Origin of the sequence: Actinomadura fibrosa (assembly GCF_900659615.1) — a bacterium.
Lineage (GTDB): Bacteria > Actinomycetota > Actinomycetes > Streptosporangiales > Streptosporangiaceae > Spirillospora > Spirillospora fibrosa.
Map to the genome: position 1 here is coordinate 1 of NZ_CAACUY010000018.1, position 55,509 is coordinate 55,509.

A 55,509-nucleotide genomic window follows, 5' to 3' on the forward strand; every position below is an offset into this window, starting at 1 on the left:
TCAGGGACACAGCCAGCGGGGTGCCGTGGCCGTCGGTCAGCACGTGGTGCTCAGAGCCCGGCCGGCCACGGTCGACCGGACTCGGCCCGGTTTTGGGCCGCCCTTGAGCGCTCGGACGTGGAAGCTGTCGATCACCGCCCTGGACCAGTCCAGCCGTCCAGCGGCGTGCAGCTCCTCCAGCAGCAGCCGGTGCAGCCGCTCCCACACCCCAGCCTGTGCCACTCGGCCAGCCTGCGCCAGCACGTCATCCCTGACCCGAATCCCAGCTCCTGGGCAGGTACTCCCACCGGATCCCGGTGTGCAGCACGAACAAGATCCCGCACAGCACCTTGCGATCGTCCAGCCGCTTGCGGCCGGGATGATGCTTGCGGCGCTCCACCCTCGGCAGCAGCGGCTCAACCCGTTCCCACAGGCTGTCGGGCACGATCCACGGGGGTTGCTCGCCCTTGCGCATGCCCTCACCGAACACCGCGAACTACCACACGTCCCGCCGTATAAGCATTCTGTTATGACCTCTAAGGCGTCAACGACCGACCGACGTCGTCTCCGTTGCGGCCCTCCCGTGATCAGCAGCGCGGCGCCCTAGCACGCGGGTGTCAACGACCGGCCGACGGTCCTCTCCGTTGGGGCTGCCAATACGCAGGTCACAGATGACGCACTCAACCCGGGTGTCAACGACCGACCACCGGTCGTCTCCGTTGCGGCCTGTGGCATCCTACGGCGCTAGCAATGGCGACCAAAGTGTCAACGACCGTCCGACGGTCGTCTCCGTTGCGGCTTCGTACGTAGCCGCCGGGTTGCCGCCTCACCGGGTGTCAACGACCGTCCGGCGGTCGTCTCTGTTACGGCATCGATTACCCGCCGGTCAACGGGCCGACCGGCTACCCGCGTTTCAACGACCGACCGTCAATCGTCTCCGTTGCGGCGCCATGATCGCCCGCGAGCTCATAATCCGGGCCCTGGCGTGCCAACGACCGGCCGGCGGTCGTCTCCGTTGCGGCCTGTGGTCCCGAAAGAAGTCGCGCAGATCTTTGATCACGTGTCAACGACCAGTCGACGGTCGTCTGGTCGTCTCTATTGGGGCCTCGGATCGCGGGCGCCAGTAGGAACGAGCGAGTCGTAGGGTTAACGACTGGCCGGCGGTCGTCTCCATTGCGGCTGCCCGTAGTCCACGATGCACAGCCCGGCTGGCCGGAGGTTAACGACCGGCCGACGGTCGTCTCCGTTGCGGCCCGACCGCGACCAGCGACGGCGCACACCGCCGGATGGTGTCAACGACCGGCCGACAGTCGTCACCGTTGAGGCCCTTGCGCCGGGGTGGCGATCATTTCGAGTCCGCCGGGCGGCAACGAGCGGCCGACGGTCGTCTCCATTGCGGCGGGATCGGCAAGGAGACCACGCCCGGCACCGCCGTGAGTGTCAACGACCCGTCGACGGTCGTTCCCGTTGCAGCCCGAGGCCGCGCCCGGCGGCACTCGGCACGATGGGCAGGAACCAACGACCGCCGACGGTTGTCTCCGTTGCAGCGACTTCGAGATAACCGTCACCGGGCAGTCAACCAACGTGCCAACGGCCGACCGTCGGTCGTCTCCGTTGTGGCGCATACTCGGCGGAGTTAACGTCTCGGGTCGCCGGTGTTAACGGCCGGTCGACGGTCGTCTCCATTGCGGCTTCTCCGGCGCGTCCATGATCGGACGGCCGCACCGTGTCAACGGCTGGCCGACGGCCGTCTCCGTTGCGGCAGAAAGTGATGCGGCTAAAAGAGCGGCCATAGCTGCCAGGTGGACCGTTCCGGGTTGGTTGGAGGCCCTTGTCAGTCACCTGGAGGGGTGACGGGCTATGGCGCCTCAGAAAGAGTATTCTGCCGAACTGCGTGAACGCGCGGTGCATCGTGAGGCGTTGCGGACCTGGATCCGGCTGGCTGAGGTCGATGGCGAGAAGCGTCAGGGCACCACGGTCAGAGACGCGCAGCGCATCGCCGAACTGGAGCGCGAGAATCGTGAGTCGCGGCCCCCGGTCGCACATGGATAGATCCGACCGGTGCCATGTCGGCTCGTTGTCGGCTCGGTGGTTTTGGAACGGACTGGCACGGAGCGGGATGTGGCGGCATGGGGATGGTGCTGGATGCGGACAGAGCGGTACAGTCTGGTAGTGAGAGCACTGTTCTGATACGAGAGCAGCCGACTTTTAATCCGTAGGTTGTGGGTTCGAGTCCCACGCGACCCACCACCCCTGACCTGCAAAAACGCGAAAACGCCCGGCTTGTCCGCCGTCACGTTTGCCCTACTTCGTTCCCATGTCGGCTCGAGGGCGGCTCGTGGGCACGCACCGGGACACACGGCCACATCGGAAACCCCCTTGATCGGGCGGCTTTCAACGCGCCCGTCAACCGGCGGTTCGGTCCGCACCCCATTCCGGCTCCACCTTCAGAGGCGTTGGAGATCGGAAGGTTGGCTCAGCTGGCCCTACCCGCAGTGGCCTTGATTGCGGTGTGGCGGCGCGGTGGTGTGGCTACGGTCGCTGGGGTGACGGTTGATGACGTGCTCTACTTCTGGCACGAGGCGGCGGTGCCCGCCGACGTGGAGATCACGCAGGTGTACGGGCACCTGCTGTGTCCGCAGACGGCGCGGGTGCTGGTGCAAGAGGACGAGGGATGGTTCAACCTGCCGGGCGGGACTCCCGAGCGGTGGGACGACGACATCGTGGCGACGCTGGTCCGTGAGGCGTTCGAGGAGAACCAGGTGCGGGTCACCGACGCGGTTTACCTCGGCTATCAGGAGGTGCACCGGCCCGGGATGGTCCCGTACGCGCAGGTGCGGATGGCGGGGCTGATCGGCGCGTTCGAACCGCGACGGCCCGATCCCGACGGCGGCCGGGTGTATCGCCGGTTGATGACCTCGCTGTCTGAGGCCCCGCAGGTGCTGGGGTGGGGCGAACCAGCGGTGGCCCAGGCCAAAGCGGCGGCCCGGGTCGCCGAGGAACTCTGGAAGCTGTCGGTCACTTCGCCCGCGCCGGCCGGTTACGTCGACTGAGCGAATCGCGGCCGATCGGGCGCTGGTCCGGTCGGCTCGTCAGCTCGATCCTGCCCTTCCCGGAGAGCATTGGTCCCGAGCGTCAGCCGACCAGGTGGTTTCGGTGCCGGGCTGATCGTCCAAGGCGCTCTACGGTGAAGGAACTCCCGGACGGTCTGTTCGTAGTTGTAGCGGGCGGCGACCCGGCGGCCTGTCGCCCGGAGCCGGACCCGGTCGGCGGTGGTGATGGTGAGGGCGTGCTGCAGGGCGGCTGCGAGCGCCCGGGGGTCGGCGGCCGGGACGGTGAATCCGGCGCCGGTGGTGACCAGATCGGCCAGCCCACCGGCGGTGGTGGCGATGACGGGGGCGGCGCCGGCGACGAACGCCTCCAAGGGGATCCTTCCGAACGGCTCGGCGCGGGAGGGCACCACGACGGCGGCGAGCGCGGGGTGGACGAGCAGGCTGCGCAGACCGGGATCGAAGCGGGGCAGCAGTGTCACATTCAGGTTCTGCTCGGCGATGCGTTGGGCGAGATGCTGCTGGTAGTCAGTGAGATCGCGGGTGTCGGTGACGGCCGCGAGCAGCGTGTGAGGCACGGCGACGTCGCGGCTCTTCAAGATGGCCATGGCGTCCAGGAGGTCGTCGAAGCCTTTGTAGGGGACGGCGCGGCCCATCGCCAGGACGAATCCGGTGCGGGCCTTCGGTGGAAGTAGCCGGGTGTCGGGCGGCGCGATGCGGCGCCAGTCGTCGCCGGTGAGGCCGTTGGGCAGGTCCAGCAGTCCGGTATCGGGCAGGTGGTAGGCGTCGGCGAGGTGGGCTCGCATGTACGCGGAGATCGCCGCGACCCGGCCTCCGGCGGCGATGGTTCGCTGGAGCCCAGTGCGCTCCCACGCCACCCTCTGAGTGTCGTCGGGGCTGTACAAGGCCGCCGTGGCGCGGGCGACGATCACCAGCTCGGGGCACAGCCGCGGGTGCAGGTGGGGAGCCAGTTCCGCAGCCGGGTGCTGGGCGTGTCGGAGTCGAGGTTCCACATGTGGCGCAAGCGCCCGCCGTCACCGCGGGCGATCCGGCACGCCTGGCTCACCGAGCAGATCCGCCGCGTGCACGCCGACTTCCGCGGCACCTACGGCGGCAAGCGCGTGCACGCCGAGCTCACCCTCGGCCTGGGCATCGCCGTCGGGCACGGAGCAGTGGAGATACTGATGCGCCGCGCCGGCCTGCGTGGTCTTCCCGGCAGCCGGCGGCGGCGCCTGATCCACCAGACGCCGACCGCAGCCGACCTGGTGGACCGCCAGTTCGCCCGCAGCGAGCCGGATGAGCTGTGGGTTACCGATATCACCGAGCATCCCACCCGGGAGGGCAGGGTGTACTGCTGCGTGGTGCTGGACGCCTTCTCCCGCAAGGTGGTCGGCTGGTCGATCGACTCCGCGCAGACCGCGACGTGTCGCCGTCCTGCGGCTTGGGCAGTTCCTCCCACGCCGGGTGCTGCGCGCCGCCCTTGCCTGCCTCCTTCTCGGTCACCGTCGTCGTGGCAGCTGCCTCCAGCGCATCGAGCTGCACGGCGGCCGGCGGCGTCACTCCGACACCCATGGCTGGGAGGCGTCGCCCCGAATGCCGATCATGGCATGGCCTTTCGCGCTGCTGTACCCGAGGCTTGAGCAGCGACGACTTGGCCGGTCGTGGGGGCAAGTCGACACGGGCGGTGGCGTAGGTGCCCCAAGAGGCCGGGCGAGTAGGCAAGAGCCGTCGGGATGCATGGAAGTCGCAGGCTGGACGACGTAGAGAAATGATGAGGTTCGGGTGCCGGGGCCGGGTCGGGTGAGCGGCAGCCCGGTTCTTCGCAATACCCAGTCTTGGTGATACCGCGCGCATCTGCGCTCCCTGAGCCTGAAGGGGTCAGCACGGGCACCGAAGGAGAGCACCCATGCAGCGCACCGTGATCAAGGCAAAAGACCGGTGGATGTCACGTCTCATACGCCCTGTGAGGCGATTCAGCGAGTCAAGGAGAGCCCCAGGAAAAAGCACGGCACGGTTCCTCGCAATGCCGGCGGTCATCGGACTGGCACTCGCCGGTCTGTCCGCCACAGCGGCACACGCGTCCGTCTCACTCTCCGACGGCTTCGAGGGCAACCCCTGGAGCCGCTGGGAGGCGCTGGTGAGCGGGGACGGCAGGGCCGACGTGGACATCGACCAGGGCTTTGCCCGGACCGGCACCAACAACGGCTGGCTGTACACCGGCCAGGGGTGGGCGGCCGAACGCATCGCAGTACCGGTCGGTTCCTGGTCGGACCGGTCGAACTGCAGCGCGGAGATCTACGCGCAGCCGGTGGGCGGAGGCGCCCAGGTCGGCCTCGAAATCTGGGACCCCAACGGCTGGCGCAAGCTGACCGCCACGGCGCCCTGGCTCACCGGCCCCGGCTACCAGCCCATCAGGACCAGGCCGGTCGACCTGCGTGGGATCGACAAGGTCTATGTCCAGGCCATCTTCGGCAAGGACAACGGGGTCAAGCAGTTCGTCCGGCTGGACGACATGACCTTGCGGTGCGGCTCCTGACCCTGACGCGCGCGAGGCACTGACGCCCGCCGCCCGCCGACGCGGCGGGCGGCGGGCGGCGGGCCGAGCCCGGTTACACGAGTCGGCTGGACGTCATGCGGTAATGGCCGCTATCAGGTCATGCCGTCCGCAGGCGCCGGTCTTGCGGTAGATCGCCTTGAGGTGTTCGTTGACGGTGTTCACCGACAGATCGAGCCGGCGGGCGATCTGCTTGGCCGCGGAGCCGTCCTGCAAGGAGTGCATGATCTGCTGTTCACGGGTGGTGATCTGGTACCAGTCGCAGAACGTCGGGAGCAGCAGGGCGCCGGTCGCACACTGGATCAAGATCGCGACATCCCCGTCATCGCCGAGCGGCTGCGCCTCCACCGCGATCCATCCGCCGTTTCCGACTGACGGAACGCACACCCGCGGGTAGCGCGCCCGGGGGTCGCGGGCGTGCTCGCGAGCCTCGAACGCCAGTGTGGCGGCGCAGGCTTCAAAGAGCCAATCCGGAATCGCCTGCCGCTCGACCATTGGGTCCAGCCACCGCCGGGCCTGCGGTGTCCATGACTTGACCTTGCCGTCGGGGCCTACGACGAGCAGGCCCGCCGGCGGCCGCTGTGCCGGGGGCACGAGGGGCCCCGCGATCACGTAACTGCGCACGGCGGCGATCAGCGACGATCCGGCCGCGGCGATCCGATGACGGTCACCCGCGTCGAACGGCCGGGCGCCGGCCGCCCTGGCCAGGCCGAGCACTCCCCACACGCCACGCAGGTCGCGCAGCACAAAGCTCAGTTCCTCACCCACTCCGCACTCGGCGAACAGCCAGTCAGGCGCATCCACGCGGCGCACCCGGTCCGCCACGCCCACCGGCACCGGCTGCCGCGCCAGGGCGGTCAGGCTGCCGGGCCGGTCCCCGGCCATGCTGCCGACGCTCACCACCTCGCGACCGAGATCGGGCCCATACTCGTGCCAGAACCCCAGCCCGGACACGCCCATGCCCAAAGACGGGCTCATCACGCAACACCGCAACGCGTCATGCGCGACCAGCCGAGCGATCACCCCCGACAGCGCCGCCCCCGTCTCTTCAAGCCCGGCACCTGGCACCAGTGCCGCACACAGGTCCCGGAACAACCGGTCCTCGGCAACCCTCATGCGCCCAAGTGTGGACCCAAGATGCCGTTACACTCGGCAAGTATCCAGTAGCAGAGCGGGGCCTGTTCCGGACCTCTGAGCATCGCCGATCACAATGCGTTCCACGGTCGGCGGCCGGTGAGGACGACCCGGGGGCCACCTTGGCGCGAACGCGCCGCCAGAGCCCGCCAGAACGGCGCCCGCACTAGCTACCCCGCCCGTCTCATCGAGGGCCAGAGAACCTACGGGTGGGCCGAAGCCCTCAACGAACTCGCCGCCGCGTATCCGGGCCACATATACCGTGCGCAGGAAGGGCCGCCGATGAGCGGGCCACAAGATCGCCAACCGTCCATGTCGGCTCGTTGTCGGCTCAGCGGTTCCGAACCAGATCGGCACGCGGTGGCAGCGGACGCTCTCGATCACGCGGCACGCGCTGCGGCGGACCGGCCACCGGCACGCGCGGCGGCGGACCGCCTGAGCACCGCGCGTCGTCGGCGCCGTCTGGTGCCGGGCACCCGCCACCCGGCCCGCAGCACATGCGTGGTGGTCTGCTCGGCGGCGGTGTGCGCGACCTTGGGCGGCACGCCGGTGTAGGTGTCGGCGGTCAACACGATGCTGGAATGCCCGAGCACGTCGCCGGGTCGCCAGAAGCACCGCGAGCACGCGGCGGTCCACGTCGTACAGCGCATCGTCGCTCCGGTTGACGAACGCCTGCCCGTCACCGGCCACCTTCACCAGCGCCCCCAGCGACAGCAGCGACTGCGCCACCATGACAAGATCGCCCCGCTTGTCGCGATCCTCCATCGCGAACGTGATCCCGGCACGGACGATCTCCTCGTCCGCCGCGAACGCGACCACCCGGTCCACCAACCAGCCCAGCGGTGTAGTTGCCGAATAGCACGTCCGCGCAGGTCAAGCGACGTGTTCGTACTCGTTGGGGATTCCGTCCAGGCGTGGTCTTCTTCGGAGGTTCAGGTGGGCGATCTCGTCGGATTCGGTGATCGGTGGAGGCAGCGGCTTCAAGGGCGGGCGTTGGCGATGCCCTGATGAGCCCGATGCTCGTTGTAGAAGGTCTCGAACTCACAGAGCGCGTGAAGCAGGTGCCGGTGGTTCCAGATCAACATGCGGTCCAGGAGCTCGCGGCGGCAGGTCTGCACCCACCGCTCCATGACCGCGTTCATCCTGGGCATTCGCACCCCGGTGAGCACCACCCGAATACCAGCATCGGCCAGGACGGCGACGAACACCTCGGGGAACTTGCCATCGCGGTCGCGGATTACGAATCGCGCCCGGCAGCCGGCTTCGATGGAACCGGGCCGCTCGGCCGCCCCTTTGGAGCATCATCTCGCCTGGCGTCGCTTCTTCCATTCGGCGACGACGGCCTCGACCTGTTTGCGGATGTCGTCACTGCGGTTCGCGCTGCCGTTGATGTCACGACACGCTTGGTGGTACTCGGCCCACAGGGCATCATCGGCGAGTCGGAACCTTCGTTGCGGGCTGCCGGGCGTAGGCATGTCAGCCGCTCAGCTTCGCGATCAGCGAGCGCAGGTGAGGCGCTGCGGCGTTCTCCTGGCCGCGCTTCACCCACGCTGCGATGTGGTCGCTGACCAGTTCGGCGAGGCTCGCCCGCTCGTCGTCGCTGAGGTCGACCGTGGTCGTGGTGTCGGTCCGGCGGTCGTACGCGGTGAAGAGGATGTCTCCGACCGCCTGTTCGGCCGCGGAAGGCCTGCGGTTGCGCTGGGCATGCCAAGCGGCGCTGTTGTTGACGACGCCCCAGCCGTGCAGGGCCTCGTAGTTGGTGAGTTCGAGCCTCATGAGGCCGGTACCTCTCGCCACAAGAAGGTGTGGCCACACCCTACGCGCCGCACGCAACCTACGCAGGTGTGATCGCACCGGCCAGCGGATGGCACGTCCGTTACCGACCGCGCACAGCCATCGGCGGCCCTGCGGAACCAGGCCCGGTGAACGCGCCGCCAGAGCCCCGTTCACCGGGGCTCGCCAAGCTCCCTTCCGCGTTCGCGCCCGACTGGCCCGCGGGGAGGATCGGAACGGCCAGTAGCGACAACGGCTGGATCTTCGCTTCGGTTGATCACTTGGCCCGTTTGGCCTGGTTACGGCTCCTACGTTGCCGGGTATGCCAGTGGATTTCTTGTCTGATGAGCAAGTGGCCAGGTACGGACGGTTCCGGTGGAGCCGTCGCCGGGTGAGCTGGGAATGTTCTTCCGGCTGGATGAGCGCGCGTTGACGCACGCCCGGTCGAAGCGGGCGGCGGCGAATCGGCTGGGGTTGACGGTGCAGTGGGGCGCGGTACGGATGCTGGGCGCGTTCGTGACCGAGGACCTGGCGGGGGTGCCGGAGGCGGTGGTGCGGTTCGCTGCGGACCAGGTACGCCGATCCGGCGGAGTTCGGGGCGTATGCGGAGCGGCGGCAGAGCCGGTATGAGCATGCGTGGGACATCCGGGACGCCTAGGGCTACACCGAGTTCGTCGGTGGAGGAGCAGGTGCGGGCGTTCGTGGGCGCGCGGGTGTGGCGTCGCAGGAGGGACCGCGTGCGCTGTTCGACCGGGCGGTGGTGTGGTTGGTGGAGCTTCGGGTTCTGCTGCCAGGGATCACGACGCTGACGCGTCTGGTGGCCGAGGTTCGCCGGGCGGAGAACGCCCGGCTGTACGGGCTGTTGGCCGAGCGGACTCCGGCCGAGACCGCGGTGGCGTTGCGGCGCCTGCTGCGGGTACCCGAGGACCGGCGGATGTCGGAGTTGGAGCGGCTGCGGACCTCGCCGGTGAAGGCGTCAGGCCGGGTGCTGGTACGGGAGCTGAGCCGGGTCGCCGAGATCGCCGGGTTGGACGCCGGGCGGGTGTCGACCGAGCCGGTGCCGGCGGTGAAGCTGGCGTCGCTGGCCCGGTGCGGGATGGCGTCCAAGGCTCCGACACTGCGGGATCTGAAGGAGCGGCGGCAGACCGCGACGCTGCTGGCCACGGTGCGGCACCTGGAGACCGCGTCGATCGATGACACGCTGGACGTGCTGGACCTGCTGATCACCTCGAACCTGTTGGCGCGGGCCGAGCGGGCGGGCAAGGCCGAGCAGCTGCGGACGCTGCCGAAGCTGCGCCTCGCGGCGCGACACGTCGCCTCGGCGATGGAGATCTTGATGGGTGCCCCGCAGGCGATCGAGGACCGCCTGGTGTCGCTGGCGGAGGTGTGGAACGAGATCGAGCGGGTGGTTCCGCGGGAGAAGCTGTCGGCGGCAGTCGAGGTGGTCGCGGCGTTCGTGCCCGAGACCGACGACGACGCGGCGGCCGCGTGGCGGGCCGAGCTGGTGAAACGGGACCGGACGGTGCAGCAGTTCATCGAGCTGCTGCTGGAGACGATCGAGTTCCGTGCGGCGGAGGCCGGGCGGGGCGTGCTGGCGATGGTGGCCGCGGCCGCCGCGAGGGCCAAGGCCCGCCGCCGCTACGACCGCGCCGACGTCGCCGCGCACGAGGACCTGGTGGTCGGGTCGTGGCGGCCGCTGGTGTTCGCCAACCCCGACCTGCCCGCTGGGCAGGTCGACAAGGCCGCGTTCACGCTGTGCGCGCTGATGCACCTGCACGCCGCGTTGCGCAGCCGGGACGTGTTCGCCGCGGGCGCCGATCGATGGAGCGATCCGCGGGCCCGCCTGCTGGATGGTGAGGGTGGGTTGCGGCGCGGCCGCGGGTGCTGGCGGCGCTGGAGCTGGAGGAGGAGCCGGCCGGGCATCTGGCCGAGCTCGCGAGCTCCTCGCGGGCCAGTCCCCCGCCAGGTCTTCTCGGGCATCCCGCCCAGGGATCGGGCTTCTTCATCGCAGGGCCGCATGGGACGGGTCGAGCGCACCGCACCGCCGCCAGCTGGGTGCCGAGGCCCCGCCTTCCGTCTCAGAGGTGGTCGCGGCCGGACTGTTGTGCGGTCCGGTCCTGCTCCTGCGCCGAGGTTAGGGGGTTGAGGGCGGCGTTGAACACGGCGGCCACACCCGGTCCCAGCAGAACCGATGGTTCGACGCCGGTCTGGGTCAGGGCCATGAGCATAGACAGCGTCAGCGTGACCAGACCGTGCGCCATCTGATCAGGGTCGATGTCGGGACGGACCGTGCCTTCCTCCTGCTGGCCACGCAACCGCGCAGCCGACTCCTCGCGGAGCCGTTCCAGGGCAGGGATGCTCAGCAACCGAACGGTGAACTCCGGCTCCAGTCCCTTGAGGATCCGGTGGGCCAGCGGATGATGGGCCAGCGCCTGCAGCAGCGTGGACATCATCGTGTCGCGCCAGTGCTCCTGCGATGAGAACTCGGCCAGGCAAGCCAGGCCCTCCTCGATGACGGCGGTCGCGTCCGCATCGACGGCCGCGACGAACAGGGCCTCCTTGTTGGGGAAATAGACGTAGGCCGCGGTGCCGCTGAGCTTGGCATCGCGGGTGATCTCGGCGATCGAGGTGCCGCGGTAGCCGTCTTTGCTGAAACGGGCGATGGCAGCCTCGAGCAGCCGCTGCCGGGTACGGGCGGCCTTGGTGGTGGCGGGCACCTCGCCACGATACCGTGTTATAAAAATGAGTGATTGCCTAAACTCCTCATTTTTCGTAGGTTGAGGTCGAGACACCCACGACCACGGTGATGAGGCGAGGGCCAGATGAACCAGTCGGACTCGATGAAGGTCCGCCGTATCCACTTCCCCCACGGCGAAGGCTCCCTACGCCGCCACTTCGTCGACGGCGACCTGGTGATGAGCCATCTCGTCGCGGTCCTGTCGGCAACGTTCCCGCCCGGTGAGGACTTCTTCATCCGCTCGGTCCGTCACTACCACGGCCAGATCACCGACCCAGAGCTGAAAGCACAGGTCAAGACCTTCATTGGCCAGGAGGTCGTGCACGGCCGCGAACACGACTCCCTCAACCAGACACTGCGCCGGCTGGGCTACCCCACCCACCGCGTCCACCGCTCCGTCGAACGCGGGCTGCGGTTCAACACCCGCTTCTTGCCCGCCCGCGCCAACCTGGCGGCCACCGCCGCGCTCGAGCACTACACCGCCACCCTCGCCGAGAACCTGCTCACCGACGAGCGCTCACGCGTCCTGCTAGGCGACTCGACCGTCCGGGACATCCTGCTCTGGCACGCCCTGGAGGAATCTGAGCACAAAGCGGTCGCGTTCGACGTCTTCCGTTCCATCGGCGGCACCGACCGCATGCGCATCCGCGCCATGCGCAGGGTCACCGTCTTGTTCCTCCTGCACGTCAGCCTCTGGACCCTGCTGTCCCTGCTGACCGACCGCGCCGCCTACAACCCCCGCCGCCTGATACGCAGTCTCGCCGCCCTGCGCCACGCCCCCTTCCTCGACCGCGACGTCATCAGCCAGATCCGCGCCTACAACAAACCCGGCTTCCACCCCAGCGACATCGACTCCACCGCCACCCTCACCCACTGGCGCAACGAACTGTTCGGCCCGCACGGGACCCTGACCCCGCACCTCAGGTGACCACATAACCCCAACCTGCCCTCGGCCCGACCAGAACCGCCTCACGAGCACGGTCTGGAAGGGGTGCGCCGCGGAGCCAGGCGGCGCTCCACCACCCCCGAGGAGTCGATGCCGCGGCCACCGGATCTGGTCAACCGGCGCTTCACCGCCGACCGGCCGGACCGGTTATGGCTGGGCAATATCACCTCATGGGTGAGCCACAGGGTTGATCGAGCCGCGTGATCGCGGTGCTGGCAGGGTGTCGGTCGAGCCGTCGGCGGGTGACCACTGAGACATCACCGACCGCGAGGTCTGAAGTTGGACGGTGGCCCCGTCGGCTGCTGGGCTTGCAGCCGGCTGGCGAGGTGTTGCGCCACGAGCGCTTCCATGAGGGTGCGGCGCAGGCTCTCGGCTCGAACCTCGGTGACCTTCAGGGAGGGCTTGTTGCGTATCACGTGCGGATCGATTGGTCGGAGCGGCATCACGACGTCGCGCTGATGGACGAGGCGGGGTCAGGTCGTTGAACGCGCCCGCATCGGTGACGACCTGACCGGGTTCACCCAGCTGACAGAACTGCTGGCCGAGCAGGCCGAGAACGCGGGACCGACCGGGATCGACATCGCGATCGAGACCGACAAAGGACTGCTGGTCACCTCGCTGGTCGCGGCGGGCTTCACAGTGTTCGCAATCAACCCGCGGGCGGTGGCCCGTTACCGGGAGCGGCACGCACAGGCAGGCGGCAAGTCCGACCCCGGGGACGCCGCCGTCCTGGCCGACATTCTGCACATCGACCGACACCGGCACCGGCAACTTCCAGCCGACACGGCGCTGGCTCGTGGAATCAAGGCGGCCGCCAGGCAGCACAAGGAAGCGATCTGGGCCCGGCAGCAGACCGTCAGCCGGCTGCGCTCTTTGCTGCGCGACTACTATCCGGCGGCGCTGCTGACCTTCCCGAAACTGACCCACGCCGCCGCACTCACCGTGCTCAGGGCCGCACCGACCCCAAAGGCCGCAGCCCGTCTCAGCCCTGCACGGGTGACCACGCTGCTGCACCAAGCCGGCCGGCGCAACGACCCGGGCCTTGCCGAACGGGTCTCAGCTCAGCTGCGTCAGGACACCATGCGCCAACCTGCCGAGGTCGAGCAGGCTCTGGGCGTCGCGGCCGCCGGACTCCTGGACATCATCGCCGCGATGAGCGGTGCGATCAAAGCCCTGCAGGACCAACTCAACGTCTTGTTCGCCTGCCACAGGTAGGCCGCGATCATCACCAGCGTCCCCGGCATCGGCACGGTCCTGGGTGCCCGCCTCCTGGGCGAACTCGGCGACGACCCCGCCCGCTTCAGCGACATCGCGGGCCTGCGCGGATTCGCCGGGACCGCGCCGATCACCCGCGCCTCCGGCAAGTCCAGGATCGTCTCAGCGCGCCACATCCGCAACGACCGCCTCGCCGACGCCTGCCATTGGCGGGCCTTCGCCGCCATCACCTAGTCCCCCGGCGCCCGCGCCCACTACGACCGACGCCGAGCCGCAGGCGACACCCACAACGCAGCCCTCCGCAACCTGGCCAACAAACTGATCGCCAAGCTCTCGCACTGCCTGCACCACCACGTCCCCTACGACGAGACGACCGCCTGGCCCACCCGCCCAGCACACGCCCCGCCCCGCCCCGCCCCGCCCCAGGCAGCTTGACAACTCACCCACGTGAGGTGTCGACGTGCGCACCTGGGAAGGATGGGTGTACGTCGCGTTCGTGCTGGACGCCTTCTCCCGCCGGATCGTCGGCTGGCAACTGGCCGACCACCTGCGCACCGACCTGACGCACTGGAGATGGCACTGTGGCAACGCGGCCGCGAACGGCCAGTGCAGCCGGGCACCCTGATCCATCACTCCGACCGGGGCTGCCAATACGTCAGCTTCCGCTACACCACCCGGCTGACCGACCTGGGCGTGACCGCCTCGGTCGGCTCGGTCGGCGATTCCTATGACCACGCGATGGCCGAATCGCTCAACGCCACTTTCAAGACCGAGCTGATCCACCGCCGCACCTGGCGCACCCGCGACCAGATCGAGTACGCCATCGTCGATTGGGTCGGCTGGTACCACCACCGCCGGCTACACACCACCATCGGCGACGTCCCGCCCATCGAGTACGAGACTGCCCACTACCGTTCCATCAACGCACCAGCGTCAACCGGCGCCAGGTAAACCGGACTTCATCGAACCCGGTGGGCTTCAACGCGTTCGCGGTACTGCATCTGCTTTCGACGACGTTCCCGCCGCAACGGAGCTGCCCAAACGTACTTTTCGGCGAGCACACCGATCGTGCTGATCTAGAATAATCTCGGGGCCCATCGCGTGCGGATGTCCGGCCGTACTCCTAGGCTTGGTGGGTGGACAATGCTGCCGGACTGTCACCGCGCACGGGGCTGGGCGGCGCAGTCGGCACAGCCACGCTTGCGCCGGCCAAGTATGTGAACCCATCGGCCCTGCCGCAGGTGCTGATCGCGACGAACGAGCCGTGGGGCACCTACCACGTCAGGTCGCTGCTTGCCGAGGCCGAGCGCCGGGATATGCGGCTCACCCAGTTGGTGCCGGACCGTTCTCACATCTCGCTGGCTGACCCGGTACCGGTCGCGAGGCCCGAGGATGCGCTGCATGCTGATCTGCTTGTGGTGTCAGGGGCCGGGGACTGGCCGCTGGAGTGCGCGGCGCGGTTCCCACAGCTACCGCTGATGGCTAGTTCGCTCGCTTACCTGGGGCCGCAGGAGGCACCCGGGGCGGCACGGCTGAGGCGGCGGCTGCACGGCATCACCTCCTCGTCCCCGGCCGAGAGCCGGGCATTCGCCAGTCACTTGGGCACCCGGCGGCACATCCAGGTGGTCGGATCACCCCAGACTGACGACCTGCCCGTCCGTAGACCTGAGGCAGGACTGGTGCTCGTGCTCACCAGCGTCACGCACCCCGACGGGACAGGCACCGCGGCACCAGGCACCGAGCTGTTGCTCTCGGCGGCAAAGGCCCTGCATGAGTCGGGCAGGCGTATTCTGGTCGGATTGCACCCTCGTGAGAACCGCACGCTATGGAAGCAGTACGAGGTTAGCGACGTGCCGTCCGTGCAGGCGTCCGCACGCGCGGACGTCGCGATCGGGATTCCGGGCACGGCATTCCCGCTCGTCGTCGCCGTCGGAACTCCTGCGATCGGTTGCGTCGGCCCCGCATTGAGCGTGCCCGACTACCTGCTTTCGGTCTGCTCATCGACGATCGACAATGCTGTGGACGCGGTGGCAGCCGTCGCGGAGGCTCAACTACCCGACGATGTCATCCTCGCAGACGCTGTAGGCCCAATCGGCAACTCCGCCCGGCGCCTTCTGAACGCCTGGGCATGCCACGGCCGTGGCCCGGCCCTTTCACCACGATGAGGGGACGGGTCTGCTGTGGGGGTGGTCAAAGGGTCCGTCCCACAAAATTTTTTGCAAACGAGCCTAGGACGTCGGCAATGCCGCTTGACGGCGCAAACCCAGCGGCCGCGTCTGGTGTTGTGTCGTTCGCCGGGACCCTGTTCTTGTTGCCCCAGGCGTCCTTGGCGCCGCTGGGTCACGGCTCGGGATTCTGATCGAGGGCTGCCAGTTCACGTTCGATGCGTGGTTTCCAGGGCCAGTTGGCGGCGTGGTCTGGGCAGCGCAGGCCCTGCTCCCAGATCGTTCGTGCCTGCGAAGCACGACCGGTCGCTGCGAGCGCACGGCCGTAGTACAGCAGATCCCGGGCTAGTCCTTCACGTGCAGACGGTTCACCGTTCAGATCACTGGCCAGATGCTCGGCGAACAGGGTGATCGCCCGCGGCCAGTCGCCGAGGACGACTGCCGTACGGCCGCGCATACCGCGGAGCAGGTCGTCTTGGGCTAACTGACGCAGCCAGGGGTCTTCCTCTAGAAGCTCCAGTTGAACTTGGGCCAGCTCCACGTCATCGGTTTCGCTGGCCAGGTCGAGCAGCATATTCTGGCAGTTCATGATCCACCGTTGGGCGTGCGGCCCCTTGGCCTCCTGAGTGAAATAGGTCAGGGCCTCCTCCACCTGAGCCCGGTAGAAGTCCGGCGCAACAGTCCCGGCGTACAGGTGCATGTGCAGTGCGACCAGCCGGGAGATGGCAGCGCTGGTGCGGTTTCCGGCCCGCTCGGCTGCTGTCACGCTGCGGCGGAACCACCCATCAGCATTCGCGATCTGGCCGTGCAGGAAGTCGAGGTAGCCCAAGTCGTAAGTCAGGCTGGAGATCCGGGTTTCGGTGAGCGCGTCGGCGCCCGTGCCGAGTTGCTCAGCGGTGATGATCGCCTGTTGGAGCATGTTCCGGGCCCGCCGTAGATTGTCGGGATCACCCAAGCGGCGCAGGCGACTGGCCGAACCGTGCGCGAAGCCCAGCACCGTCAGAGTGCGTCGCTGCGGGTCGGCGATGAATTCACTCACCGCGTCGGCGTCGGTGAGCCTAGCGAGTACCGCGGCGTTCAGTGGGTCACCGCGCGGGTGATAACCCAGTACCGCATGCAAGGTTTCCGGCAGGGGCTCGTCGGTCGATGCCGCTCGTTGAGCCAAGATCGACGTCAGGCTGCTGACGAGATCAGGAATCCTGTCCGCGGCGATAGGTTCGATCGCCTCGTAGCCGGCCACGTAGTCCATCAGCAGATCTTCGGTCTGCAGGCGTGAAGCCTTGGCCAGTCCGTAAGACGGTTCGCCCAGTAGATCGGCGACCTGGGCGGCGGCCCGGGTGCGTTCAGTCTCGGAACGTGCCGCCTGGATAGCCAGTACCCCGTGCCGCGCGACGTTCGCCAGTGCATAGTCGTCTTCGCAGTTTGCCCAGGATGCACGATGAGCGTCGATGTACCGTCGCGCTATCTCGAAGTGGCTCTCGAAGGGGCTCACGCTCCACGGTTGTCTCTCGCCTGGGCTACCCCCGTCAAGAAGGAATTCTGCCAAGCTGGTGTGGCACAGGCGCACCCCCGCACCGGCACTGACAAGGAACTCCGCCAGATCGGTGAGAGCGGCGGTGACTCTGCGGTCCCCGTCGCGCGAGGCGCACAGCATCACCAGCTGATCGTCAGATAGTGAGTCCTGGGCGGCCGCCAGCACGCCCAGCAGTGGCCGGTAGACCTCCTGCCAGGTGGTGCGCCAGCCGGTGCCGACTCGCAGCCGCACGGCGTCGTACACCAGGACCAGGAAGTACTCATAGATTCCGTCAAGGCCGGTCGGCAGTTCGGCCAGATCGGTCAGCGCGGCGAGCCGGCGCCGATCCCCTTCGGTCACCGCCTTGCGCACGCCGTCGGCCCAGAGCCTGAGATACAGGAAGTTGCCTGCGGCCCGTTGAGCGACCATGCGGCTCAGCCGGGTGGGAGTCACGGGGCTGGAGGCCAGTGCGGCGGCGGTGGCCGGTTCGGCCAGCGCGGTGTCGGCATAGGCGCGCAGATCCTCGGTCACCAGCTACGTCGAGTCGGTGAGTGTCTCCTCGCGCAGCCAGGGCCGCTGCCGGATCCGCAGGCTGTGCAGACTCTCGTCTGGGCGGGAGGTCAGGATGATGCGGATGTTGTCCGGCAGTTGAGGAACTTGAGCGAGCCAATCAAGGACGCTCTCCCCTCGGCCGAAGAAGCCGACCTGGTGGCGTAGTTCGTCAAGCGCATCGACGAAGAGCACGATCAGGGCGCCCGGAGTACGGTGGGCGAGCTCGACGGCCGGGTCGAGCAGCGCAAGATACTGCAGATTGCCCAGATCACCTAAGCGTGGGTCGGTAATCAGATGATCGATCTGTAGGCCGATTACGGTTCCCTGGACGCTGCTGGCCTGCTGGGTCACGCGGAGCGCAGTCCGCCGGAACGGAGAGGTCTGCAACAGCCCGACTCGAATTCCCACGAGCGAACCGTCGCTGGTGACCTTGCCGACCTGCTGGGCCACTGTCGCGGTGACATCCCGGCCCATGACGTGGGGGACGAGGACGGCGAGTTGGTGGCCGATCCTTAGCAGCACTGACCGGGCGTCACCACCGGCAAAGCTGCCGACGCTGTCTCGCCGGACGAAATAGCGTGGCGAGACCTCGTGGCGGCGGGTCATCCATGAAACGAATGAGGTCTTTCCGGTGCCTGGACCACCCAGTAGGAGGACGAATCGGCAGCCGGGATCGGCGAGATGTCTTTCCACCAGGTCGGCCAGCCACTGGCGTTCGATGTAACGCTCGTCTAGCGCAGCCGAGATGACCTCCTCAAAGAGGACATCTTCGGGAGCCATCAGTCGCCGAGTTTGTCGACGTCGACGCCGATCACCTCAGCGCCCTTGTCGATTCGTTCGACCTTGGCGTTACCGGTGATGTCGGCGGCTCCCGACACCCTGCCTATCCGTACCGCCACAGCCCGTCCTAGGACTTCTTCGGCGTTGATGGTTCCCGCGATGACCGGTCCAGATGGCTGGCGGTCCTCGCCGCGGAACGTGAAGCGCTGTCCGTAGACCGCTTCCAGCAGGCCGCGCAGTGCGTCAAGGATCAAGAGGAGGTCTTGGTCGGCTGGGGTGACAGGCTTGATCTCGTCGGTGTAGTCAGAAAGGCGCCTGCGCAACTCGGCCACTTCATCGGCAACGTGGTCCAAGACCTCCAGGTTGGCGACCAATGGAGCCGGGTGACCTTCCAGCATCGAGACGTCCAGCGGAATCGATGCTCGCTGTCGCGCCATTTCCGGTTCGCGCCTCTCACGACGGCTCTTGAGGAGTTCACTCGCCTGGCCGTAGATGAAAGTGACCCCCTGAGTGAGCACTGCCCCGCCGAGCACGGACAGCGTCAGCGGATCCGTCACCACGCCCTCGCTCCGGTGATGAGTTGACTTCGTTCGCTCCATCTTCTATCCGCATGGAACCGTTTCGCCACCGGAACCGGAGTGGGTTGACCAGTAGCGGACGAGGGCGGACCAAGCAGTCGGAGCGATTATGACCCTGAACTCAACCGCGACTCCGTTGAGTAAACGGCTGCACGACAAGCCGCTGCACAACGACGAGGCCAAGCTGCGGGTGCTGTTCAATCGGCTCGCCGGGCATGGCCTGATGCTGATGCTGATCGACCGAACCGCCTCGATCGACGCGATGCCGATTGCGGTCATCCGCACGTCCGGCTGTCAGGTTGCCTACCTGCCCGGTGCGGTATGGTCGCCTTCGGGTCGTCCGGTTTGAGGGGCACGATCAACTTCAGGCGCGCCCGAAACATGAGCGGCGCGGCTGCCTGCACCGGCGCCTGCTTGGAGTGCCGCAGGGTGATCATCAGGTTCGCGGCCGGATCAACGCCTGCCGGATTGCCTGGCCCCGTGATTGTTGTAGAACGATCGTCACACGCCAGGTAATCAGGTATGCCGTCGGGCACCTCTCGGGCCATTGACCGGTCGCCCGGTCGACTGCACCGAGCCGCCATGACAGCGAGGTGAGTTGCGTCGTAATTGAGAGCCGTCAAGCGATCTTTGCCTGGGCGACTGCGCCGAAGACTGTCTCGAAGGGGCGTGCGTGGTTGGCTTCGATCATGTAGTAAGCGCCGCTGGGGTGTAGGTGCCCGGTCGTTGTGTACGCCGTTACTTCGGCGGGTGTCAGGACGGCTAGGTCGCTGAAGGCGTCACCGAGAACGTAGTAGAGCGGGATGGGAGCGTTGGCGCCAGCGAACTGCAAGCCGGCCTGGACGCAGGTACGCGAGATGGCGTACCGGCCGGTGTGCGGGCGCATCCGGGTCTTGGCGTCGATGGTGACCACGTCGGGGCCGCGGGCGGCGATCATGTCCGGGAACTGCCGCAGTGCTGAGTCACATGCGCTGAGGACGCGCTGGATGGCGGCGGGGTAGGTGCCCTAACCGCAGGGATGCACCGTCCAGCCGAGTCGTTGCAGTTCAGCGGCGACGCGGAGTTCGTGCTGATCGCCGCGGTGCTTGCGTGCCTGCCAGTCCGCCACTCCGGCCCCTTTCGTAGCAGAGGAACGTGATGCCTGAGCTCGGCTTGAGCCTGCTCCGTGCTGGTCGCTGAGTTGCGGGTGCTTGGTTCTAGCGAGAGGGTTGAAGGGCAGCGTGGTGGCCGCTTCCTTCGAACAGGCGCATCACGTGGGTGTGAAGGCTGTGCATCTGGGCGCTGGCAGTCCCGTTGGAGGCGGTCTGGCCGCGGGCGCGGTCACGCAGAGCAGCGTCCAGATCGCTGCCTTGCTGCCGCATGACGCGGTCGGCCTGGTCCAGATTCTGCTGGATCTCATCCAAGATGCGTTGTGCTTGGCTCTTGGTCAGGCTGCGGTTGGCCAGCCCCGAGCGCAGTTGCAGCAGAGCGGGGCGGGCGTTGGCGATGAACGCAGCGCCTGCGAAGAAATCGTCTGGAGATCGCAGGACGGTCCGCAGGTAGAAGTCGAAGGCGTCGATGCGGTCGCACACGGCCTGCAATGCTTGGCTAGTGGCCCGAGACGTGTCCGCCTCATCCGCTGCGGAGGACGCTTGCTGGTCGGATTGGTTGGGCGGCGGAACCTGTCCGCGCACGCGATTCTGGAGGTCGGCCAGTGCCGCTTGCGGCTCTAGGCGTGCCTGCAGCTTGGCCAAGATCCCGGCCATGCCGGACTCGAGGATGGCGTCCAGTTCCGCGTCGTAGTCGCGGGGGCCGAGATTGTCGGGGTTCGGGGTGGTCACTGCACCCTCCTTCGAGTGAGCCCCAGCTGCCGGGCGAGGTTATCGCGGGCTCTGCGCAGGTTCTGCCGGACCGCTGCGGAGTCGCACTCCAGGAAATCGGCGATCTCGGCGGGGCTGAACTCCGCGATCGTCATGCCCATGACTTGGCGCTGCATGGGCGGCAGCGCCTTGATGGCGTCCAGGATCATCTGCTCGTCATCGGTGAACTCGGCGGGGTTCCCGCTGGCCAGCCGATGCGAGGTATCGAGCAGCGTCTCTTCCGTCGGCGTCTCATGCTCTCGGACACGGACGTTGGCCCCTAAGAAATTGCGCCAGGCGACCTTGTACAGCCAGGCCTTGGGATGCTGGATCGAGACCCAGGCCTTCAAGGCTTCTTCGAACGCCGCCTGAGCGGCGTCGTCGGCCTCGTACTGATCGGCTCCCTGAGAGAGCAGATACCGGACCAGGCCTGGTTGCTCGGCGATGAAGAACTCAACGAAGTTCGTCACGCTAGCCACTGTGACGGGCGGCGCGGGTGCTGTGAAGTCCAGCGCTGGGTGCCGGCTGTCTCGGCGCTGTAGTGCTGGCTCGTCTCGCACTATCCCTCCTTCCTGCGCCATCGTCACGCCTCCATGAACCGGCGGGATCGCCGCGCTCAAACCGTGGCGTAGAGCGTGTTCGAGCGCGGTGTGGACGGCCTAGGCTTCCAGGTCAGGCCGCGGATCCCGGCCTGATGGCCGAGCACGCCGAAGGCCCACGCCTTGGCCTCATTCTCGCTTTCGAACCTGGGGCCGCCACCGCGGCGGGAGTAGACGTGCACCAACCGCCACCCGTCGGTGGTCTGCCGCAGCAGGAACATGTTTGCTTGCAGGGCCTCCATGGTGAACCAGCCCTCACCGGGCTCCTCGTCGTGCAGCGGGCTCCAATCGATCAACGAGCACGGGACTCCCGCCTTACGAGCTGCGGTCTCGATGATCCGAGCTGCCCAGAGCCGCGCCTTCCGATCAGTCATCGGGCGCGCTTTATGGCCCAGGATCTTCCCGACCATCGCGCAGCGGTCGTCCCACTGCAGAGCAGAAGTTGCTGTTTCTCCCTCGCACAGCGGATACCGGACGGGAGCGGAAGCGCTAGCCGGTGCGTCGTGTGCGTTCGAACCGTGCAGCGCGACCCGCCCGACCAGGACCTCGCCCGCCTGCATGGCCCGCCCAAGCGACTCGGGAGTGATCTCTCCGGGGTGGGGTGTCTGTGTCACTGCGAACAGGACACCGTCGTGACGGCGGGCGGCGTCCAACGCCTGCTGGGTCGCTGGAACCTCGTAGCTGTTGAACGGTGCGCTCTTCATTGACACCGCCAGGGAATCCTCGGTGACCCGGGCGAACGCGCCTTGAATGGGAGCACCGACGGTCCCGTCAGCCGCGAGTGGAGCAAGGCCGGCGTTCCGGTAGGCGAGGTTCAGACGCGGCTGCCAGCGTTCCTGCGCGTCCTGCTCGAGGGTTACCGACTCCAGGCTCGGGTTCAGCAGCACCATCGGGATGTGGTCGGAGCCGTCTGCGGTGGTGGGCACCATGGTCAGGCCGGTGATGAAGCTGAGATGGGCCTCAGGCGTGCGGTCGAGCACCCCGCTGTCGTTCCATTCCGAAGCCCGGCACACCTGATGGTGCAGCGTCGCCGTCGCGAGAATCATGATGTCGTCGACGCACAGCGAAGGCGGGTCATCTCCCAAGAACCGCCCGCAGGTCTGGCAGTCCACCGCCCAAAGCCATCGGGCGATCTCCCGCAACGACCGCTCACCGAGCTTGTCGTCTACGTCCTGAGCGATATGAATCTGCTCCACTGCCATGCAGCACCACCTCGTCATGCCGGGGCGCTCCGCCCAGTGACGGAGGCGCTGGGAATGCTTGTAAGTGCGCCGAAGAGGCACCTCCGTGACGGCCACTCCGAAAAAGGCTTGTGACCTGCGCTTTTTGACAACAGCCAACGCGACTACGTCCACGATGGGTAGGGACGCACCCTCTCCGTCCGCGTTGCGCTTGCCGGAGGCTCTGTCCGTGCTGGTCAAGGGAGGTCACCGACGAGCGGGAACAGATCTTCAACGGCCTATGTCGGCTCGTTGGCGGCTCGGCGGTTCCGAAACGGACTGACACGGAGGGGGATGTGGCGGCATGGGGATGGTGCTGGATGCGAATAGAGCGGTACAGTCTGATATTGAGAGCACTGTTCTGATACGAGAGCAGCCGACTTTCAATCCGTAGGTTGTGGGTTCGAGTCTCACGCGACCCACCACCCCTGACCTGCGAAAACGCGAGAACACCCGGCTTCTCCGCCGTCACGTTTGCCCTAGTTCGTTCCAATGTCGGCTCGAGGGTGGCTCGTGGACACGTACCGGAACGGCCGGGACTCTTGAAGCTCCGGCGAAGGGCAAGGTAGCGCCGAGGCCTGATGGGCCTGGGGTGGGGTGCCTGCCGAACTTGGCGCGGGTTCGGGTTGGACTGGTCAGAGTGTTCGGTTGCGTCGTCTGCGGGCGGCGCGGATCTCGGCGTCGGCGACCTTGTCGTCCAGCAGTGTGTACAGCTGTGTGGTCTCGGTACTGGTGTGGCCGAGACGTCGGCGGACGCCTCGATGGACACCCCGGCGTTGCCGCAGTTGGTGGGTGGCGATGTCGACTCCGGTGGCCGCGCAGTAAGGGAGCCGCTCCGGAATACGCCGGAAAGGGATTAAGGGGGACGTTGTCGACGCCCGAAAGTCCGGCTCAGCCTCAGGGTGCGGCGGTGCTGAGGCGGTTCGTCTCTGCACCTTCATGCTTCCATGGCTCTGAACGCGATGCGGGTGGCCGGTCGGGGCGTCCAGCGTCGGCCTGATCAAGTGGGGCTTTCACCGGGGAGCCGGCCGGGCAGTGCCGGCTCCCCAGGGGACGGCGGACCGTCCCAGGGGGGTGCCGCCGCCGAGAAGGTCGGTGGCACCCCGGCTCATTGCATGGGTGGCAGGCGGCCGTGGGGCTGGGCTGGCTTGGTCGGCGCCGCCGGTGCAGCTTCAGAGCTGGAGCCGTGTGCCGTTGGTGGACACGTTCCCGGTGACATCGAGGCACTTGCCCGAGTAGACCTTGGCCAGGTCGTCCGACGTGTGGGTCCGTTGCTGCGAGGAGTCGTCGTGGCAGTCCCGCAGGTGCGTCACCGTGGCGTCGCCGCTTGAGGGCCGACGGTACCTAGGCATTTGCCCGCGCTCGGAACGTCCCGTCGGCGTGGCGGGTCCACTGCTGGGCGTTGGTGCCGTTGCATCCGTACAGCTGCACGGCCGTGCCGTTGGCCGTGGCGGCGTCGGCGACGCACTTGCCGGCCAGGCCGGTGATCTGCCGGGTGCCGCTGGCGCCCGACTGCGTGCCTGACCAGGTGAACGTGGCGGTCGTCCGGGCGGGCAGGGTGTAGGTGAACGACTGGCCGCCCCACGCCACCTTCACCGACTGGGCGCCGGTGCCGCCGTTGTGGGCGATCAGCGCCTTGGAGCCGTCGGGGTTGGCGTAGGCGACGTTCTGCACGGTGCCGTTGGCGGTGGAGTCGATGCGGCGCGCTCCCGGCTTCACGAACTTGGTCAGATGACCCATCGTGTAGTACTCGATGGTGTAGTCGACCTGGCCCGCGCGGCTGCCGCCCTCCTGGACGGTGACCAGGCCGGTGCAGGTGCCGCAGCCGCCGTTGTGCGGGCCCATGTTCTGGTTGACCGCCAGGCTCCACTTCACCTCGGCGCTGGACCAGTTGCGGGCGTGCTCGACGATGTCTCCCATGTCCTCGTTGTGCTGGTTGGACACCCAGGTGCCGCCGGAGTGCTCGGTGTTGAACTGCGTCATCGACGGATACTGGTCGTGCGTCTGGGTGCCCACCGACGGGCTGCCGGCGTAGTCGTGCCATCCGATGCCGGCCGACAGCGGGTCGTTGCGAAGGGCGGTGTCGGCGACGATCTGCGACCCGAAGCTCGCGTAGTCGCCGTAGTTCCAGTCGAAGTGGATGACCTTGGTGGTGAGGCCGGCGGCACGGAACGCGGGGTAGACGTGGTTCTTGGTGAACTCCACCAGGCCGGAGGGATTCCACGACATCCCGGGGTAGTTCATGGCGGTCGGGTTGCCGGCCTGGCAGCAATTCGGCTCGTTCTGCACTGAGATGTAATCCACCGGTACCCCGGCCGCCCGGTATGACTGGACGTACTTGGCGAGGTACTGGGCGTACATGGGGTAGTACTCCCACTTCAGCCAGCCCATCTGGTCCATCCGGCCGTTGTCCTTCATCCAGCCCGGCGCGCTCCACGGCACGCCCATCACCCTCAGCTGCGGGTTGAGCTGCTTGGCCTGCTGCGTCAGCAGCCGGACGCCGGTGTCGTAGCCGTTGGCGCCGAAGTCGTTCAGGTCGCAGCACGTGTCGTCCAGCGACACGTTGCCCGGCCGTGACAGGTCCGAGGCGCCGATCGGGTTGCGCACGAACGACAGCCCGATGCCGTCCACCGGATGGAACAGGCGGCGCATCACCGCGTCCCGCGTCGCGGCGCTGATCGCGCCGCCCCGGAACAGGTACGCCGTCGTGTCGGTGATCGACGCCCCGCCGCCGGTGAACTGCTGGTAGCGGACGTTCTCGTTCACCGAGATCGTGTGCGTGGCTCCTGGGCTGGTGGCCGCGAAGGCGACGGGAGTCTGCTGCTGGAGCCCGCGGGTGACGACCCGCCCACCCGGGTCGGACGTCGTGGTCAGGTAGACGTTCACCGTCTCCCCGGCCGCCGAGGCGGGCGGCGCGACGGCGCCCAGGACGGGCACGGCGAGCAGGGCGGCTGTCAGGACGGTACGGAGGCGGGGGCTGCCGGTCGCGGGCATCGATGCATCTCCTCGTCGGGGGACGGTCGTCGCACACCCCCGCACGCTGCCCGACGTGACGGCGGTAACGAGAAGGAAACAATGCGGCAAGCGCACTGTCAATGCTTCTCCATCACTTTTTTTAAGGCTTAGTTCAACTACGAATCACCCACAGCGCCCGAGTGTCGGGACCTCGACGACCGAGAGGTCCAGCCCCGCACCGTCGAACTACCTGCGCCGTCGGCCCGGCCATCGTGCTGTCCCGGTCCATCTGCCTGATGACCTTGGTGATGGCGGAGGCCTTCTCGCCGTGATCTTTGCCCGGGACGGGGCTGTCGGGGCGGGGCGTCACGGAGCTGGGTCGCGGGCCGCGTCGTCGTACTGGCCGTCGGTTCGTGCCCGGGGGCGGGTCGGTCTCACAGGCGGTCGGGTGCGGAGATGACCGCCAGCACGTACATGCGGGCGCCGGTGAGAGTCACGGTCTCCAGGAAGGCACACGCCGGCAGCGCCTCGGCCTGGGAACGCAGGAACCCGGCCCAGGTGGTGGCGGAACGCTCAGGCGCCGGGTCGACGCCAGCGTCGTTGAGGATCTCCCCGCCGGTGGCAGGCGCCACCTTGATACCGAGCGCCAGCAACTCGCTGTGCACCCGCCGATAGCTCCAGCCCGGGTTCTCCCGCACCAAGCGCAGAACCAGCAGCCAGATGGAACGGACGGTCGGTGGACGGCCCGCGCTTGCGTTTCGAGCGGGCAGCGTGCCGACCGGCAATCAGGGCACGGTGCTAGCGCAGCACCGTGTCCGGCCGCACCAGGAGCCGCGTCCGGCGCAGTACGCCGCGAGGCAACCGGTTCAGCAGCGCCGCCAGCAGTGCCCGGTCCGAAGCGGTGAACCGCACCCGCGTCCCGGCCAGCTGACGTTCCAATACGGCGACCTGATGCCGCAACACCAGAATTTCGGTGTCCTTTTTTCGATCAGTCATCGGGAGAAAGGCGGAGGGCCGCAAAGGTGTTCGCCACGGTCAAGCAGGCCAATCGCAACAGCACGGCCACCCATCATCCCGCGGCAACCGCCTCACCGCGGCCTGTCCCTGCCACTGATCAGCCCCATGTCAGAGCCCACCTCCTGCACGTCCCACCCGCACGGACGCAGTTCTCGGCAGGCACAGGGCTGGCGAGCGGCGCCATGGACCGAGTGATGGACTCGGTTGCGTTGCATGCTCGGGCCAGGGGCGGAAGTCGCCGTCCGCACGCGGACACGCTTCCACCTGGGTCTCGCTGCAACGGATCTTCGAAGACGTGCGTCTCACCTGCATGGGGAAAAGTAAACGGGGGCGCACGGCGCAAATCATCGGGTACCTTCTCGGTGCTCTACTGCTCGGACTCCTGGCCTTAGTCAACTTCGCGAGCGAGTTCGGCCTGCAACGGAACGGGGTCGATGTTTCCGCCAAGGTCATCAGCGTCGACCGCAGCAAGTACGGCCACATCGAAGTTCAATTCACCACCCGGACCGAACGGATCGTACGCGCGGAGATCAGCAACGGTCGGTGGAACGGTCGGCTCCCCGGCGCCGGTGAGACCATCAAGGTCCGCTACGGCCCCGCCGACCCCGCCGGCTCCGTACTCCAGGCCAACCGCAGTGCGTTCGACAGGTACTGGTTGGTCGTCATGTTCGGTGGCGGCAGCCTCGCCCTCGTCTACGTCGCGAGTCGCTCCATCCGCCGCAGACGGCCCATTGCGGTCCCTGCCGAGTTCGCCGGTCTGCCGGACGGGGATGCCACTGCCACCTGGCCGGACGGCCGCAAGGGCTCAACACAGTCCCTCGACTGATGTGGGCTCGACCCCTCATAGGCGGCGGCCAGCAAAGTGCATAAGCCCGTTCGCCCTCATCACACGGCCAGTCAAGCCGAAGCGAACGTTATCCACAGTACGAGGTTCTACGCTCGGCCTCGGCGCGGCGGCGCCATGGTGGACGCCATGGCTACCACACCCGCCGACCGGTCCGCCCGTGCCCTCTCCCCCCGGCGCGCATCTGGCCCGCCTGGGGCGCGTCCGGTGACCGGCGCGGTCACGCGCACGTGCAGGTCCGCGCCTCGCTCCGGCGCGGGTGGCACGATCGGGCTGACCGAGACGATCGGAAGCCGCTCGTGCCTGGTGAGCCCGCGGCAGTGGCGGCGGCCGCGGACCGCGTCAGCCGAAGGCGCGGCGGTAGGCGTTGGGGCTGACGCCCGTGGTCCTTTTGAAGCGGTCGCGGAAAGCGGTGGGCGAGCGGAACCCGACCTGAACGCCGATGCGCTCCACCGAGTGGTGGGTGGCCTCCAGGAGGTGCTGGGCCCGGCGGATGCGCGCGCGGTGGAGCCACTGGAGCGGGGTGGTGCCGGTCTGCTCGCGGAAGTGCCGTATCAGGGTCCGGGAGCTGACTCCGGCGTGCGCGGCGATGTCGGCGAGGGAGAGATCGGAGCCCAGGTTGTCCTGCAACCAGGCCAGCAGCGGCTCCAGTGCCGATCCCCGGGGGGCGGGCGGATGATCGTGGACGATGAACTGCGCCTGCCCGCCCTCGCGCTCCAAGGGCACGACCGACAGCCGGGCGGCGTCGGCGGCGACGGCCGAGCCGTAGTCGCGGCGGATCATGTGCAGGCACAGGTCCAGGCCTGCGGCGGCGCCGGCGGAAGTGAGGATCTGGCCGTTGTCCACGTACAGGACGTCCGGATCCACCTCGATACCGGGGTGGGCGGCGGCCAGCGGACCGGTGGCTGTCCAGTGGGTGGTGGCCCGCAGACCGTCCAGGAGCCCGGCGGCGGCCAGCGGGAAGGTGCCCGAGCAGATGGAGGCGATGCGCGTGCCGCTCGCGGCGGCCCTGCGCAGCGCGTCGCGGACGGCGGGAGCGAGCGGTGCCGCAGGGTCGGCGATGCCGGGGACGATGATCGTGTCCGCGGCTTCGAGCCCGTCCAGTCCCCAGGGCACGCGCATGGTGAAGGCGCCGGCGTCGATCTCCGGCCGCTCGGCGCAGACGCGAATGCGGTAGCCGGGCCGTCCGTCCGGGAGGCGGGTCCGGGAAAAGACCTCGATCGGAGTGGACAGATCGAACGGGATCACCTGATCCAGGGCGAGAACGGCGACGGTGTGCATGGCGAGAAGATACCTCTGCGCCGACGCCCAATCTCAGCTTTCAGCTTGACTCAGAGCAGTTCAGAGCGTCACTTGCCGTCTGGCGATTTCCCGTTGAAAGGCGTCACTATTGCCACTGGGAGGCATGCCGGTGGCCGATTAGCGTCGGGGACGATTCCGGCATGGGCCGGATGGCCGCCACACGCGAGGGGACTCTTCATGCGCGCCCAGATCGTCCTGTTCGACGGCTTCGACCCGCTCGACGTCGTCGCCCCCTACGAAGTGCTGTACGCCGGCGGCACCGCCTCCGGCGGCGCGGTGAGCGTCGAACTGGTCTCCGCCGAAGGGCCCCGTGCAGTGGTCGGCGGAATCGGGAGCCTGGCACTGCACGCCACGGCCGCTCTGGATCCCGCACGCGCGGACCTCGTCCTGGTCCCCGGCGCCGCGGGCCGTCTCGAAGAGCCCGGCCACGACGCGGACACCGGGGAACGGCGGCAGGACGAACCGGTTCACGTGCTGCTCGACCGCGCCCTGGCGACCGACCTGCCCACGCTGCTGAAGGCGGCGCACGACGACCCCGACGTGACGCTCAGCGCCGTGTGCGGCGGCTCGATCATCCTGGCCCTTTCCGGCCTGTTGAACGGCCGCTACGCCACCACCCATCACACAGGCCTGGACGCTTTGGCCGCCGCGGGCGTCCACGCGGTGAACGCCCGCGTCGTCGACGACGGCGACCTGGTCACCGCCGCCGGCGTCACCTCCGGCCTTGACCTCGGCCTTCACCTGCTGGAACGGGAAGTAGGCCCCCAGATCGCCCACGCCGTCGAAGAACTGTTCGCCCACGAACGCCGCGGCATCGTCTGGCGCCACCAAGGCCACACACCCACCGCCTTCTGACGCCCGCCTGCATTTCCGCCACACCACACTTACGCCCTTGGACGCGCGGCCGCCTGTCGATGGTCGCCTGTCGGGCGGGCCGGCCGAGTGAGGGCCTCGGCGGCCCTACCCCACGGCCGCGGGGAGCACACCATGCGGGTGGCCGAGGCACGGCGGATGCGTGGCGCCGAGCTGTTCGAGCAGGGCCGCTCCCAGGTCGAGATCGTGTGAATACTCGGGGTCCATCCCGAAAGCGTCCGCCGCTGGAAACGCGTGTGGGACAAGGACGGCGTGGCGGCGCTGTCCCGCCATCCGGCAAGCCGGCGCTGCGCTGGGCCGCCGTCCGGCGAGCGGGCGCCCGCCCGAACTCAGCGCGGCCCAGATCGAGCAGGTCCGCGCCGCCCTGCACCAGGGCCGCCCAGGCTCACGGTTTCGAGGCCGAGGTGTGGACGTTGGAGCGGGCCGGTCCGGTGATCGAACGCCTCACCAGCGTGAGGCTGGCATCCACTTCGGTGTGGCGCCTGCCGACCGAGCGGCTGGGCTTGAGCCTGCAACGCCCGCAGCGCCGCGCGGTCGAACGTGACGAGTCCGAGATCGCCCGGTGGGTCGCCCACGAGTGGCCGCGGATCACAAGGGGGCCGTGAAGAACCGGGCATGGGTCGTTTTCTACGAGTGAATCGGGTGTTTCGCTGCTGCCGCAGGTGCGCCGCACCTGGGCGCCTCGCGGCCGCACCCCCACGCTGCGGCATCGGCTGAACTGGAAACGCGCCTCGATGGCCGCCGCGCTGGGCTACTACGCCACCGACCTCGGACGCGGCGCCCGTCGGTGTTTTCATCTCCAGCCAGGCAACTACGACACCACCGCACTGATCGCGGTACTGGAGCGGATGAAGGAGTACTTCGCCGGTGAGCGGGTGGTGCTGGTATGGGACGGGCTGGCCGCGCACCGCAGCCGTGCGATGCGCGCCTGGAGCGCAGACCAGGACTGGCTCACCCTGGAACGCCTTCCGGCCTACGCACCCGAACTCAACCCGGTGGAACTGCTGTGGTCGTCGATCAAACCTGTGAGCTGGCCAACCTGGCCGGCGACCACCTCGCCGACGTCGCCGACGCTGCTGAACGCGGCATCCAACGTGTCTGGACCCAGCCCCGGCTTCCCCGGTCATACCTGGCCCACACCAGCCTGCACCTGCACCCCCAACTACCGAAAACCTCAGTAGGACGCGCCGGGCGGCGCCTCGGCGACGTCTTGGTCTTGCCAGAGGACGCACTCCAATCTGGCGCGCCAGATCTCGCCCGGGACGGTCGTCCGCTCGGCGAACTGTTCGTACTTCTTGACCGGCTCGACTCGGGCGAAGATCAGGAAGTGTCGTCGCGGGCCGTCGGAGCGTTGCGGCCGCGGCTGTAGGCGGCGCTGTCGTTGCTGTAACGCAGAGCGAGGCGCGCGAACTGGAGGCGGTCTTCTGTGCTCCAGTCGTGCGTGATCTCCTCGTACGCGCGGCGCTGCGCGGTGGCGTACCTGCGACGCTCGTTCTCGCCGTCCTCGGTGAGCTCCAGGACGGTGCGGCGGCCGTCGCTCTGGTCGGCGGCACGGCGGACCAGACCCTCGGCGATACACGCGGAGATCAGCCGGCTGGCGGCGGACTGGAGGTATCCCATCTCGACGGCGACCTCGCCGACCGTGATCCCGTCGGGCGCGTCATAGATCACGTTGAGCAGGACGTTGCGGGCCAGGTCCTTGCTCGAACCCGGGGTGCGGCGCCGCAGCCGCGATAAGGCCGGGCCGATGGCGTCCAGCAGCTGCTCGTCCTGCATCGCGGTGAAGGACGCTGAAGCCCGGGTCGTGTTGCTCACCTCCCCAGTCTACGAAGGCAAACACCCAGTCTGCATATCCATCACAAGCAGAAAGTCCATTACAAATGTCATACGATGGAGGCGACCGCACATCGCACATGTGAGCGAGGCAAGGAATGAGCGCTACCACCACCGTCATCACCGGCGCCCGGATCTTCGACGGCACCCGGGTCGGCGATCCGACCACGGTGCTCGTGCAGGACGGGAAGATCGCCGCGCTCGGCGTGGAGGCGCCGGCCGGTGCCGAGATCGTGGACGGCGCCGGAGGCACGCTGCTGCCCGGGCTGATCGATGCGCACGTCCACACGAGCAAGGAGTCCCTCGCGCAGGCCCTGCGGTTCGGTGTCACTACCGAGTTGGAGATGCAGGGCAACAACACCCGGCCCAACCGGGCGCACATCACCGAGGACGACTCGGTCGCCGACGTGCGCTCCGCTGGCTTCGGGATCACCCCGCCCGGCGGCCACCCCAGCGAGTTGTTCCCGCCGGACTTCCACCCCGCCAAGCACGCTGCCGGCAGCAAGCCGGGCGAGGGCAAGCCGGATGGGGGCAAGCCCGCGGGGGCGCCGCCGCTGATGCCGTTCTCCAGCACGCCGGAAGAGGCCGTCGCGTTCATCCCGCAGTTGATCGAGCGCGGCTCGGACTACATCAAGTTCATGGTCGACGACGGCTCGGTCGAGGGCCACCCCGGCCTGCCGATGCTCGACCAGGCGACCCTCAACGCCGGCGTCGCCGAGGCCAAGCGGCACGGCATGCTCACCGTCGCCCACGCCCTCACCCTGGACGCCACCCGCATGGCGATCGAGGCGGGCATCGACGGCCTGGCCCACATCTTCATGGACGGCCGCCACACCGACAAGATCATCGAAATGATCGCCGACGCCGGCGTGTTCGTCACCCCCTGCGTCGTCCTGAACGCCTCCATGATGGGCATCGACGCCGCCGAACTGGCCGACGACCCGCGCGTAGCGTCCCGCCTGGCACCCGGCTGGGACCAGACGCTGCGCTCCAGCTTCGGCCACTACCCGCAAGGCGAACTGTCCGACGTGCTGGGCACGGTCAAGGCGCTCAACGACGCTGGCGTCGACATCCTCGCGGGCACCGACGTCTCCATGCCACTGCCGTTCCTCGGCGGACTGGCCCACGGCGCGAGCGTCCACCACGAACTCCAATACCTGGTCCGCGCCGGCCTCACCCCCGTCCAGGCCCTCACCGCGGCGACCGCCACCCCGGCGCGCCGCTTCGGTCTCACCGACCGCGGCCGCATCGCCGAAGGACTGCGCGCCGACCTCCTCCTCGTCGACGGCGACCCCACCACCGACATCACCGCCACACTCGACATCCGCGCCATCTGGCGCCGCGGCGCCCGCCTCGCGGACTGATCCAGCCTGCCAACTCCGAGTTCCCCGGCCGACCGACCGAGGAACCCCGGAGCCAGCACACACCATCGGGAGGCCTTGGTGTGGACGGTTCCGATGGCCATCGCGCTGGCGGTGCTGGCAACGGTGTCCGGCCGGCTCGTTGCCGCACGAGGGCCTCGGTTTCCCCTTCTGCTGGCCTGCGTCCTGCTGGCCATCGGGGCACTGATGTTCCTGCGGCTCGACCCGCACACCGCGCTCGGCTACCTGGCCGGCGCCTACGTCATCATCGGCGCCGGCTTCGGACTCATCACCGGGCCGGTCACCAACATCGCCCTCTCAGGTCTGCCAGCCGACCAGGCGGCCATGGCCGGAGCACTGACCTCGACCAGCCGCCAATTCGGTACGGCAGTCACCACCAACCGTTGACGGATGCGGCGCGGCCAGGCCGTCACGGTCGTGAAGGGCGACGTTCAGGTATCACGCCGCTGTGACCGGATCGTGTCCTTGTAGGCGCTTTCCCCGGTAAACCGTGCATGATCGTCCGACGTCTCCCGAACACCCAACAGGAACGATCTTGAGGGCCGCGTGTCCTCGCCAACGGAGGCGTGTTTGAGACGCGACGATCCCAAGGCCCGCGGCACGAGCCGGATGCTGGCCGCCGTGCTGGTGCCGGCGGCGCTGGTGCTGGTGCCGCTGCCCGCGTCCGCCGCGCCGGACGCAGCGGGCGATCCCGTCCCCACCCATTTCGAGTTCTCCGTCGCGCCCACCGACGTCGGCGTGGACCACGGCCCGGTGACCTACCAGGGACGGCTGGTCGCCGACGAGGCCGACGGCGCCGAGCACCCGGTACCGGGCCTGCGCGTGGTGATCAGCGACGGCCGCGACCAATGGGGCACGGCCACCACCGACGCCGAGGGCCGCTTCGCCGGCTCCTCCCCGGCGCACCGGACGGGCACCGTCTACGCCTGGACGCAGGGCAGCCGCGAGTACAAGGGCGGATTCTCCGACAAGGTCCCGATCACCGTCGCCAAGGCCGAGACACGGCTGTCCGTCGCGCCCGCGCCGACCCCGCAGGCCGTCGGCGACACCGCCGAGCTGGCCGGGAAGCTGGAACGCCGCACGTCCACGGGAGACTACGTCCCGTTCGGCGGTCAGCCCGTCCGGGTGTGGGAGGTGAACACCGGCATCAGGACCAACGTCTACACCAAGGCCGACGGCACCTACCGGTACGCCGTCCGGATGCCCGTCCGGCCGCTGTGGTCGTTGTCCTTCGAACCGGACGGCCAGTCGTTCACCCCCGCGTACGCCTCCTACGGCGGCAACATCACCCTGCCGTACCGGACAGTGATCCAGGGTCTCACCGTCACCCCCACACCGGTCGTCTCGGGCCAGAACGTCACGCTCAAGGGAACGGCTGTGCGCCAGGGCCTCGACGGCCCCGAGACGCTCGTCGACGGCACACAGATCAACGCCGAGTTCTCCCCCGACGGCAAGACGTGGCAGTTCGCCGCCGCCAGCATCACCAACCCCGACACCGGGACCTTCAACTTCACCGCCCGCGCCTACCAGGCGGGATACTGGCGGGCTGCCGTCAAGGGCGACTCCTACAGCCTGCCCTCGGTGAGCACCGGACAGAAGGTCGCGGTCAAGTACCGGACCCGCTTCAGCGCTTTCAACGCCGCCCCCGAGCCCGTCCGCAAGGGCAAGACGATCACCGTGACCGGCTCCCTGGAACGGGATATGACCGGTTGGAAACGCGCCGGGGCCGGCGCGGCGATCAACATCTACTTCCAGGCCAAGGGCTCGACCGCACGCAAGCTGATTACCGTCGTCAAAACCGACTCCAAAGGCGCCTTCCGCAAAGGCTTCACGGCGTCCAAGGACGGCACCTACCTGGCCACCTACAGCGGAAGCACCACCTACGTCGGATCCACCGCCCCCGGCGACTACGTCGACGTCCGCTGACACCCCTCCCGGCCGTCCGCGCCCATCAGGTGGACGGACGGCCGGGATGCCATGGACCGTGCTCAAGCGCGGCGCTGCTGGGACCGCCCCAGTCGCCGGCCACCAGGGCACCGACACCCCGAACGGACGGCCTTATCGAGACGCGGATCAGCGCGCCGATGTCCGATCGCAAACTCCCGCTCCACCCGGAACGGCCCTGGTGGTCCATTCGCCGGATTTGTAGTGTGCGGGCTTCCGTCCGGCGAGATGATCACCTTGGGTCCTGGAGAGATGCTACTTGGGTGACCGGCGGGCCGCTGGATCAGATCCCGGCCGCCCTTGCCCAGGTTGTAGGTGACCGCCTTGGTGGGGCACTGCGACTTGGTCGCGCCGAGTTCGATGTGCCCATAGGAGAACGACGTCCGCGCGATCACGCTCCCCACCGACGGGCCGGGGTAGGAGAAGCCGAACTGTCCCTGCCATGCCTGGGTGACCGGGCGGACGCTGGCCAGCCGGAACCGGCACGTGGCGGAGTAGTAGTCGACCATCCACAGCGACGCCCCGAAGATCTTGTGGTTCTTCAGCCGGTCGTCCAGGTTCGGGAAGCCCAGATAGGCGGCCGAGTGGGAGCCGATCGCCAGGTCCTGGCCACCGCCGACCTGCCCGGAGCCGGTGACGGTCATGCTGGTGCCCGCCGTGTTGATCTCCACGCTCGGGTCGACCTTGATCGGGAAGGCACGCGCCGGATCGGCCAGCCAGCCGCGGTCCAGATCGACGCGCAGCGCCGGGACCCCGTCCGCCGTCACCAGGCTGTAGGCCACTCTGGTGGAGGTAGTCGGCCGGACCGCCGAGTCATTCATGAACCCGGCCGGGACCATTGCCTTCGTGTGCCCGGCTGCGTCGGTGAACACGACGTGGCCGTCCGCGACCTTGACGGACAGGCCCTTCAAAGCGAGTGGAAAGGTGAACGTCGTGGGCGCCTTGGCCGACCGCAGGACGAGGGTCTCCTTCACGCCACCCGACCCGAGGTCGCATGTCAGGTCGGTGTCCTGCCAGGTACCGGGATAGGTGACTCCGCGCTCGTGTGCTCGCTCGGGAACCGCCGCGGCGCCTTGCAGGCCGTACCCGACTTCCTGACCGGCTCCGAGCGCCATCCGCACCGTCTGCGCGCCGCCGGTCCGGGCCGCGAGCCGGATGTCCACCGAGTCGGCGGCGTTGCGTCGCCGCAGCCCCGGTTGTCGGGCTCACTGGGACGAGCCGGGTGTCGACCGGCGCCCACGAACCGTCCGGGCGCCGGTAGTTCACCGGGCGGACCGAGACTTCGGTCGACTGCGTTCCGTCGGCATTCGCAGAGGTGTGCGTGTAGGCGTCGCCGCCGGTCGGGAAGGTCTCGGCTGGACTGGGTATCGAAGCCTCTGACCGGAGTTTCGTCCGGTACCGGGGACTTCTCGACGGTCGCGGTGTTCTGCGGTGGCCTCGGCGCCTCGTTGGACGCGTGAAGCGGGTACCGCGCACGCAGGCTCGTCGGCTGCCCGGTGTTCCGCGTGGTTCCCTCGACGTGCGCGCGGTTCACCGTGGCCGAACCCCATCGCTGCTTAGGGCCGTGCGGGCTCGGTGAGCTGCCGAGTCCGGCGAGCGTCCCCGCCGCGCCGTCCTGGATGTTCGCGATGAGCGGCAGCACCAACACCACGATGAGCCTGTAGACGGTGGCGGACCGTCCACGCCGCAGGGCGCCCACACTGAGCACCGGGACCGAGACGAGACGCCCGGGTAGAGAATCCGCGCGTTGCCGTGCTCGCTCAACGGTGGCGACCGCATCATGCCCAACTCCCGACCGCTACGCGACACCGGTCCGCCGTGGCTTCGTCCGAGGTCCTGCCGCACTGATTCGTGCACGCCTGCCGACGGAGGCCGCCTCCAGGACGGCCTCCGCGCGTCTCAGCGGGTGCTCGGTGGCTTAGGCAAGGTGTGGACGGTGAACGTCGAAGCCGCGGTCGCCGAACGCGCCGCCGCGTCGGTGTTCAGGAGACCGATCACGGACTGCTGGCTTGCGGTCCGATACGTGAACGCCCAGCTGTCGCCATCGGATCTTGCAGCGGCGGAATGGACGGCTCGTTGAGGGCCGATGCGCGAGTCACGGGTTCGCGTGGTCGCGGCGGCGGGGTCCGTACGGGCCCGCGAGCGGCGGACCGGTCACCCCTGGGTGCCGAACGTGCTCAGCGGGCCGCTGTAGCGCTTGGGCGGCGGGGGCGCGAATTCACCGCGGTCACTCGTCTTCAGCCCGAGCGCGATCAGCGACTCGGCCAGCTTGGTCGCCGCCGACACCCCGTCGACGACCGGGACGCGCAGCTCGGCGGAGAACTCCGCGCAGAATCCGGCCATCCCGGCGCAGCCGAGGACGAGCACGTCGCAGCCGTCGCTCTCGGCGGCCCGCGCGCAGGCTTCGAACAGCGGCTTGCGCGCGGCCTCCACCTCCAGCACGGGGACGTCGCAGGCGTGGAATCCGGAGCACGCCCGCTCGAACCCGTACCGGTGGACCAGGTCGCGGGCCCGCCCGATCGTCCGCGACAGCGTGGTGACGACGCTGAAACTGCGCCCGAGCAGGGTCGCGGTGTGCATGGCGGCCTCGGCGATCCCGATGACGGGCCCGTCGGCGATCTCGCGCGCCGCGTCCAGCCCGGGGTCGCCGAAGCAGGCGATGACATAGCCGTCGTAACCGCCGCGCCGGATCTCGGCGAGCACGCCCGGCACCGCGAGGGCCTCGTCGTAGTGGCTCTCGATCGACTCGGGCCCCATCGCGTTGCCCACGGCGTCCACGACCGTTCCGGCCGCCGCCACCGCTCGGGCGGTCCGGCCGATCAGGCCGGTCATCGCCCGGGCGGTGTTGGGGTTGATGACCAGGAGCCGGGTCATTCCGCGATCAGAGGCTTTCTGCGCTCGAAGGAAAGCAGGGCGAGGAACCCGATCCCGCAGCCGATGAACCAGCTGTAATTGGTGATCCAGGTGCTGTCGTAGGAGGTGATGTCGAGGTCCAGCAGGGCCTTGGGGACCAGGACCGAGGCCACCGAGAAGACGCCCGCCACGACCGTCGCCCAGATGGCGTTCGGGTTGTAGCCCTTGTGGAAGTAGTACTTGCCTTCCGGGCTCATCGTGAACAGGGCGTCGACGTCGACCCGCTGCTTGGCGACCAGGTAATAGCCAGCGATCAGCACCCCGAACAGCGGGCCGATGAGCGCGCCGAGGACGCCGAGGGTGTAGTGGATCGCATCGGGGTTGGAGTACCAGTTCCATGGCGTGAGCAGGACCGAGCCGACGGCCGCGATCATCCCGCCCATCCGCCAGCTGATCTTCTGCGGGCTGACGTTGGAGAAGTCGAAGGCGGGAGAGATGAAGTTGGCGACGATGTTGATGCCGACCGTCGCGATGACGAAGGTCAGGCCGCCGAGCAGGACCGCGAAGGTCGTGTCGATCTTCTGGACGGTCTCGATCGGGTCGGTCGAGAGCGCGCCGAACACCGGGACCGTCGCCGAGGCCGTGATGACGGTGAGGATCGAGAAGAACAGGAAGTTGACCGGCAGCCCGAGCAGGTTCCCGCGCTTGACCGCCTTGAAGGACTTGCCGTACCGGGAGAAGTCGCCGAAGTTCAGCATCGGCCCGCAGAAGTAGGACACGACCAGCGCGATCGCGCTCAGCATCGTGGTCACCGAGTGCCTGAAGTCAAGCGACTTGCCCTCGGACAGATTGAGGCTGATGTTGCTCCAACCGGCCTTGCTCACCAGGTAGACGCAGAGCACGAGCATGACGACGTAGACCGCGGGACCGGCCCAGTCGATGAAGCGCTTGATCGCCTCCATGCCCCTCCAGAACACCATCGCCTGGGCGACCCACAGCAGCGTGAAGGCCAGATAGCCCAGCAGGGACAGGCCGAGGAACCTGGTGTCGTTGAGGTCCGCGCTCGACGGCCAGAACTTGAGGAACATGATGATGAGCGACTGCGACGCGAGATAGGTCTGGACGCCGTACCAGGCGATCGCGATCAGCCCGCGGATGATGGCCGGGACGTTGGCCCCGAGCACCCCGAAGAACGCCCGGTTGATGACGGGGAAGGGCACCCCGGTGACCTGCGAGGGCTTGGCGACCAGGTTGCAGAAGAACTGGACGATGACGATGCCCACCAGCAGCGAGACGAGGACCTGCCAGCTCGCCAGGCCGAAGGCGAACAGGCTTCCCGCGGTGACATAGCCGCCGACGCTGTGAACGTCGGACATCCAGAAGGCGAAGATGTTGTAGGACGACCAGCTCTGCTTCTCCAGCGGAGCGAGGTCCTGGTTGGTGAGGCGGGGATCGTAGTCGGGTCTGATCGACGGGGCCGTCTCGACGGACATGCTGCTTCCCTCGGGTATGGTGCGCGACGCACGCGGGGTGCAGCCCGTGAAGTCATCACTTAACGGGTAGCGTGAATGTATGTCTGGACACCTGGCTCGTGATTTCACCGGAGTAACATTCCTGTGACGAACCGAGACATCGACATGCTCACCAGTGAGGCCCTCGGCGCCCGTCTTCGTGAACTGCGCGAACAGTCCGGCCGCTCGCTGCGCGCACTGTCCCGCGAACTGGGCATCTCCCCGAGCGCCGTCTCGCAGATCGAGCGCGGCGCGATGCGGCCCTCGGTCAGCCGACTGATCGCCTATGTGACGGCACTGGGCGTCCCGCTGGCCGCCGTTTTCGAAACCGGCCACGAGAAGCCGGTCGAGGGACCGCAGGGCATCGCCGTCCGCCGGTCCTGGGAGGTCGCGCCAATCCTGCTGGGCGGCGGGGTCACCTTCCGCCGACTGTCACCGATCCAGACCCCCGGCGTCGAGTTCTTCGAGTCGATCTATCCGCCGGGCGCGGAGTCCAACGCCCACGGCCGGCTGCTGCGGCACGTGGGCTACGAGGTCGGGACCGTCACCGAGGGCGAGCTCACCATCGAGTTCGAGCGCGAGGTGGTGACCCTGTCGGTCGATGACTCGATCACCTTCCCCTGCGACCGTCCCCACAGCATCAGCAACCGCTCGGCCGCCCCGGCCGTCGCGACATGGCTGATCGTCCATCCCTGACCATCAGATTGGGTTGCCTCCTTTCCGGGCGTGGCGTGAAAGACCCTCCCAAATCCGCGGCGAGACTCGTGAACTCGCGTGACCAACTGCCGCGTGTTTTCGCCGCGCCCGATTGGAGGATGGCGGCTTCGTCCCGTCGCACGACGCGACCGAGCCACCCATTTGCTTCACAGACGGACCAGAGCCATCCCCGGTCACGAGTGGTCGGTTGGCCAGCACCACGATGACCCTGGCGGCTCGTTGTCGGCTCGGCGGTGTTGTGGGGTTCGAGTCCCTCCACTGCTCCACCCGACCCGCCGTCCACACCAGCGACGCCGGATCCTCTCCGATCGACCCGGCCCGCAGCGCAGCGTTCAACGTCGGACGCAATGTCGCCCGGGTCCGGCTCTACGGCGCCGCCGTCAGCGAGCGCTCCCTCTGCTCGTGGTCGTGAACGATCGGGGCCAGCATCTGCTTCACATGCCCGACCGTCACCTCCGGCACCAGCAGATCACCCAGCAACGGCGTCAGATAGCGACGCAGCGCCCTCGGCCCCGCGCGCGGGTAGATGTGCGGCGTGCCAGGGAATCCCCGGGGTGAGGTGCAGGCTCGTTGTCAGCCAGCCCAGCGATCCAGGATGACGGTGCCTGGATTCCCGCCGCGCCAATCGCCAGCACCTCAGCCGGACCCGACAGCCGGTCCCGGCGGCGCGGCTGGTCGAACTGCACGGCACGCCCTCGGCGTCCATGGCGCTGAGCATCCCCGCTGAACGATCCTCACGTCCGTGCGCGATCTCCCGGGCGATGACGGCCGCTCGGGATGCAGGGGCGCGCATACCCTCTCCCATTTCCGTCGCTGGCCTGGCCGCCGCGATCGATGCCGAGGGCGACGGCACCGCGATGGCCGACGTCCGCCACTGGCTGGTCACCAACCGGGCATGAACCGCCCCGGCGTTCGACCGGTCCGTGCGGGCTCGGGCCGGTCGAACGGCGGTGTCGGTGCCGGGTGTGGGGTCAGGTGGTGGTGCGGGTGATGGTGACGGCCGGGTCCAGCTTGAAGTCGCCGGTGAGGGTGAGGGTGTCGCCTGCCTTGACGGTGCTCGCGAAGCAGCCGGCGGTGACAGTGCGGACGGTGCCGCTGGTGAGCTTGAGGGTGTGGGTGCTGTTGGTGTAGGTCGCGGCGAACTTGTTGAGGTGGATGCTGCAGTCGGGGGTGCTGAACGCCACTGTGATCGGGATGCCGTCGGTGTTGGCGGCGGTGAGGGCGGTGGTGCCGGTGGTGGCGTTGTAGCCGGTCGCGGTGTAGCCGATGGTCCCGAAGGCGGGCGTGCCGCCGAAGAAGCTGCTTCGCGTGCCTTGGGCGTCCACGCATGTGCCGACCACGTTGTTGGTGTTGACGACGACCGGAGTGGCGGCAGTGGACGTCAGCTTGGGAATCCAGCCGTACTGCCCGGCGCCGGCGCAGCTGAACAAGGTCGTGCCGGCCGCCGTGCGCAGTGTCACGTCGGCGGTGCTCTTGAAGGCGGTGTCGGCGGTGGTGGTGACGCGCCACGTGCTGGTGGCGGCGTGCGCAGCCGGTGCGGCCAGCGCCAGGGGCACGGCGGCCGCAGCGACGGCGACCGGCAGGGCGCGGCGTGCGAGAAAGCGGCGCGGGGACTGCGGGGACGTGGCGCCTGAGGGCGAGGAAGTGGAGGGCATGGGGGTGAAGCCTCCTTCTGTCCGCTCGACGTCTCCGGACATTCCGAAGTGCAACAAGCAGACCGGGTCACGGTGAGACGATCATGGGTCAAGGATCAAAAGCCGGAGCCCGGCATCGTGCGCCGCGCCGCCGGACATTTCGAGCACGGCAACCTGCCGGAGATTCGGTGAGTTCACCTCATTGAGGGCTCCCATATCCGACTTGACGAAGTCGGAGCACCGCTCGGCGCCGGCGGGGAGGTTGGTCACGACCGGCGCGCCGGCCGACGCACCGGGGGCCGCGTTGGCGGGGACTGCCGATAACGCGAGCGCGGAGGCGATGACCGGTCCGGCCGCTGTCGCGGTAGAAGCAGTCTCCTCATGCGAAGCCCTCCTTCCTGTTCGTAGCCCCACAGGGCCGGACCAGTCGAGGATTGCAAGATCCATCCGGTTCATCGACAGCTGCTGACTTTATGATCATCAAATGTCGCTTGTTGAAGTCGGGGAGATGGAGACGTTCCTGGTCCTGGCCGAGGAGTTGCACTTCGGGCGGACGGCTCAGCGCCGTCATGTCACGCCGCAGCGAATCAGCCAGCTCATCCAGACGCTCGAACGGCGCCTCGGGGGTGCGCTGTTCGAACGCAGCAGCCGCCGAGTCGAGCTCACCGATCTCGGCAGGCAGTTGTACGCCGACCTACAGCCGCACTACCAGGGGGTCCGCGACGCGCTGCAACGTGCCGCCGCTACCGCACGCGGTGTCAGCGGCACGCTGCGAGCGGGCTATGTCAACGCGCTGTGGGGGCGACTCTTCGTTGAGGCCGCGGACGCACTGCACACGACGCATCCCGGCGCCCGGATCGTCGTGGTGGAGCTCAGGGGCGGGGACGCGCTGCAGCCGCTGCACAGCGGCGATGTCGACGTCATGTGCGCGAGTTACCCTGCCCACGAACCAGGCGTCACTGCCGGACCGGTCCTGCTGCGGGAAGATCCGATGCTGGTCATCAGCGTCGACCACCCGTTCGCCGCCCGCGCCAGCGTCTCGCTGGCGGATCTGGCGACCGTACCGCTACTGAGCACGCCCACCATGCCGGCCGACTGGACGCTGTCCCGCTGTCCCCGCACCACCCCGAGCGGCGACCCGATTCCGAGCGGACCAGCAGTGACCTCGGTGCACCAGGCACTCGCCGTCATCTCCCTTGGCCACGGGGCCTTCATCTTCGGCGACCAGACCATGTCCTATCACCGCCATCCCACGCTCGCGACCACGCCGGTGAGCGACTGCCCGCCACTGGAGTGGGGCTTGGTTTACCGGGACGGCACTCGAACACCACTACTCGACGCTTTCGCTCAGGTCGTGGGAAATCTGGCGCACGATCAAACACAAGGCGCAGCAGTTGACCAGTTGTCTGGTAGCGCGAAGGCCCCGCGGTCAGCGGCGCCACCGACAAGCCGCTGACCGCGCCGGGCTACAGGCGTCGGTGTTGGCGCGGCGTTCGCCCTCATAGGTGTCCACGATTTGCTGGGTGCCGCCGTCGAGAGGGACGCCGCTATCGCGGTCGCGCTGGCGAGCTTCGGTCGCCGATCCGAAGGGTGGCGTCGCTGTCAACAGCCGTCCTCGCTGCTGGGGGCGAGGGCGTCAGGGCGTGCCCTCGGTGGGGTCCGTCCTGACGCCCTCGGGCAGCCGGTCCGAGTTTTCGCGCGCCACTTCCTGGTCAGCCGACTGCGAAGTCCTGGTTGGTACCGGGGGCGTTCTTGCACGGCCATTGGTCGAGTTGCTGGCCGAGGTTGCCACCGGCGCCGTAGACGTCCAGGCACAGGCCGCTGTTCTTGTTCTGGAACTCGTAGGAGCCGTCCGACTGCTGGATGGGCAGCCACATGGTGTTGGCGGCGCCGTTGCGCGTCTGCTGAACGATGTCGGGAGTGCCGGCGGTGGTGGAACTGTTGGCCACGGCTACGACCAGGCCGGAATTCTGGGCCTGGAGTTCGCCGTAGCCGCCGGAGCCGGGAAGGAACTGGAACTGCTGGTTGGTCTGGCCGTTGCACGTCCACTGGTCGATCGCCGCGCCCGATGCGCCGGTAGCGCCGTACACGTCCAGGCACAGACCGTCGTTGGCGACGGTGAGCCGGTGGTAACCGCTCGGATAGCCGCCCCCCGTGCCTCCCGTTCCGTAACCGGCGGCGGTGATGCTGGCCTGCACCGCGTTCTCGGTGGCGTCGGACGGATAGCCCGAGGTCATCACACCCTCATAGAAGGTGCCGGCGGAACCGATACTGTTGTCGCCGCCTGTGCCGAGGATGATGGCACCCTGTTTGCGCATCGGGTTATAGCCCGCGACGTTCGGACGGGGTCCGCTGTAGAAGGTGGAAAGGCCACCGGACTGGGCGTTGCCGGCCCGGATGGACCACAGGTTCGGGCCGCCCTTGATGATGGCGGTGAGATACCGATGGTTGACGGTCGGATCATTGGCGTTGTAACCGGCGTTCACGCCGGAGTACAGGCCGTTCTCCAGATCGGCCATGACCCAGGGGCCGTTGCCGGTGCCGTAACCCCAGACCCTGATGTTGCCGAAGTAGATGGCCTCCATCGTGCCGTTGCCGTCGTCCCGGCTGTCGGTCTCGGCGTTTCCGTAGTCGAAGCAGCAACCGCCGTTGTAATGGGTGCCGTCGAAAATCGCGTACATGCCTTCGGGGTTGTCTCCGGTCGCGACGCCCGAAGTGCGGTTGTTGCGGTAGCCCGTGCCGGGAGCGACGTAGACGCCGTAGGCCTTGTGGCCGTTGAGGACGGTGGGCGCCGCGGTCGCGTCGGCGAGGTTGTCGTATCCGCCCGGAGCCGGGCCGCGGAACCCTCCGGGAGGCGCCTGGGTCAGGTGATTGCCGCGGCCCGACTGATCGTAGATGACGGTGATCAGGCAGGTCGTGCCGGAGCAGAAAGAATCCTGCGCGGCCGCGTCGGCGACACCGCCCGGGCTCAGCACCCCGATATCCCGAGTCGAATTGTCGGAGGAGCGCCGCACCTGGTAGAGCGAGCCGTTGTAGGAGGCGAACAATGCACGGGTCGTGCTGTGCGCGGCCACGCACGGTGTACCGGCGGCGGCGTAGATGTCGCAGGGCTGCGACGCCGCCGCATGGCTCACCGGGACGCCCAGTCCGAACATGGCCGTCACTGTGGCCGTCAGAATCGCGACGATGAATCGGGCCCGCCGACGACCCGTTTGGGGTGGCAACACAAGAACCTCCTCTTGTGACGGATGCCGAGAGATCGGGCGTTGGGAGTGGCTGCCTCAGCCGCCAGGCACGGTCGCGGCGCGGCTCATCCGATGCTCCATTGCTGGTTGGAGCCGCCGTTGCACGTCCACAGCTCGACTGGTGTGCCGTTGGCAGTACCGGCACCGGTGACGTCCAGGCACAGTCCGGACTGGGCACCGGTGATGGTGCCGTCCGCGTTCAGCAGCCATTGCTGGTTCGCGCCCTGGTTGCAGTCCCAGATCTCGACCTTCGTGCCCGGCGCGGTCTGGTTGTTGTAGGCGTCCAGGCATTTGGTACCGCCGTAGACGGTGAGCTGTCCCGCGCTGTAAGTCCAGGTCTGGTTGACGCCGCTGTTACAGGTCCAGATCTGCAGTTGTGCCCCATTGGCCTGCGTGGAGCCCGGCACGTCCAGGCATTTGCTCGCGCCATTGGCGTGGACCGCTCCGGTGGGGTTGGTCGTGGTGCTGCCCCCGGCCACCCGGAACATGACGGCGCCGTGCGCCGGAACCGAGGCGGTGATGGTGCCCGTGGTGGTGGAGACACTCCCGGTCCACAGGTTGGTCAAGGTGTAGCTTGAGGCGCCCGACTTACCGACCGCACCCGCCGTGGTGGAGATGGTCGCGGCCGATCCGGTCTCGTTGAACAGCACCACCGAAACATCGCCGTTGGACAGCGGCTTGGCCAGCACGTCGTGGCCGCCCGAGGCCGACACCTGGGTCCCCTGCCTGCCGAGCGGATCCTGGTCGACCGCGATCACAGCCCGGTTCGTCAGGATCGACAGAGTGGACGAGCTGGCGTTCACCAGGTTCCCGCCCTCGATGAGCGGTGCGGCCATCTCGGCCCACAGGCTGAACTCGGCCTGGTCCTCGGTGGCGCTCATCCCGTTGCCGATCTCCAGCATGTCCGGGTCGTTCCACGCACCGGGCCCGGCGTAGGGGGCCAACCCCCGGTTCACGTGGAAGTTGGACAGCATGCTGGAGAAGTTGGGCTGGATGTCGGTGGTGGTGCGCCACAGGTTGGCGACCGGGCCCGCCCAGGTCCACGGTTGGACGCTGGCGTCCCAGCCGTTGCACATGCTGAAGACGATCGGGCGGCCGGTCGCGGCGAGCGCGTCACGCGTCCGCGAGTACAGCGTCTTGGCGACCTGCTGATGCGACTGCCCGGGGAAGCTCCCGAACGGGATGTTGCACCAGTCCTCCTTGAGGTAGTCGACCCCCCACGAGGCGAACAGGTTCGCGTCCTGCTGTTCGTGCCCGTAGCTGCCCGGGTAACCGGCGCAGGTAGCGGTCCCGGCGTCCTCATAGATCCCGAACTTCAACCCGAGCGAATGCACGTAGCCGGCGACCGCGGCGATGCCGTCCGGGAACTTCGCCGGGTCGGCGACCAGGTTGCCGCCGGCGTCCCGGGCGGAGGACATCCAGCAGTCATCGATGTTGACGTACTGGTAGCCGGCCGCCTGCATGCCGTTGTTGTGCATGGCCAGCGCCGTCTGCTTCACCAGCTGCTCGCTGACGTTGCAGCCGTAGGCGTTCCAGTCGTTCCAGCCCATCGGCGGTGTCCGCGCCAGCCCGTTGCCGAGAGCGGAGGCACGCGGTGCCGGAACCAGCACGGTCACCGGGATGAGCAGCAGGAACAGCGCCGCGGCAAGCCACGTCCTTGTCGAGCGACCGATGATGTTAGCGCTAACATTCAAGCGCTGACCAAAGAACCGGGAGCGGCTGATCGAGTACGAGCCAGGCGCGGGGTTCATCGCCCCTCCGTGCACGGAGACCATGGAGTGGACTGATTCTGAACGGGTCGCCGAACGATGTCCAGGAGGACGCGGATTTCCATGAAACTCCCAGGTCGAGCACCTGATCGTTTTCATGTGGCTGGTCGGCGCTTTGTCCGACCTCTCAACACGTGAGATGTATCGCTGGGTGCGGGCGGGCTCGGACCCCCTTCGGCGCAGGTGCCAGACCTGCTTGTTCGCAGCGTGTGCGCCTTGCAAGACGAACACCGGATATGCGGCAGGGGGTGTCGAGCGCACGAATACGACGACACCCCCTTCAGCGCCACTTTAGGCGGAGGTCCATTGCCGATTGCCACCGAAGTTGCAGGGCAGAATCGGCGGTCTGCGGCGCCGGTCCGGGTACGACTCGGATGCGAACACCGAATCGTTTCGCGAATCGTTCCGATAAGACGTTAGAACTCGATTACGTTCGGGCCGCTGCGGTGTGCGCGGTGGCCCCGTGCTCACGTGTCCTTCTCGTCTCGCCAGCCGCCCGGCTCGGGGTGGTAGCCGTAGGCGGCGGCCCGTACCGTGTCCTCGTCCTCCAGGCCGGAGCCGATCGCGCCGCCGACGGTGGCCAGCGAGCTGATGATCCAGGCCAGCATCAGGTAGTCGGTGACGTCGACCGGCCGCTCCAGGCTCTGTTCCAGCACCGACGTGTCGATCAGCAGCGCCGCGGCGAGGAGCGTCCCGGCGAACAGCGCCACATAGGACACCGCGGTGGCCAGGGTGAGGGTGAGGATCGTACCGAGGTTGAACATTCGGGCCAGCTCGGCCGGTGTGCTCGGGTCCGGTTTCTCCCACAGGTCGTGCGCGATGATCAGCCAGGCCACCAGCGCGGTCAGCCCGAGGAGCATGATCGCGGTGAGGCGGAGGGCGCCGAGCGCATCGCCCATCTGCCAGATGGTGTTGGTGGTGAGCGCGAACGCGGCCGTGCCGAAGGCGCCGACCAGGAGCTTGGACAGGCCGAGCAGGGCCCGTCCTGGACGGTTGGCCCGGACCATCCCGGCCACCAGCCGCACCCGGCCGGCCAGCCGCGAGGCGACGTAGGCCCGTTCCCCGGCGTCGGTTCCGCCGACCATTCGATGGACGGCGGCGACCCGGCCGGCCAGTGCCGGGCCGGCCGGCGGCACCCGCTCCTCGCGGGCGTCGGCGAGCAGCCGGGCCACGAGTTCGGGAACGGCCGCGCGGACGGCTCGCCGCTGGCGCAGCCCCAGCGCGGGCAGGGACAGCAGCGCGACGCGGCGCCGGGCGGACGTCTGCGCGACCAGCGGCAACCGCTCGGTGTGCAGCGGCAGGTCGGTCAAGCAGATCGTGATGTCCCACCGGGCGTCGGCGCGCCGCTGGGCGAGATCGTCGAGGAGCGCCTCGACGCCGCCGTCGCGGCGGGGGGCCACCTCGCCCCAGCCCTCCCGGACGGTCCACCGCACGTCCGCGTCCACCCGCTCGGCGAGCAGGTCGGCCAGCTCTGCGGTGAGCCGCGCCACCACCTGGGCCGGATAGTCCGGCGGGGTCGCCACGAGCCCGACGACGATCTCCCGCCGACGCCGATCGTTGGTGGCCATGGACGCTCCTCGCCGGTAACCGGGCGAACCCCGACCTGCTACCCGCCGCCGCACGTCACATGCGTCGCGCACGCAGGACGTGACCGACCCACGTGCGCGACGCATGGTCACGCCCGCAGGGCCCTACGGGGCTTTGGCGAACTCCTGCACGATGCGCTCGCAGAAGGCCGGCAGGTCGTCGGGCGACCGGCTCGTGGTGATGTTGCCGTCGGTGACGACCGGCTCGTCGACCACCTCGGCGCCCGCGTTGCGCAGGTCGGTGCGCACGCTCGGCCACGAGGTGAGCCTGCGGCCCCGCGCGACGTCGGCCTCGACGAAGTTCCACGGGCCGTGGCAGATCGAGGCGACCGGCTTGCCCGACCGGACGAAGTCCCGGACGAACCGCACCGCGGCGGACTCCATCCGCAGCTTGTCCGGGTTCACCGTCCCGCCCGGCAGGAGCAGTGCCTCGTAGTCGTCGACCGACACGTCGCCGACCAGCCGGTCCACGGGGAAGGTGCCGGCGTCTTCGAGGTCGTGGTCGCGCGCCTGGATCTCGCCGTCGGTGATCGACACCACGACGGTGCGGGCGCCCGCGTCGTCCAGCGCTCGCCGCGGCTGCTCCAGCTCGACCCGCTCGACCCCGTCGGCCGCGAGGATGGCGACCCGGCGCCCGTTCAGCTCTCCGGCCATGTCAGGCACCCGCCCCCGCCGGGTGCAGGACGACCTTCGTCCAGCCGTCGTCCCGGTTGTCGAAGTGCTCGTAGGCCTCCGGCGCGCGGTCGAGGGGCAGTTCGTGGCTGACGATGAAGGACGGTTCGGCCTTGCCCCCGGCGATCAGGTCGCGGAGCTGCCGGTTGTACTTCTTGACGGGAGCCTGGCCGCTGCCGATGTGCTGGCCCTTGAACCAGAACATGCCGTAGTCGAGGGCGACCTTGCCCTGCTTGGCCAGCTCGTCGCTGCCCCCGGGGTCCTGGGGCACGAAGACGCCGACGTTGCCGATCCTCCCGGTGAAGCGCACCGACGCGACCAGCCGGTTCATCGTGAGGTTGGCCTGCTCCTGGCCGTCGGGCTCGTGCGCCTGGTAGCCGACGCACTCGCAGCCGTTGTCCGCGCCCAGGCCCATCGTCTCGTCCAGGACGGCCTGCACCGGGTCGACCTTCGAGTCGTCGATGGCGATCGCGCCGATGGACTCGGCCAGCCGCAGCCGGTCGGGGTGCCGGTCGACGACCATCACCTTGCCCGCGCCCCGGATGGTCGCCGAGAGGGCGGCCATCAGCCCGACCGGGCCCGCGCCGTAGATGACCGTCTGGTCGCCGGGCTGCACGCCGGCCATCTCGGTGGCGTGGTAGCCGGTCGGGAAGATGTCGGCGAGCATCACGTAGTCGGTCTGGCGCTGCTCGGCGTCCTCGCCCAGCCGCAGGCAGTTGAAGTCGCCCCAGGGCACGCGTAACAGCTCGGCCTGCCCGCCGCCGTACGGGCCCATGTCGGCGAAGCCGTACGCGGCGCCGGCCATGTTCGGCTCGGGCTGGGCTGTCAGGCAGTAGTTCGTCAGCTGGCGCTCGCAGTTCTTGCAGTGCCCGCACGCGATGTTGAACGGCAGGACGACCCAGTCGCCCACCTTGACCTTGTCGACGCCGTCGCCGACCTCGACCACCTCGCCCAGGTTCTCGTGCCCGAACGAGCGGCCGGTCTCGAAGTCGGTCCGGCCCTCGTACATGTGCAGGTCCGAGCCGCAGATGTTCGCCGACGTGATCCGCACCAGGACGTCGGTCGGCCGCTCGATCCGCGCGTCCGGCACGTCCTTGACGCTGACCTGCCGCGGCCCCTCGTACACCACTGCCTTCACGACTACCTCCTTGTCGCAGATGCCTCCCTCCCTACGGAAAGCCCCTTGGGGCTGACTACCCCCGGCCAACCGCCTGAACCCACAGATAACTACGAGTGGTGCCCGAACAAGCACATAGCGTCACATAGCGAGGCCACTCGCGTTCCGGTCGCCGGCACGGTCGTCGGCGACCGGAACGCGCGGGGCCTGGTCAGACCGCTATCGGCACGCGGGCAGGTGCGCGGCCTGGATGTAGCCCCACCGGCCCGACGCCGGGGCGTAGCCGAGGATCCATGCCGCCGAGGAGTGGTGCCCGCAGTGCTTGGTGGTGATGCGGAAGGCGTCGCCGCGGACGCCATTGCCGATCACGAAGGACTTGGGGGCGCTGCGGAGCGTCCCGTTGGACCCGACCCGGATGAGGGTGCGCTGCTTCTTGCCTCGATGGGCCGCGCTGATCGGGACGGCCTTGACCTGGCCGTTGCCGCCGATGGCCCGCAGGTCGCCGAGCCTGGTGCCGCGGTCGCCCTGGCTGTAGGCGTACGGGTCGGTCAGGCAGCTCTTCGCGATGAAGCCCCAGCTGGGGTCCTTCTTCTTGGCGTAGTCCAGCACCAGGGCGTATCCCTTGTAGGTGTAGCGAACGCCCAGGTGGGTCCGCTTTCCCGCGGCGGTGCGGTGCTTGGTCCAGTGCCGGGGAGCGACCCCGCCCTTGGGGTAGTTGAGGTAGACGGGGCACTGGGCCTTCGCCAGCGTGGTCGAGTGGGTGTAGTGCGTGGCGGCGGCGGTGGCCGTCCGCCCGGAGACCTGGCCGGCCGCCTGAGCCGCCGTGGCGTGCGGCGCGCCGCCCGCGGCAGCCGCCATGGCACTGGCGCCGCCTCCGAGGACGGCGAGGACGGCCAGGCCGCCCCCGAGGCACGCGCCGCGGGACGCCCGCAGCGCGGCGAGACTTGATCGCATGATTCTCCTCGTGACCGGTGCTTCCAGGACTCGATGCCGGGACCGCCGCGACACGGGTGCCGCACGATCGACAGCGGGTGACATCCTCGATAGCGTTAGACGCAAGCAAAGATGTCGCACCGCCGACGCTAACCAACCGACCCCCAAGATCGCAATACTGCAATCTTAGATTGCATCAGGGAGGTGGCCGGAGTGCCGCGCGAGTTGTACGGGCTGGCCGAGATCGCCGAGACCCTCGGGCTGACCCGGCAGGCGGTGACGGTCTGGCGCAAACGCCGGAGCTGGGACATGCCCGAGCCCGACGTGGAACTGGCTTCCGGGCCGGTCTGGCACAGCGACACGATCGAACCGTGGCTGCAGACCCAGCGCTCGCGCCTGAGCGGTGGCGATGACGCCCCGTCGGCGTGGGCCGCCGACGTCAGGCGGGCCGCACGCCGGCTTCTGCGGCTCCTGGTCCTCCAACTGGAGGAACCCGCGCGCCCCAACCTCATCCGCCAAGCGCTTCAGGACGTCGAGGACCTCCACCGCCACTTGGCGAACAGCACCGACGACCGCCGAGCCCGGCTGCTGGCACTGCTGGAACCGGCGGCGCGGCTCAACTCCCCCGAGGACCAGGACGAGCTGACCCGCGCGCTCATCCGAACGCTGCCGGATCTGGCCGATATCCTCGCCGCGGTTCAGAGCACCGGCGAACGGGCCGCGCAGTAATCTCCCGCCTGTGTTGGACGGACAACTGCCACAAAGCGCCCTGCCCGGCTACGAGCTGCTGGACGAACTCGGCAGAGGCGGCATGGGCGTGGTCTACCGGGCGCGCGCCGTCGGCGACGGGGCTTCCGCCGAACCCCTGGCCATCAAGGTGATCCGCCCCGAACTGGCCGGCGATCCCGCCTACCGGAGCCGTTTCGCACAAGAGATCGACCGGGCCCGGCGCGTCACGCACGAGAACATCGTCCCGGTACTCGACGCGGGTGAGCACGAGGGCCACCTCTACCTGGTCATGCCCTGTGTCGATGGCACGACCCTCAAGGACATCCTCGACAAGCTGGACCGCATGACCCCGGCCAAGGCGGTCGAGACCATCGTGCGGATCGCCGACGCCCTCGACAGCGTGCACGAGGCGGGCCTGCTCCACGGCGACGTCTCGCCTTGCAACATCATCCTGGCCGGCTCCCGCAGCTCCCCCCGTCCCATGCTCACCGACTTCGGCCTCGCCCGTCCGCTGAGCACCGCGGGCCTCAGCGCGGCCGAGACCTGGGCCCGGACCGGAGCCGGAATCGGCACCCCGGGTTTCATGGCGCCCGAGGCCGTCTCAGGAGACCGGCTGACTCCGGCCGCCGACGTCTACTCCCTGGCCGCGGTGCTGCACTACGTCCTGATCGGCAAGGCGCCTCTCGGGGGCATGACGCCGCTTCGCAAGCAACGCCCGGAGATCCCGCGCCGTGTGGAGCAGGCCGTCGTCCGCGCGCTCAGCGCGGACCCGGCCGACCGCCACGCCTCCGCGAGACAGTTCGCCGATGCCCTGCTGGACGCTCGGCCGAACCGGTCCCGGTGGCTTCGGATCGCCCCGGCGGCAGCCGTCACGGCCTTGCTGATCACCCTGGCGTTCACCTACATGTACGGCCGCCCGGCTCACGGCAGGGTGGCCGGCCAAGCGGCACCGTCCCCCTCGCCGACCCCGACTGCGCCGTCTCCCTCAGCTACTCGCACCCCCAAGCCCAGCCACACCGCGACCGCCGCACCGCCTCTTTCCTCGCCCACCTCAGCCCGGCCCTCCCGCACATCCTCACCCCGCCCGAGCCAAGGCACGCGGGTCCCCGTCAGGTGTGACCGCTACAAGGTGACCGCCCACGACATGTACCTGCGGACCGAGAACAACGAGCTCACCAACGACTCCCTCGTGAGAGGAGAGATCGCCACCGTGACGCGGCGCGGCGCTCCAGGCGGGCGCACTCAGCTCTGGTACGTCACCACCGACAGAGGCCAACGAGGCTGGGTCTACGAAGACGATCGCTACTGGACGCCCTACTGCTGACCCCGTTCACTATTGCTGTTGGCGCAGGTCGACGGCTTGGGTTCGGAGGAGGCGGAGCATGCGGTTGACGTGGCGGGGGAGGTGCCGCGTCCGGGCGTGCTGGGCGACGAGGAGGACGTCGGGGCCCTCGGCGTCCAGGGGGCGGCGGGTGATGACGCCGCTGCGTTCGAGCGGGTCGTCGGCGATGCTGTAGTCGGGCAGGAGCGTGACGCCGAGGCCCTCGGCGACCATGACCTTGCCCATCTCGGCGCCGTCGACGGAGTAGGCGAAGGCGGGCTCGCGCCCGTCCAGCAGGCGGTGGACGTAGCGGTGCATGAGGTAGCCCGAGCGCATCGCGACGAAGGGCTCGGCGAGCATGCGGTCGAGCGGGACGGCGTCCAGGCGCGCGAGCGGGCTGTCGGTGCGGCAGCAGACGGTGGGGCGGCCGCGCAGCAGCTCGACGGTCGCGAGGTCCGGGGGCTGGTCGTCGCCGTCGATGAGGTTGATGAGGCCGAGGTCGAGGGCGCCGCCGCGCAGCGCGTCCCGGATGTCGGCCTGCTGGAGGGTGACCAGCTCCACCTGCGTGCCGGGGTGCGCGGCGCGGAACGTGCGCATCGCGGGCGCGACGAGCGGGACGGTCGCCGCGTTCACCGTGCCGATGCGGATCATCTGCCGGGACCTGGCCTGGTCGTCGGCGGCCGCGCGCAGCCGGTGGACGGCGTCGAGGACCTCGGCGATCCAGGGCAGCAGCTCGCGGCCGTCCGCGCTGATCCGGGTGCCCGCGCGGTGCCGGTCGAGCAGCGTGAGGCCGAGCTCGCGCTCCAGGTTGCCGATCGTCTGGCTGAGCGCCGGCTGGGACATGTGCAGCGCCTCGCTGGCCCGGCGCATCGAGCCGAGCCGGGTGACGGCCGCGACGCATTCGAGCTGTTCGATCCGCATGATCCCTCCAGCGGTGACAGGTTTCCCCTATCGCCCCGTCACGAATGCCACATTGACCAGCGGCGGGGCGGCGCGCACAATCTTAACTATGTCTATAGGGAATATAGAAAACTCGGAGGCGGTGAAGTTCGCCTACTGGGTGCCGAACGTCAGCGGCGGCCTGGTCGTCAGCAAGATCGAGCAGCGCACGGACTGGGGATACGACTACAACCGGAAGCTCGCCGTCCTCGCCGAGAACAACGGGTTCGAGTACGCGCTCAGCCAGGTCCGGTACATCGCGTCCTACGGTGCCGCCTACCAGCACGAGTCCACCGGCTTCAGCCTCGCGCTGCTGCTCGCCACCGAGCGGCTGAAGGTGATCGCGGCGATCCATCCGGGGCTGTGGCACCCGGGCGTGCTCGCCAAGTTCATCGCGACCGCCGACCAGCTGTCCGGCGGACGGGCCGCGGTGAACGTCGTCAGCGGCTGGTTCAAGGACGAGTTCACCAAGCTCGGCGAGCCGTGGCTGGAGCACGACGAGCGGTACCGGCGCAGCGAGGAGTTCATCCGGGTCCTGCGCGAGATCTGGACGTCCGAGCACGCGGAGTTCGCCGGCGACTTCTACCGCCTGCACGACTTCGACCTGAAGCCGAAGCCCCTCGCGGGACCGGACCGCCCGCACCCCGAGATCTTCCAGGGCGGCAACTCCACCAGTGCGCGCCGGATGGCCGGACGGGTGTCCGACTGGTACTTCAGCAACGGCCGCGACTTCGACGGCGTCGCCGAGCAGATCGCCGACGTCGGAGCCGAGGCGGCCCTGCACGGACGGCGGGTGCGGTTCGGCCTCAACGGGTTCATGATCGCCCGCGACACCGAGGCCGAGGCCCGCGAGGTGCTGCGCGAGATCGTCGCCAAGGCCGACCGGGAGGCCGTGGAGGGCTTCGGCTCGGCCGTCAAGCAGGCCGGGCGGTCGACGTCCGACGGCAAGGGCATGTGGCAGGACTCCGAGTTCGCCGACCTCGTCCAGTACAACGACGGCTTCCGCACCGGGCTGATCGGCACGCCCGAGCAGATCGCCGAGCGGATCGTCGCCTACAAGCGCCTCGGCGTGGACCTGTTCCTGCTCGGCTTCCTGCACTACCTGGAGGACGTCGAGTACTTCGGAAAGCGCGTCCTGCCGCTGGTCCGCGAGCTGGAGGCCGCCGACGCCGAGCGCGCGGAGCCGGCGCGGGCCGGTTCCTAGCGGGGCCGGGCTCCCGATGCGCCTCGTCCGCCGACGCCACATCGACCTGCTGAGGACGTGCAGTGCGCTGTGTCGTGGCCGTGCGTCCACGACCAGTCCGCAACCCCTCTGAGGAGAGAAACCAGCATGTCGATCGCCACCACCGCCAAGAAGACGGACCGCGAGGAGCGCTTCGCCGCCGCCCTGGAGCGCGCCGACCTCGTCGCCGCCGAGCTGCGCGCCACCGCCGCCGAGCGCGACCGCGCCGGCCGGACGCCGCGCGCCGAGGTCGAGCTGCTGCGCTCGCACGACCTCCTCCAGGTCCAGGAGCCCGTCGAGTACGGCGGCGACGGACTCAGCTACGCGCAGGCGGCGCAGATCACCCGCCGGATCGCGCGCGGCGACACGTCCATCGCCCACCTCATCGGCTACCACTACGCGCAGACCCGCATCGCGCCGCTGTTCGGGACGCCCGAGCAGGCCGACGCCCTCTCCCGCCGCAACGGCGAGGAGAAGC

General features: G+C 68.6%; 61 protein-coding genes and 1 pseudogene (1 of these 62 only partly in view). 29 read left to right on the plus strand and 33 right to left on the minus strand.

The annotated features are described in order from the left end of the window. Positions 1 to 36 precede the first annotated feature (36 nt). A complete protein-coding gene (locus tag E1300_RS53360; protein WP_207399591.1) occupies positions 37 to 222 on the minus strand; it encodes a hypothetical protein in 186 nt (61 codons plus the stop codon). A gap of 22 nt (positions 223 to 244) precedes the next feature. Then, on the minus strand, positions 245 to 454 hold the full coding sequence (locus E1300_RS53365) for a transposase (protein WP_207399592.1): 210 nt from the start codon (positions 452 to 454) through the stop codon (positions 245 to 247). A 1,385-nt stretch (positions 455 to 1,839) separates the two neighbouring features. On the opposite strand from E1300_RS53365, the gene E1300_RS09645 reads away from it, so the two are divergent. Together E1300_RS09645 and E1300_RS09650 are read left to right on the plus strand one after the other, a co-directional pair. Further along, positions 1,840 to 2,031 carry a hypothetical protein gene (locus E1300_RS09645; protein ID WP_131756547.1) on the plus strand — a complete coding sequence of 64 codons (192 nt, stop codon included), beginning with the start codon at positions 1,840 to 1,842 and terminating at the stop codon, positions 2,029 to 2,031. Positions 2,032 to 2,525: 494 nt separating this feature from the next. Next, complete coding sequence (locus E1300_RS09650) at positions 2,526 to 3,032, plus strand: NUDIX domain-containing protein (RefSeq protein ID WP_242619038.1); 507 nt, start codon at positions 2,526 to 2,528, stop codon at positions 3,030 to 3,032. Here the strand turns inward: E1300_RS09650 and E1300_RS09655 are convergent. Further along, on the minus strand, positions 3,020 to 4,042 hold the full coding sequence (locus tag E1300_RS09655; RefSeq protein ID WP_370784637.1) for a glycosyltransferase family 4 protein: 1,023 nt from the start codon (positions 4,040 to 4,042) through the stop codon (positions 3,020 to 3,022). The two genes, E1300_RS09650 and E1300_RS09655, sit on opposite strands and share 13 nt — an antisense overlap. Between E1300_RS09655 and E1300_RS09660 the strand changes: the two genes are divergently transcribed. Both E1300_RS09660 and E1300_RS09665 read left to right on the plus strand, forming a co-directional pair. Next, positions 4,043 to 4,669, plus strand: a complete 627-nt coding sequence (locus tag E1300_RS09660; protein WP_131756549.1) for a DDE-type integrase/transposase/recombinase — start codon at positions 4,043 to 4,045, stop codon at positions 4,667 to 4,669. Between the two features lie 383 nt (positions 4,670 to 5,052). After that, positions 5,053 to 5,565: a hypothetical protein gene (locus tag E1300_RS09665; protein WP_131756550.1), complete on the plus strand. Its 513-nt coding sequence runs from the start codon at positions 5,053 to 5,055 to the stop codon at positions 5,563 to 5,565. Between the two features lie 93 nt (positions 5,566 to 5,658). Here E1300_RS09665 and E1300_RS09670 read toward each other — a convergent pair whose 3' ends face one another. The 4 genes from E1300_RS09670 to E1300_RS09685 all read right to left on the minus strand — a co-directional run bounded on the left by E1300_RS09670 (position 5,659) and on the right by E1300_RS09685 (position 8,493). Beyond that, positions 5,659 to 6,699, minus strand: a complete 1,041-nt coding sequence (locus tag E1300_RS09670) for a helix-turn-helix transcriptional regulator (RefSeq protein ID WP_131756551.1) — start codon at positions 6,697 to 6,699, stop codon at positions 5,659 to 5,661. A 27-nt stretch (positions 6,700 to 6,726) separates the two neighbouring features. Further along, positions 6,727 to 7,545: a DUF2398 family protein gene (locus E1300_RS09675; protein ID WP_306440647.1), complete on the minus strand. Its 819-nt coding sequence runs from the start codon at positions 7,543 to 7,545 to the stop codon at positions 6,727 to 6,729. Positions 7,546 to 7,697: 152 nt separating this feature from the next. Then, positions 7,698 to 7,925: an integrase core domain-containing protein gene (locus E1300_RS51425; protein ID WP_207399593.1), complete on the minus strand. Its 228-nt coding sequence runs from the start codon at positions 7,923 to 7,925 to the stop codon at positions 7,698 to 7,700. Between the two features lie 268 nt (positions 7,926 to 8,193). Then, the gene (locus tag E1300_RS09685) at positions 8,194 to 8,493 is read right to left on the minus strand and encodes a hypothetical protein (protein ID WP_131756552.1); all 300 of its coding nucleotides are present in this window, start codon (positions 8,491 to 8,493) and stop codon (positions 8,194 to 8,196) included. A gap of 372 nt (positions 8,494 to 8,865) precedes the next feature. Here E1300_RS09685 and E1300_RS53370 point away from each other — a divergent pair, with 372 nt between their 5' ends. After that, positions 8,866 to 9,120, plus strand: coding sequence for a DUF4158 domain-containing protein (locus tag E1300_RS53370; protein WP_278045352.1), 255 nt, complete (start codon positions 8,866 to 8,868; stop codon positions 9,118 to 9,120). Positions 9,121 to 9,205: 85 nt separating this feature from the next. Further along, positions 9,206 to 10,636 (plus strand): DUF4158 domain-containing protein, encoded by a 1,431-nt coding sequence (locus tag E1300_RS09695; RefSeq protein WP_131756554.1) that lies wholly within the window; start codon positions 9,206 to 9,208, stop codon positions 10,634 to 10,636. Here the strand turns inward: E1300_RS09695 and E1300_RS09700 are convergent. After that, positions 10,569 to 11,207: a TetR/AcrR family transcriptional regulator gene (locus E1300_RS09700; protein ID WP_165502760.1), complete on the minus strand. Its 639-nt coding sequence runs from the start codon at positions 11,205 to 11,207 to the stop codon at positions 10,569 to 10,571. The two genes, E1300_RS09695 and E1300_RS09700, sit on opposite strands and share 68 nt — an antisense overlap. A 105-nt stretch (positions 11,208 to 11,312) precedes the next feature. Between E1300_RS09700 and E1300_RS09705 the strand changes: the two genes are divergently transcribed. From E1300_RS09705 to E1300_RS09720, 6 genes and pseudogenes are all read left to right on the plus strand, one after another. Next, complete coding sequence (locus E1300_RS09705; RefSeq protein ID WP_207399594.1) at positions 11,313 to 12,155, plus strand: metal-dependent hydrolase; 843 nt, start codon at positions 11,313 to 11,315, stop codon at positions 12,153 to 12,155. A 495-nt stretch (positions 12,156 to 12,650) separates the two neighbouring features. Beyond that, positions 12,651 to 13,388 (plus strand): annotated as a pseudogene (locus E1300_RS51430) (IS110 family transposase); the annotation flags it as partial. Positions 13,389 to 13,397: 9 nt separating this feature from the next. Then, entirely contained in the window at positions 13,398 to 13,622 is a 225-nt protein-coding gene (locus E1300_RS53900; protein WP_370784662.1) for a transposase, read from the plus strand. Positions 13,623 to 13,848: 226 nt separating this feature from the next. After that, positions 13,849 to 14,013 (plus strand): hypothetical protein, encoded by a 165-nt coding sequence (locus E1300_RS49925; RefSeq protein ID WP_165502761.1) that lies wholly within the window; start codon positions 13,849 to 13,851, stop codon positions 14,011 to 14,013. Beyond that, positions 13,962 to 14,339: an integrase core domain-containing protein gene (locus tag E1300_RS09715; protein ID WP_165502762.1), complete on the plus strand. Its 378-nt coding sequence runs from the start codon at positions 13,962 to 13,964 to the stop codon at positions 14,337 to 14,339. Before E1300_RS49925 ends, E1300_RS09715 begins: the two co-directional genes overlap by 52 nt. A gap of 185 nt (positions 14,340 to 14,524) precedes the next feature. Beyond that, a complete protein-coding gene (locus E1300_RS09720) occupies positions 14,525 to 15,553 on the plus strand; it encodes a hypothetical protein (RefSeq protein ID WP_207399595.1) in 1,029 nt (342 codons plus the stop codon). Between the two features lie 175 nt (positions 15,554 to 15,728). On the opposite strand, the gene E1300_RS09725 is transcribed toward E1300_RS09720, so the two are convergent. From E1300_RS09725 to E1300_RS09735, 3 genes are read right to left on the minus strand one after another with little or no spacing between them, the layout of a single operon-like run. After that, positions 15,729 to 17,597, minus strand: a complete 1,869-nt coding sequence (locus tag E1300_RS09725; RefSeq protein WP_131756557.1) for a hypothetical protein — start codon at positions 17,595 to 17,597, stop codon at positions 15,729 to 15,731. A gap of 3 nt (positions 17,598 to 17,600) precedes the next feature. Beyond that, complete coding sequence (locus tag E1300_RS09730) at positions 17,601 to 18,398, minus strand: hypothetical protein (RefSeq protein WP_131756558.1); 798 nt, start codon at positions 18,396 to 18,398, stop codon at positions 17,601 to 17,603. After that, complete coding sequence (locus E1300_RS09735) at positions 18,398 to 18,955, minus strand: hypothetical protein (protein WP_131756559.1); 558 nt, start codon at positions 18,953 to 18,955, stop codon at positions 18,398 to 18,400. The genes E1300_RS09730 and E1300_RS09735 overlap by 1 nt, the downstream gene beginning before the upstream one ends. 130 nt (positions 18,956 to 19,085) lie before the next feature. Here E1300_RS09735 and E1300_RS09740 point away from each other — a divergent pair, with 130 nt between their 5' ends. Further along, complete coding sequence (locus E1300_RS09740) at positions 19,086 to 19,325, plus strand: hypothetical protein (RefSeq protein WP_131756560.1); 240 nt, start codon at positions 19,086 to 19,088, stop codon at positions 19,323 to 19,325. A 270-nt stretch (positions 19,326 to 19,595) separates the two neighbouring features. Here the strand turns inward: E1300_RS09740 and E1300_RS09745 are convergent, their stop codons facing one another. From E1300_RS09745 to E1300_RS51445, 8 genes are all read right to left on the minus strand, one after another. Next, complete coding sequence (locus E1300_RS09745) at positions 19,596 to 19,913, minus strand: hypothetical protein (protein WP_207399596.1); 318 nt, start codon at positions 19,911 to 19,913, stop codon at positions 19,596 to 19,598. A 259-nt stretch (positions 19,914 to 20,172) separates the two neighbouring features. Further along, positions 20,173 to 20,796, minus strand: coding sequence for a hypothetical protein (locus tag E1300_RS09750; protein ID WP_131756561.1), 624 nt, complete (start codon positions 20,794 to 20,796; stop codon positions 20,173 to 20,175). Continuing rightward, complete coding sequence (locus E1300_RS09755) at positions 20,793 to 21,284, minus strand: RNA polymerase sigma factor (RefSeq protein ID WP_165502763.1); 492 nt, start codon at positions 21,282 to 21,284, stop codon at positions 20,793 to 20,795. The genes E1300_RS09750 and E1300_RS09755 overlap by 4 nt, the downstream gene beginning before the upstream one ends. Before the next feature lie 146 nt (positions 21,285 to 21,430). Continuing rightward, positions 21,431 to 22,615: a hypothetical protein gene (locus E1300_RS09760; RefSeq protein ID WP_131756563.1), complete on the minus strand. Its 1,185-nt coding sequence runs from the start codon at positions 22,613 to 22,615 to the stop codon at positions 21,431 to 21,433. 1,190 nt (positions 22,616 to 23,805) lie between these two features. Continuing rightward, positions 23,806 to 23,985 (minus strand): ricin-type beta-trefoil lectin domain protein, encoded by a 180-nt coding sequence (locus E1300_RS51440; protein ID WP_207399597.1) that lies wholly within the window; start codon positions 23,983 to 23,985, stop codon positions 23,806 to 23,808. Then, a complete protein-coding gene (locus E1300_RS09770; RefSeq protein WP_207399598.1) occupies positions 23,978 to 25,627 on the minus strand; it encodes a glycoside hydrolase family 30 beta sandwich domain-containing protein in 1,650 nt (549 codons plus the stop codon). Before E1300_RS09770 ends, E1300_RS51440 begins: the two co-directional genes overlap by 8 nt. A gap of 395 nt (positions 25,628 to 26,022) precedes the next feature. Next, a complete protein-coding gene (locus E1300_RS09775; RefSeq protein ID WP_207399599.1) occupies positions 26,023 to 26,373 on the minus strand; it encodes a hypothetical protein in 351 nt (116 codons plus the stop codon). Between the two features lie 13 nt (positions 26,374 to 26,386). After that, on the minus strand, positions 26,387 to 26,527 hold the full coding sequence (locus E1300_RS51445) for a hypothetical protein (RefSeq protein ID WP_207399600.1): 141 nt from the start codon (positions 26,525 to 26,527) through the stop codon (positions 26,387 to 26,389). A gap of 373 nt (positions 26,528 to 26,900) precedes the next feature. Between E1300_RS51445 and E1300_RS09785 the strand changes: the two genes are divergently transcribed. Further along, on the plus strand, positions 26,901 to 27,431 hold the full coding sequence (locus E1300_RS09785; protein ID WP_131756564.1) for a DUF3592 domain-containing protein: 531 nt from the start codon (positions 26,901 to 26,903) through the stop codon (positions 27,429 to 27,431). A 360-nt stretch (positions 27,432 to 27,791) separates the two neighbouring features. On the opposite strand, the gene E1300_RS09790 is transcribed toward E1300_RS09785, so the two are convergent. Then, a complete protein-coding gene (locus E1300_RS09790) occupies positions 27,792 to 28,730 on the minus strand; it encodes a GlxA family transcriptional regulator (protein ID WP_131756565.1) in 939 nt (312 codons plus the stop codon). Between the two features lie 198 nt (positions 28,731 to 28,928). Between E1300_RS09790 and E1300_RS09795 the strand changes: the two genes are divergently transcribed. The 3 genes from E1300_RS09795 to E1300_RS09805 are packed head-to-tail and all read left to right on the plus strand — an operon-like array spanning position 28,929 to position 30,805. Next, a complete protein-coding gene (locus tag E1300_RS09795) occupies positions 28,929 to 29,606 on the plus strand; it encodes a DJ-1/PfpI family protein (RefSeq protein WP_131756566.1) in 678 nt (225 codons plus the stop codon). A 59-nt stretch (positions 29,607 to 29,665) separates the two neighbouring features. Further along, the gene (locus tag E1300_RS53905; protein ID WP_131756567.1) at positions 29,666 to 30,229 is read left to right on the plus strand and encodes a helix-turn-helix domain-containing protein; all 564 of its coding nucleotides are present in this window, start codon (positions 29,666 to 29,668) and stop codon (positions 30,227 to 30,229) included. A 57-nt stretch (positions 30,230 to 30,286) separates the two neighbouring features. Next, positions 30,287 to 30,805: a transposase gene (locus E1300_RS09805; protein WP_242619040.1), complete on the plus strand. Its 519-nt coding sequence runs from the start codon at positions 30,287 to 30,289 to the stop codon at positions 30,803 to 30,805. 139 nt (positions 30,806 to 30,944) lie between these two features. On the opposite strand, the gene E1300_RS09810 is transcribed toward E1300_RS09805, so the two are convergent. Further along, complete coding sequence (locus E1300_RS09810; RefSeq protein ID WP_242619041.1) at positions 30,945 to 31,439, minus strand: MarR family winged helix-turn-helix transcriptional regulator; 495 nt, start codon at positions 31,437 to 31,439, stop codon at positions 30,945 to 30,947. A 116-nt stretch (positions 31,440 to 31,555) separates the two neighbouring features. Here E1300_RS09810 and E1300_RS09815 point away from each other — a divergent pair, with 116 nt between their 5' ends. The 3 genes from E1300_RS09815 (at position 31,556) to E1300_RS09825 (ending at position 34,765) form a co-directional block, all read left to right on the plus strand. Further along, positions 31,556 to 32,821: an amidohydrolase family protein gene (locus E1300_RS09815; RefSeq protein ID WP_131756568.1), complete on the plus strand. Its 1,266-nt coding sequence runs from the start codon at positions 31,556 to 31,558 to the stop codon at positions 32,819 to 32,821. Between the two features lie 93 nt (positions 32,822 to 32,914). Further along, positions 32,915 to 33,226 (plus strand): MFS transporter, encoded by a 312-nt coding sequence (locus tag E1300_RS09820; protein WP_131756569.1) that lies wholly within the window; start codon positions 32,915 to 32,917, stop codon positions 33,224 to 33,226. A 183-nt stretch (positions 33,227 to 33,409) separates the two neighbouring features. Then, positions 33,410 to 34,765, plus strand: coding sequence for a hypothetical protein (locus E1300_RS09825; RefSeq protein ID WP_131756570.1), 1,356 nt, complete (start codon positions 33,410 to 33,412; stop codon positions 34,763 to 34,765). Positions 34,766 to 34,827: 62 nt separating this feature from the next. Here E1300_RS09825 and E1300_RS09830 read toward each other — a convergent pair whose 3' ends face one another. Further along, on the minus strand, positions 34,828 to 35,946 hold the full coding sequence (locus E1300_RS09830) for a hypothetical protein (RefSeq protein WP_131756571.1): 1,119 nt from the start codon (positions 35,944 to 35,946) through the stop codon (positions 34,828 to 34,830). 372 nt (positions 35,947 to 36,318) lie between these two features. Between E1300_RS09830 and E1300_RS53375 the strand changes: the two genes are divergently transcribed. Then, on the plus strand, positions 36,319 to 36,447 hold the full coding sequence (locus E1300_RS53375) for a hypothetical protein (protein ID WP_278045353.1): 129 nt from the start codon (positions 36,319 to 36,321) through the stop codon (positions 36,445 to 36,447). 272 nt (positions 36,448 to 36,719) lie between these two features. Then, the gene (locus tag E1300_RS49935; protein ID WP_165502765.1) at positions 36,720 to 36,863 is read left to right on the plus strand and encodes a hypothetical protein; all 144 of its coding nucleotides are present in this window, start codon (positions 36,720 to 36,722) and stop codon (positions 36,861 to 36,863) included. 74 nt (positions 36,864 to 36,937) lie between these two features. Here E1300_RS49935 and E1300_RS09835 read toward each other — a convergent pair whose 3' ends face one another. Together E1300_RS09835 and E1300_RS09840 are read right to left on the minus strand one after the other, a co-directional pair. Further along, a complete protein-coding gene (locus E1300_RS09835; RefSeq protein ID WP_131756572.1) occupies positions 36,938 to 37,657 on the minus strand; it encodes an aspartate/glutamate racemase family protein in 720 nt (239 codons plus the stop codon). Further along, on the minus strand, positions 37,654 to 39,129 hold the full coding sequence (locus tag E1300_RS09840) for an NCS1 family nucleobase:cation symporter-1 (RefSeq protein ID WP_131756573.1): 1,476 nt from the start codon (positions 39,127 to 39,129) through the stop codon (positions 37,654 to 37,656). The genes E1300_RS09835 and E1300_RS09840 overlap by 4 nt, the downstream gene beginning before the upstream one ends. A 123-nt stretch (positions 39,130 to 39,252) precedes the next feature. Between E1300_RS09840 and E1300_RS09845 the strand changes: the two genes are divergently transcribed. Both E1300_RS09845 and E1300_RS09850 read left to right on the plus strand, forming a co-directional pair. After that, a complete protein-coding gene (locus E1300_RS09845) occupies positions 39,253 to 39,843 on the plus strand; it encodes a helix-turn-helix domain-containing protein (protein WP_242619042.1) in 591 nt (196 codons plus the stop codon). A 725-nt stretch (positions 39,844 to 40,568) separates the two neighbouring features. Next, complete coding sequence (locus E1300_RS09850; protein WP_207399601.1) at positions 40,569 to 40,763, plus strand: hypothetical protein; 195 nt, start codon at positions 40,569 to 40,571, stop codon at positions 40,761 to 40,763. Between the two features lie 72 nt (positions 40,764 to 40,835). On the opposite strand, the gene E1300_RS09855 is transcribed toward E1300_RS09850, so the two are convergent. Both E1300_RS09855 and E1300_RS09860 read right to left on the minus strand, forming a co-directional pair. Beyond that, positions 40,836 to 41,519, minus strand: a complete 684-nt coding sequence (locus E1300_RS09855) for a hypothetical protein (RefSeq protein WP_131756575.1) — start codon at positions 41,517 to 41,519, stop codon at positions 40,836 to 40,838. A gap of 81 nt (positions 41,520 to 41,600) precedes the next feature. Further along, the gene (locus tag E1300_RS09860) at positions 41,601 to 41,954 is read right to left on the minus strand and encodes a hypothetical protein (protein ID WP_131756576.1); all 354 of its coding nucleotides are present in this window, start codon (positions 41,952 to 41,954) and stop codon (positions 41,601 to 41,603) included. 28 nt (positions 41,955 to 41,982) lie between these two features. Here E1300_RS09860 and E1300_RS09865 point away from each other — a divergent pair, with 28 nt between their 5' ends. After that, positions 41,983 to 42,954, plus strand: coding sequence for a LysR family transcriptional regulator (locus tag E1300_RS09865; RefSeq protein WP_131756577.1), 972 nt, complete (start codon positions 41,983 to 41,985; stop codon positions 42,952 to 42,954). A gap of 256 nt (positions 42,955 to 43,210) precedes the next feature. Here the strand turns inward: E1300_RS09865 and E1300_RS09870 are convergent, their stop codons facing one another. The 6 genes from E1300_RS09870 to E1300_RS09895 all read right to left on the minus strand — a co-directional run bounded on the left by E1300_RS09870 (position 43,211) and on the right by E1300_RS09895 (position 50,841). Next, entirely contained in the window at positions 43,211 to 44,653 is a 1,443-nt protein-coding gene (locus E1300_RS09870) for an arabinofuranosidase catalytic domain-containing protein (protein WP_131756578.1), read from the minus strand. Positions 44,654 to 44,808: 155 nt separating this feature from the next. After that, on the minus strand, positions 44,809 to 46,494 hold the full coding sequence (locus E1300_RS09875; RefSeq protein WP_131756579.1) for a glycoside hydrolase family 27 protein: 1,686 nt from the start codon (positions 46,492 to 46,494) through the stop codon (positions 44,809 to 44,811). Positions 46,495 to 46,979: 485 nt separating this feature from the next. Beyond that, positions 46,980 to 48,080: a hypothetical protein gene (locus tag E1300_RS09880; RefSeq protein WP_131756580.1), complete on the minus strand. Its 1,101-nt coding sequence runs from the start codon at positions 48,078 to 48,080 to the stop codon at positions 46,980 to 46,982. A 123-nt stretch (positions 48,081 to 48,203) separates the two neighbouring features. Beyond that, on the minus strand, positions 48,204 to 48,752 hold the full coding sequence (locus tag E1300_RS09885) for a type 1 glutamine amidotransferase domain-containing protein (protein WP_131756581.1): 549 nt from the start codon (positions 48,750 to 48,752) through the stop codon (positions 48,204 to 48,206). A gap of 1 nt (position 48,753) precedes the next feature. Then, positions 48,754 to 49,908, minus strand: a complete 1,155-nt coding sequence (locus tag E1300_RS09890) for a glutathione-independent formaldehyde dehydrogenase (protein WP_131756582.1) — start codon at positions 49,906 to 49,908, stop codon at positions 48,754 to 48,756. Between the two features lie 198 nt (positions 49,909 to 50,106). Next, positions 50,107 to 50,841 (minus strand): hypothetical protein, encoded by a 735-nt coding sequence (locus E1300_RS09895; RefSeq protein ID WP_131756583.1) that lies wholly within the window; start codon positions 50,839 to 50,841, stop codon positions 50,107 to 50,109. A 192-nt stretch (positions 50,842 to 51,033) separates the two neighbouring features. On the opposite strand from E1300_RS09895, the gene E1300_RS09900 reads away from it, so the two are divergent. Beyond that, positions 51,034 to 51,549 carry a hypothetical protein gene (locus tag E1300_RS09900; RefSeq protein WP_131756584.1) on the plus strand — a complete coding sequence of 172 codons (516 nt, stop codon included), beginning with the start codon at positions 51,034 to 51,036 and terminating at the stop codon, positions 51,547 to 51,549. Positions 51,550 to 51,559: 10 nt separating this feature from the next. Next, positions 51,560 to 52,873 (plus strand): serine/threonine-protein kinase, encoded by a 1,314-nt coding sequence (locus E1300_RS09905; RefSeq protein WP_131756585.1) that lies wholly within the window; start codon positions 51,560 to 51,562, stop codon positions 52,871 to 52,873. 9 nt (positions 52,874 to 52,882) lie between these two features. Here E1300_RS09905 and E1300_RS09910 read toward each other — a convergent pair whose 3' ends face one another. Continuing rightward, entirely contained in the window at positions 52,883 to 53,791 is a 909-nt protein-coding gene (locus tag E1300_RS09910) for a LysR family transcriptional regulator (RefSeq protein ID WP_131756586.1), read from the minus strand. 121 nt (positions 53,792 to 53,912) lie between these two features. On the opposite strand from E1300_RS09910, the gene sfnG reads away from it, so the two are divergent. Further along, a complete protein-coding gene (gene sfnG / locus E1300_RS09915) occupies positions 53,913 to 55,013 on the plus strand; it encodes a dimethylsulfone monooxygenase SfnG (protein ID WP_242619043.1) in 1,101 nt (366 codons plus the stop codon). A gap of 126 nt (positions 55,014 to 55,139) precedes the next feature. Continuing rightward, positions 55,140 to 55,509, plus strand: the beginning of a protein-coding gene (locus tag E1300_RS09920; protein ID WP_131756588.1) for an acyl-CoA dehydrogenase family protein. Its footprint extends 842 nt past the window's final position; 370 of the gene's 1,212 nt are visible here — the first part of the coding sequence; the start codon lies at positions 55,140 to 55,142; the stop codon falls past the right edge of the window.

What these genes read in the sequence shown, in the direction of transcription:
- E1300_RS09730 (WP_131756558.1), bottom strand. Translation starts at nt 18,398, where the DNA reads ATGGCTCCCGAAGATGTCCTCTTTGAGGAGGTCATCTCGGCTGCGCTA.
- E1300_RS09740 (WP_131756560.1), top strand. Translation starts at nt 19,086, where the DNA reads ATGACCCTGAACTCAACCGCGACTCCGTTGAGTAAACGGCTGCACGAC.
- E1300_RS09770 (WP_207399598.1), bottom strand. Translation starts at nt 25,627, where the DNA reads ATGCCCGCGACCGGCAGCCCCCGCCTCCGTACCGTCCTGACAGCCGCC.
- E1300_RS09885 (WP_131756581.1), bottom strand. Translation starts at nt 48,752, where the DNA reads ATGGCCGGAGAGCTGAACGGGCGCCGGGTCGCCATCCTCGCGGCCGAC.
- E1300_RS09850 (WP_207399601.1), top strand. Translation starts at nt 40,569, where the DNA reads ATGGCGCTGAGCATCCCCGCTGAACGATCCTCACGTCCGTGCGCGATC.
- E1300_RS53365 (WP_207399592.1), bottom strand. Translation starts at nt 454, where the DNA reads ATGCGCAAGGGCGAGCAACCCCCGTGGATCGTGCCCGACAGCCTGTGG.
- E1300_RS09855 (WP_131756575.1), bottom strand. Translation starts at nt 41,519, where the DNA reads ATGCCCTCCACTTCCTCGCCCTCAGGCGCCACGTCCCCGCAGTCCCCG.
- E1300_RS09670 (WP_131756551.1), bottom strand. Translation starts at nt 6,699, where the DNA reads ATGAGGGTTGCCGAGGACCGGTTGTTCCGGGACCTGTGTGCGGCACTG.
- E1300_RS53905 (WP_131756567.1), top strand. Translation starts at nt 29,666, where the DNA reads ATGGTCGCCTGTCGGGCGGGCCGGCCGAGTGAGGGCCTCGGCGGCCCT.
- E1300_RS09870 (WP_131756578.1), bottom strand. Translation starts at nt 44,653, where the DNA reads ATGTTCGGACTGGGCGTCCCGGTGAGCCATGCGGCGGCGTCGCAGCCC.
- E1300_RS09790 (WP_131756565.1), bottom strand. Translation starts at nt 28,730, where the DNA reads ATGCACACCGTCGCCGTTCTCGCCCTGGATCAGGTGATCCCGTTCGAT.
- E1300_RS51440 (WP_207399597.1), bottom strand. Translation starts at nt 23,985, where the DNA reads ATGCCTAGGTACCGTCGGCCCTCAAGCGGCGACGCCACGGTGACGCAC.
- E1300_RS09865 (WP_131756577.1), top strand. Translation starts at nt 41,983, where the DNA reads ATGTCGCTTGTTGAAGTCGGGGAGATGGAGACGTTCCTGGTCCTGGCC.
- E1300_RS09835 (WP_131756572.1), bottom strand. Translation starts at nt 37,657, where the DNA reads ATGACCCGGCTCCTGGTCATCAACCCCAACACCGCCCGGGCGATGACC.
- E1300_RS09860 (WP_131756576.1), bottom strand. Translation starts at nt 41,954, where the DNA reads ATGAACCGGATGGATCTTGCAATCCTCGACTGGTCCGGCCCTGTGGGG.
- E1300_RS09685 (WP_131756552.1), bottom strand. Translation starts at nt 8,493, where the DNA reads ATGAGGCTCGAACTCACCAACTACGAGGCCCTGCACGGCTGGGGCGTC.
- E1300_RS09660 (WP_131756549.1), top strand. Translation starts at nt 4,043, where the DNA reads ATGTGGCGCAAGCGCCCGCCGTCACCGCGGGCGATCCGGCACGCCTGG.
- E1300_RS09880 (WP_131756580.1), bottom strand. Translation starts at nt 48,080, where the DNA reads ATGGCCACCAACGATCGGCGTCGGCGGGAGATCGTCGTCGGGCTCGTG.
- E1300_RS09815 (WP_131756568.1), top strand. Translation starts at nt 31,556, where the DNA reads ATGAGCGCTACCACCACCGTCATCACCGGCGCCCGGATCTTCGACGGC.
- E1300_RS09795 (WP_131756566.1), top strand. Translation starts at nt 28,929, where the DNA reads ATGCGCGCCCAGATCGTCCTGTTCGACGGCTTCGACCCGCTCGACGTC.
- E1300_RS09715 (WP_165502762.1), top strand. Translation starts at nt 13,962, where the DNA reads ATGGCACTGTGGCAACGCGGCCGCGAACGGCCAGTGCAGCCGGGCACC.
- E1300_RS09705 (WP_207399594.1), top strand. Translation starts at nt 11,313, where the DNA reads ATGAACCAGTCGGACTCGATGAAGGTCCGCCGTATCCACTTCCCCCAC.
- E1300_RS09910 (WP_131756586.1), bottom strand. Translation starts at nt 53,791, where the DNA reads ATGCGGATCGAACAGCTCGAATGCGTCGCGGCCGTCACCCGGCTCGGC.
- E1300_RS09875 (WP_131756579.1), bottom strand. Translation starts at nt 46,494, where the DNA reads ATGAACCCCGCGCCTGGCTCGTACTCGATCAGCCGCTCCCGGTTCTTT.
- E1300_RS09840 (WP_131756573.1), bottom strand. Translation starts at nt 39,129, where the DNA reads ATGTCCGTCGAGACGGCCCCGTCGATCAGACCCGACTACGATCCCCGC.
- E1300_RS09820 (WP_131756569.1), top strand. Translation starts at nt 32,915, where the DNA reads ATGGCCATCGCGCTGGCGGTGCTGGCAACGGTGTCCGGCCGGCTCGTT.
- E1300_RS09745 (WP_207399596.1), bottom strand. Translation starts at nt 19,913, where the DNA reads ATGATCGCCGCCCGCGGCCCCGACGTGGTCACCATCGACGCCAAGACC.
- E1300_RS09645 (WP_131756547.1), top strand. Translation starts at nt 1,840, where the DNA reads ATGGCGCCTCAGAAAGAGTATTCTGCCGAACTGCGTGAACGCGCGGTG.
- E1300_RS09760 (WP_131756563.1), bottom strand. Translation starts at nt 22,615, where the DNA reads ATGGCAGTGGAGCAGATTCATATCGCTCAGGACGTAGACGACAAGCTC.
- E1300_RS09665 (WP_131756550.1), top strand. Translation starts at nt 5,053, where the DNA reads ATGCCGGCGGTCATCGGACTGGCACTCGCCGGTCTGTCCGCCACAGCG.
- E1300_RS09895 (WP_131756583.1), bottom strand. Translation starts at nt 50,841, where the DNA reads ATGCGATCAAGTCTCGCCGCGCTGCGGGCGTCCCGCGGCGCGTGCCTC.